This is a genomic window from Vibrio hannami, from assembly GCF_029589055.1.
In the GTDB taxonomy this organism is placed as follows: domain Bacteria; phylum Pseudomonadota; class Gammaproteobacteria; order Enterobacterales; family Vibrionaceae; genus Vibrio; species Vibrio hannami.
Genome location: NZ_JARQZP010000007.1, coordinates 1 through 57,671, shown reverse-complemented (window position 1 = coordinate 57,671; position 57,671 = coordinate 1). Strand labels below are relative to the sequence as shown.

Genomic DNA, 57,671 nt, shown 5'->3' with positions numbered 1-57,671 from the left:
CAGCCAAAGAAACACGAAGTGTATCACCGATCCCTTCTGCCAGCAGCATGCCTAGACCAACCGCAGACTTCACCGATCCCGCGCGAGCACCACCTGCTTCAGTAATTCCCAAATGAAGAGGCTGATCGATCTGCTTAGCCAGTAAACGATATGAGTCAACAGCAAGGAATACATCCGATGCCTTGACGCTAACCTTAAACTGATCAAAGTTCAGACGGTCCAGAATATCCACATGACGCATCGCAGACTCAACCAGAGCTTCCGGTGTCGGCTCGCCATATTTTTCCTGGATGTCTTTTTCCAGAGAACCACCGTTCACACCGATGCGAATTGGGATGCTCTTATCACGAGCACAGTCCACTACCGCACGGATACGATCTTCTTTGCCTATGTTGCCAGGGTTAATACGAAGACAATCTACGCCATACTCTGCCACTTTCAGGGCAATTCGGTAGTCAAAATGAATATCGGCAACCAATGGAACATTCACTTGCTGCTTAATTGCTTTAAACGCTTCAGCGGCATCCATGGTTGGAACAGAAACACGGACGATATCAGCACCTACTTTTTCAAGCGCTTTAATTTGCGCTACGGTAGCTTCAATGTCTGTGGTACGTGTGTTGGTCATCGACTGAACGGCGATTGGCGCAGCATCGCCAATCGGTACATCGCCCACGTATATACGTGTCGATGGGCGACGCTTTATAGGAGATTCGTGTTGCATATAGGTTTCTAAGGTAAAGTAAATCTAGCGACTTTGCCTGAAGTATACCCAGAAAGGTCAACAGGTTCACTTGCTAATGTCATTTTTACCCCTTCAGGAGCACCCAAAACAACACTATAAGGCAAAGTTCCTGCTACATTCAGGTTCTGACCCGCTTTTTTAACACCAGTAACCAGTGTTTTGCCATCAGCATCTTTCACCTGAACCCAGCAATCTGCAGAGAAATTCATAACCAAAGTATTTGCTACAGCAACAGGTTCCTGAACTTCTTCTGTTATTTCAATCACAGTGACTTCATCAGCGGCAGATTCTTCAGCTGGCTGCACATCTTGTTCCTGAGCAACCTCTTCAGTTTGAGTCTCTTCTATTGCAACAGGCTCCGATGGCTCCTGTGATACCGCAGCATCGGCTTCCTGAATTGGTTCTTCAGCTTGTTCAATTACTGTAGATGGCTCAGCGAAAGTTTCAACTTCTGCTACCGTTTCTTCCACGCTAACAACTGGCTGCTGGTCATCTAGTAGCGTAGCTTCGTCCAGGGTATCTTGTTGATTCTGATACCACCAAACCGCAGAGATACCGATAATTACGGCAAAAATCACCCAGGACAAACTGGTGATTCTGCTATCGTGTTTTTCACGTTTGGTTTTACGACTGAAACTTTGCATTGACTGAGGACTATGCTGAGCTTCTTCAGCACCATCCAGTGCCGCTAGCACCTCTTTTTCATCAAGCCCGACAGCCTTTGCATAAGATCTTAGGTAGCCACGAGTAAATGTTGCTACGTGGTCAAACTCAAAAACATTGTTATCGATGCTTTCAATGATAGCGACTCTTAGCCTTAGCCTATCAGCAATATCTTTTTGTGAAATGCCGAGTTCTTCACGCTTAGTGCGAAGCAGATCCCCTGCTTTAACGACTACTGCTTCTTCTTGTGGTGTTACTGTCTCGTTTTCCGTACTCATCCGCTTTGTGCTTCTAATTCTGTTTTAAACCTGGATACATGCTATCAAAAGTGTTTTTGTACTCTTCTGTTAGATGGTTATTACCTGCTTGTTGTTCTAACTCAATTAAGAGAGCTAAATTTGCTGGCTGGTATCCAAATTTATGTTGAAACCTAAGAAGTCTTTTTCTTGCCAAATCTAATTCTCCGTCTTCTATCTCCAACTCAGAAAGTTTAAGAGATGAAATACGTCGATAAGGCTCATTTTCCAGAGAGCGTCCGAAATAGTACTTTGCCTTTTTTCTATTACCTCCCTTTAAGGCACAGACAGCAGCATTTTCATAGCTATCTGATACAAGGTAATAATGAGGCTGTTCAATCGCACGGTTGAAATACTCGTCGGCTTTTTCATATTCGCCACGTTTACATAAGAATGCACCGTAGTTATTGAACAAATCGCCGTTCTCTGGAGACTTCCGCAATGCTTTTTTATATGCTCGCTCCGCCAGTTCGAATTCACCAACTCGCTGGTAAAAGTAAGCAATTGAATTTAAAGAACGATAGTAATCTGGTGCATATTGCACTGCCAGTTCCAGGTTTTCTCTTGCCTTAACCATATTTCCGGCATCGAGATAACTGAGACCAAGAGCAATTCTCGCTCTGGCAGCCTGTAACTTGTCGAAATTGCTATCTATATCTTGCTCGTTAACTGTAACACATCCCACCAGCAAACAAGCAACAAAAGTAGCCATTGACCATCTTTTCATGTGGAGCAACTCTCTATTTATGTCAGAGTTACTCCGAATCCATGGCTATCGTTCAGATACTCAGATAGCTTTAACTGGGATAGGTTCCCCTGACTGGTTCTGTTTTGTGCGTTTTGTACGGTCGATCACATCTCCTACCAACTGCCCGCAAGCAGCATCGATGTCATCACCACGGGTTTTACGCACCGTCACCGTATTGTCGTACTGCATCAACGTTTTCATGAAACGGTCAATACGAGAATTACTTGGTTTGTTGTATGGTGAACCAGGGTAAGGGTTAAATGGAATAAGGTTGATTTTGCAAGGTGTATCTTTTAGTAACTCTGCGAGTTGTCTTGCATGCTCCATGTCATCATTCACATGATCCAGCAGAACGTACTCAACGGTTACTTTACCGCGGTTAGCATTAGTAGACGCAATATAGGTACGTACCGCTTCCAGGAACGCTTCGATGTTCCAACGATCATTAATTGGCATAATCTGACGGCGAAGCTCATCCGTTGGTGCGTGCAGTGAAATTGCCAGTGCAACATCAATATTTCCGGTCATTTGCTCAAGACCAGAAACAACACCAGAAGTAGACACAGTTACGCGGCGCTTTGAAAGACCAAAGCCAAGGTCATCCAACATTAGTTCAAGTGCTGGAATCAGGTTCTTCATGTTTAGCAGAGGTTCACCCATGCCCATCATTACAACGTTAGTAATAGGGCGGCGACCCGTCTCTTTTTCCAAGCCGATTTCACGCGCTGCGCGCCAAACCTGACCGATAATCTCTGAAACTTTAAGGTTGCGATTGAAACCCTGCTGCGCAGTTGAACAGAATTTACATTCCAATGCACAACCAACCTGAGACGATACACACAAGGTTGCACGATCATCTTCCGGGATATATACGGTTTCAACGTCCTGATCGCCCACTCTCATCGCCCACTTAATGGTGCCATCTGATGAGTGTTGAGCATCCGATACGTATGGTGCTTTAATCTCAGCGACTGCAAGAAGTTTCTCACGTAGCTTCTTGTTTAGGTTCGTCATCTGGTTGAAGTCATCACAACCAAAGTGATAAATCCACTTCATGACCTGATCTGCACGGAATGCTTTTTCGCCAAGCTCTTGCGCAAAATATTCGCGTAGTCCTTTGCGATCAAAATCCATTAAATTGACTTTTGAAATGGTCATGTTGCCTCTCACCGATGGAACTTAAAACTGGGGCGCGAATTGTACAGCGTTTGAGCGTTTTCAACAAGAAAAAGTGTGATGTGTATCAGACGATGTTTATATTGAGATGTGTTGAATTTTGGGGATTATATATACATTCCCACGCTGAGCGTGGGAATGAGCGAAAAGACCTGATTAGATTATTCAGCAGGTCTAGGGCAGATCTCTGATTCCGGGAAGAAAAACTCTATTTCACGAGCTGCTGACTGAGGGCTGTCTGAGCCGTGAACTGAGTTATAACGCATGCTTAGTGCATAGTCTGCGCGAATAGTGCCACAAGCCGCTTCTTCAGGATTTGTTTTCCCCATTAGCGTACGGTAGCGCTCGATTGCATCTTCACCCTCAAGCACCTGAACCATGACAGGGCCTGAAGTCATAAACGCTTTAAGATCTTCGAAAAAAGGTTTTTCTTTGTGTTCCGCATAAAATCCAGCAGCCTGTTCTTGTGTCAGGTGCAGCATCTTAGCTGCAACAATCTGCAGACCAGCTTGCTCGATCCGGTGATAAATTTCACCAATAAGATTTCGTTTAACCGCATCTGGCTTTACGATAGAAAATGTTCTTTCCTGGGCCATAGAGTGTCCTTTTACTACTTTATCTTTCTAATGCTGCCCTGTTGAAATTCCGGGCAGCTCCTATTTATAAGTATTATTATTTTGCCTGCTCGTTCAGAATACGCGCGAGCGTCCTAACACCGATACCGGTTGCGCCTGCAGACCACTTATCTGTAGCAGTTTTACGGTAAGTTGCAGCGCAGTCAAAATGTAACCATCCTTTTTTGTGCTCTTTCACAAAATAGGACAGAAATGCTGCCGCAGTGCTCGCCCCTGGCGTGTAATCACCGCTGCTTATGTTAGCAAGGTCGGCGAAGTTTGAGCTTAACATTCCACGGTGGAAATCTGCCAGAGGAAGCGGCCACAGGCCTTCTTTCTCTTTACGAGCACTATCGAGCGCAATGTGAGAAAGTTCTTCATCAAAGCTCATTAGCGCGTGGTAGTCGTTACCCAACGCATTTTTTGCAGCCCCTGTCAGTGTTGCACAGTCGATAATCAACTCTGGTTCTTGTTCACTCGCATAAAGCAAGCCGTCAGCAAGTACAAGGCGACCTTCTGCATCGGTATTTAGGATCTCAACGGTTTTGCCGTTTTTGTACTTAATGACATCGCCAAGCTTCAGAGCTCGACCAGAAATCATATTTTCTGCACAACATAGAATCAATTTCACACGCTTGTTCAACCCGCGCATGATTGCCAGACCAAGACCACCTGTGATGGTACCTGAACCACCCATATCGGCTTTCATAGAGGTCATAAAGTTTGATGGTTTCAGGCTATATCCGCCTGAATCAAACGTGATTCCTTTACCAACAAGGCAAGCAAATACAGGTGCGTCGTCGTTACCAGTCGGGTTGTAGTCAAGCTGTAGCATTGCCGAAGTGCGCTCAGAGCCACGACCTACTGCATAAATACCTTCCCAACCTTCAGTGAGAAGATCTTTGTCTTTTACAATTTTGTAAGTCACATGTTCTGGTGCCAGGGATTTGATAAACTCACCAGCCATAGTTGCAAGCTGGCGCGGTGCCACTTCTTCCGCTGGCTTATTAATAATTTCTCTAACCCAGTCAGTGGCTCTAATTCTTGCTTCTAGTTCTTTCTCGTCTGCTTCAGCTAATGGTGTCCATTCAACTTCTACGGCTCCTTTTGAAGCGCGATATCCCTGATAGAAAGCCCATATCTCTTCCAGTCCCCAACCTTCGCCTTGCAGTGATACAGATTTAATGCCCTGAGCATTGAGTTTACGGGCACCTTTCTGAATTGCGCCAAGATCATGAGTTTCATCCAGGTGGATAGTTGCGCCACTATCGCCAAATGAAAGAATGGCTTTTTCGCCCCAATGAGGCGCTGCAGCTTGATTTGAAATGTTGACTAACATCTGTGTAGACATGAGTTCTCCTTGCTTTTTATATGCAGCATTTCTCTTGCTGCTGCCTTATTCATATTCAACTGCAATATTTTCTCACCGAGCTGAGATGGAGGGCGTTTATATAGCCTTAATTACTTGCGGGGTGGGCAGTTGAAGCTTTTTAAACAGGTTGATATTAAAGCTACACTATTACAAAAAAAATAGAAGGGATAACCCCTTCTATTTAGAACAAAAATTGTTAAGAAAATTGGACGCTGGCGCTTTAATCCATTTCATCCATCCAACAAAGAATCACTGCCTCAAGAATCTTCTCGTTTGAACGATTCGGGTCATCATCAAAATCTTCCAGTTCAGTAATCCACTTATGCAGGTCGGTAAAACGGACTGTTTTAGGATCAGTCTCCGGAAATTTATCTACCAGTTCAATCGCGATATCTAATGAATCCGTCCATTTCATAACTTTTCCATCCTCTTAATGTCTCTAGTGATCTTCTGATGCGTGGTTTAGCGTGTACTTTGGAATTTCGACAACCAGATCCTCATCAGTAACCTTAGCCTGACAACCTAAACGAGATTCAGGCTCCAGTCCCCAGGCTTTATCCAGCATATCGTCTTCCAGTTCATCACTCTCTTCCAGAGAGTCAAAGCCTTCACGAATCACTACATGGCACGTAGTACAAGCACACGATTTTTCACACGCATGCTCAATACCAATACCGTTTTTTAGAGCGACGTCCAGAACAGTCTCACCACTATCAGCTTCAAGCACCGCACCATCCGGGCATAGCTCTTCGTGCGGTAATACAATTATCTTTGGCATAACTTTCTCTACCTTATTTCAAATCGGGCTTAAACTTATTTGGGTCTAAACATTGTCAACTGACTGTCCAGCCAGTGCTTTACGAATCGACATATCCATACGACGCGAAGCAAACTCCTGACTAGCCTGATCGGTATCTTTGATACCCTGTTCTATCGCATCTGCATCATCACCATTGCGCAGCTCAATCAATGCTTCAATGGCTTTCAACAGTTCGGCTCTCTCTTCTTCATTCAGTAGAACATCACCATCTGCCTGCATTGCTGCAATAAGACCTTCAATTACTCGATCTGCCTCTACGCGCTGCTCAGCAAGAGATCTCGCCAGCATATCTTCTTTCGCGTAGGTCATTGAGTCTTTCAGCATGTTAGCAACTTCATCGTCACTCAAGCCATAAGAAGGCTTAACCTGAATTTCGGCCTGAACACCAGTACTCTTCTCCATTGCTGTAACGGAGAGCAAGCCATCAGCATCAACCTGATAAGTCACGCGGATATGCGCTGCACCCGCCGCCATTGGCGGAATACACCTTTCAGGGAGAACTTAGCAAGCGAGCGGCAGTCATCGACCATTTCACGTTCGCCCTGAAGAACATGTACCAGCATTCCCGTCTGACCATCTTTAAAGGTAGTAAATTCCTGAGCACGAGCGACAGGGATAGTGGTATTACGAGGGACGATTTTTTCAACCAATCCGCCCATTGTTTCAATACCCAGAGATAGCGGAATTACGTCAAGAAGCAGCATTTCTGCGTCAGGCTTATTACCCGCCAGTACATCCGCCTGAATAGCTGCGCCAATAGCAACAACTTCATCCGGATTAATGCTGGTCAATGGAGTGCGGCCGAAGAAATCACCAACCATCTCACGAACTAGCAGTGTTCTGGTAGAGCCACCTACCATAACCACTTCCATCACTTCATCCGCATCTACATCAGCATCTTTCAGAGCGCGACGACAAGACATTAAGGTCTTTTTCACTAGTGGCTGAATCAAAGATTCGAACTGTTCACGAGTCAACTTACCCTGCCAACCAAGAACCGAAACCTCTATAGTTTCAGCCTGAGAAAGGCCAATTTTCGCTTCAGTAGCTGCATCCAGAAGCGCTCTGTTTTGCTCAGCAGTTAACGGTGATTCAAGGCCAATCTGAGACTGGAAGTAATCCGCCACCAGATGATCGAAGTCATCGCCACCAAGAGCAGAATCACCACCTGTAGCCAGTACTTCAAATACGCCTTTCGAAAGACGCAAAATGGAAATATCAAACGTACCACCACCCAGGTCGTACACTGCGATAATGCCTTCCTGACCTGAGTCCAGACCATAAGCGATGGCCGCAGCAGTTGGTTCATTTAACAGGCGAAGAACCTTTAAGACCCGCCAAAGTCGCTGCATCTTTAGTTCCCGCTCTCTGAGCATCGTCAAAGTATGCTGGAACAGTTATCACCACACCTTCAAGCTCACCGCCTAAAGTTTCTTCTGCACGTGCATTCAGCGCTTTTAATATGTCAGCAGAAACCTGAATAGGGTTCTTCACACCACCTTCTGTTTTCAGAAGCGGCAGACCGTTTTCACTCTCTTCAAACTGATAAGGAAGAGTCGGATAGCGTTTGTTGATGTCAGCAAGAGAGCGCCCGATCAGACGTTTAACTGAAATAATGGTATTTTTCGGATCTACCTGAGCCGACTCTCTGGCCTCATGGCCGACTTGATGCCCTTCAGATGTATAACGTACAACGGAAGGAAGAATAGCTCTGTCCTGGGCATCCACCAAAGGTTTAGCTTCACCACTGCGTACTGAAGCAACCAATGAATTCGTGGTGCCTAGATCAATACCTGCTGCTAATTTTTGTTGGTGAGGAGCAGGGGTTTGTCCCGGCTCTGCAATTTGAAGTAACATTAAGCGTCCCTATTCTGTATCACGCTTCAAAACATTAAAGGGGTTAAGCCATAAGCTTGTCTTCAACCCGCTCGATTTCATTTTTTAGTTTGGCGATAAATTTTAGCTTTCTAACCATGTCAGCAGCGAGATCCCACTGAGCATTATTCAGCTCTTTTTCTGCCTCAGCCAAATACTGTTTGTACATTTTGCTGACCTTAGAGTCAAAGTCAAAAAGCGCATCATCAGATGTGATCTCTTCAAGCTCTTCTCTCAGTTCCATCTGCTCCATCAGGAACATTGGATCTTTTACCGTCTGCTTTTCGTGGCTGAGCTCTAGCCCATTCAAAGTCAAAATGTATTCTATACGGGAAATAGGATCTTTCAGAACCTGATAGGCATCATTAATTTGTGCCGCTTTTTGAACGGCTAGAAGGCGATCTCGTTCTGATGCAGTAGAAAAATTATCCGGATGGAAACGTTTTTGCAGCTCACGGAACTGAGTAGAAAGAAGGCTACCATCCAGCTTAAACTGGATTGGTAGCCCAAATAATTCAAAATGATTCATGAAGTAACTTTATTAAACTGTAAAGCTTTCACCACAACCACATTCGTCTTTAACGTTAGGGTTGTTGAACTGGAAACCTTCATTGAGACCTTCTTTGACAAAGTCGAGTTCGGTACCATCAAGGTAAACCAGACTCTTAGGGTCGATAATGATATTTACATCTTTTTCCGTAAACATCTTGTCTTCTTCATTTAGCTGATCAACAAACTCTAAGACGTAAGCCATCCCTGAACATCCCGTGGTTTTTACTCCCAGACGCAGGCCTAAGCCTTTACCTCTGTTATCCAGGAATGCTTTAACACGACTTGCTGCCGCTTCTGTCATGGTGATGGCCATACTACAACCCTATCTTTGTCTCGTTATATTAGTTAAAAATTATTATTCTTGGTGCTTTTTCTTGTAATCAGAAACGGCCGCTTTGATCGCGTCTTCTGCTAAAATTGAGCAGTGAACTTTCACAGGAGGAAGTTCAAGTTCTTCTGCAATTTCTGAGTTCTGAATCGCAGCCGCTTCATCCAGGCTCTTACCTTTAACCCACTCTGTTACCAATGAGCTTGAGGCAATTGCGCTACCGCAACCATAAGTTTTAAACTTAGCGTCTTCGATAATACCTTCTGGTGTTACCTTGATCTGAAGCTTCATTACGTCACCACAAGCAGGTGCGCCTACCATGCCGCTACCTACATTTGGATCATCCTTCTCAAATGAGCCAACGTTACGTGGGTTTTCGTAGTGATCGATCACTTTTTCACTGTAAGCCATAATTAATTCCTCACTTCCTCAAGATTAATGATGAGCCCACTCAACAGTGTTCAAATCAATCCCTTCTTTGTACATGTCCCAAAGAGGGGACATCTCTCTTAGTTTATTAACTGCTACGAGGATTTGTTCAACCGCGTAGTCTACTTCTTCTTCCGTTGTAAAACGGCCGAAGGAAAAACGTACTGAGCTATGTGCTAGTTCATCATCAAGGCCAAGAGCACGAAGTACATAAGAAGGCTCAAGACTTGCTGATGTACATGCAGAACCAGAAGATACCGCTAAGTCTTTTAATGACATAAGCAGTGATTCACCCTCAACAAACGCAAAGCTAATGTTCAGGTTATTAGGCAAACGCTGCTCAAGGTCACCGTTAATAGTAACAGCTTCCATATCTTTAAGGCCGGCAAGAAGTCTGTCACGCAGCGCTTTTGCATGGTCGTAATCTTTCTGCATATCCTCTTTTGCGATACGGAAAGCTTCACCCATACCTACAATCTGGTGAGTTGGAAGCGTACCAGAACGGAAACCGCGCTCATGACCGCCGCCGTGCATCTGAGCTTCAAGGCGGATACGTGGCTTACGACGAACATAAAGTGCGCCAATACCTTTTGGTCCGTAGATTTTGTGTGCAGAAAGAGAGATAAGGTCTACTTTCATTTCCTGTACATCGATTGGTAGCTTGCCCGCTGATTGCGCGGCATCGACATGGAATACAATCTTACGCTCGCGGCATAGATCGCCAATAGCATTGATATCCTGGATTACACCGATTTCGTTGTTCACATGCATGATGGAAACCAGAATAGTGTCTTCACGCATCGCGTCCTGAAGTTTGTTCAGGTCGATGATACCGTTTGATTCAGGCTCAAGATATGTGACTTCGTAGCCTTCACGTTCTAGCTGGCGACATGGGTCTAAAACAGCTTTGTGTTCAGTTTTGCAAGTAATGATGTGCTTGCCTTTCTTGCCATAAAAGTGCGCAATACCTTTAATAGCAAGGTTATCTGATTCCGTAGCACCAGATGTAAATACGATTTCACGCGGGTCTGCGTTCAGCAGATCTGCAATTTGCTCACGAGCAGTGTCTACTGCTTCTTCCGCCTGCCAGCCATAGCGATGAGAGCGAGACGCAGGGTTACCGAACGTTCCATCCATCGTCATAAACTGAACCATTTTTTCAGCTACTCTTGGGTCAACTGGGCATGTTGCTGAATAATCAAAATATATTGGCAGTTTCATTCTTTACTCCAGTGAAAAATTGCCGCGCTTAAGAGCGTACATTTGCACTGAGTGGTGCAGTGCTTGTTGTCGTTTTAAATCCACTATTAACCACCAGTTCTAGTTCCTGACGGTCTGAAATTTCTAATACTTCGTTATCGTTCATTAGCTCGCCGAGCGTAATGTTATCGAGAAAATCACTGATACGGTTGCTTAAGTCTCGCCAAAGTGTATGCGTCAGACAACGAGTGCCTCCCTGACAGTCTCCTTTGCCGGAACAACGAGTTGCATCAACGGACTCATCTACTGCTGAAATCACCGTACCGATAGAGATCTTGAAAGCATCCATTCCAAGGCGGTAACCTCCACCAGGCCCACGAACACTTGCTACCAGCCCTGCTTTTCTTAACTTAGAGAAAAGCTGTTCCAGATAAGAGAGAGATCCCTTGTCGCTCTGAAATATCAGCAAGAGGCACAGGAGATTCCTGTGAATGTAGTGCGACATCCAGCATTGCTGTTACCGCATATCTTCCTTTCGATGTAAGTCTCATAATGCACGTATCCACGACAACTATTTACAGGAAGTTTTTCATACCCGATTAAATTGGTCAAGTATTTATTTGACTAAAACAGTCAGGTATTTAACCATTTTCAAATAATGGTTATTTTTTGCTCTCAACGGCTCTTTCTACAGATGTCAAAATGCCTCGTAGAGTGTTGATTTCCTGTATTTCTGGTCGTGCACGGCTAAATAGACGACGAAGCTTATTCATTACCTGATTAGGCTTATCCTCTGAGATAAACTGGGTATCAATAATCACTTTTTCAAGGTGTTGATAGAACATCTCTAACTCTTTGTGACGTGGGTACTCTATTTCTTGCGTCGGGTGCACTGAGTTCTGACGATCAAGGAAAGCAACTCTTACTTCGTAAGATAGAGTCTGAACTGCCATCGCAAGATTTAATGAACTATATTCTGGGTTGGCCGGAATACATACATGAAAGTGGCACTTCTGAAGCTCTTCATTTGTTAAGCCTGTACGCTCACGACCAAAGATAAGCGCAACAGGATGCTTTTCACCTTCAAGCGCAAATTTTTCACCACACTCACGCGGCTCAAGCATCGGCCATTCAAGCGTTCTGGAACGAGCACTAGAACCAACCACTAAACCGCAATCCTCTATCGCTTCATCAAGGGTATCTACGATGGTTGCATTTTCAGCAATATCTCCGGCACCTGCAGCCAGGGCTAAGGTCTGTTCATCGACTTCACACTGAGGATCCACTAACACCAGGTTACTCAACCCCATCACCTTCATCGCTCTTGCTGCTGAGCCAATATTTCCAGAGTGAGATGTTCCGACAAGAACGATTTTTACGTTATCTAACATTTGGGAGTAACCTGATTGAATCTAAATAAGGGGCGAGATATTAACATATAAGGTACGTCAGTTAACCTTTTCTGTGTCTCATACTGACGAATCAAAAATGGCATTAATTTTTTGTCGCAGAGCTTTTTATCTCAGGGGATAGTATGTGTTTGCGGTTGTACCCGATTTAGTGAACATGCCCCTACGAAGAAATTTATTACACGCTCATCGTTAAAAAAAGCGGTTCACGGAATCGGGTATTCCCGTAAATACACTTACGAAGAGAACAAAAAATAACCACTTCCCTTTTTAAAAATCTTTGGTATACTCCCCGCCGCTTTCTGTTCTTTAACATCCGTTGGGTAATTAAATATGCATCCTATGCTTAATATTGCTATTCGTGCTGCACGAAAAGCAGGCAATCATATTGCTAAATCTCTAGAAAACGCTGAGAAAATCCAATCTTCTCAGAAAGGCACTAATGACTTTGTTACAAACGTAGACAAAGAAGCCGAAGCTATCATCATTGATACAATCAAAAGCTCTTACCCTGAGCACAGTATCATTGCTGAAGAAAGTGGTCTTATCGAAGGTAAAGATAACGACGCACAGTGGATCATTGACCCTCTGGATGGCACCACTAACTTTGTTAAAGGTTTCCCACAGTTCTCAGTATCTATTGCAGTTCGCCTGAAAGGCCGTACTGAAGTAGCTTGCGTTTACGATCCAATGCTAAACGAACTGTTTACAGCACAACGCGGTAGCGGTGCACAGCTAAACAACGCTCGTATCCGAGTAAACCCAATTAAAGACCTTCAGGGTGCAGTACTTGCTACTGGCTTCCCGTTCAAGCAGAAGCAACACTCTGAATCATACTTCAAGATCATGTCTGCACTATTTGTAGACTGCGCAGACTTCCGCCGTGCCGGTTCTGCAGCTCTGGACCTATGTTACCTTGCTGCTGGCCGTGTTGATGGCTACTTTGAGCTAGGCCTGAAACCATGGGATATGGCTGCAGGTGAACTAATCGCTCGTGAAGCTGGTGCAATCTTGACTGACTTCTCTGGTGGCACAAACTACATGCAGTCTGGTAACGTTGTCGGTTCAAGTGCTCGTGGCGTTAAAGCTATGCTGGGCCACATCCGTGAAAACGGTAACGAAGCGATTCTTAAGTAATTCAAGAATCTGGTTTCAATAGCCCGTCACAGCTGAAACCAGTTAAGCCCCCGCCAACCTTGTTGGCGGGGCTTTTTTATATTCAAAAAAAGCCGCAGTTTTCACCACTCGTTCCCACGCTCCTGCGTGGTAATGCATACTTACTGACTAATTTGAATCCGAATCCCTTTTCCAAAATAGCCATTTTCATCAAGCTCTGTATTCATTCCAACGCAGAGCATTGGAACGAGAAAACCCCTAAGACAAAGTCCGTCCTTTCACCTTTAAATCTACAAAAAAAACCGCAGTTTTCACTGCGGCTTCAGAATCAAAAATTTGTAAAACGCTAACGATATTAACCGCTATGGCATCTCATCAAACTCTGCACCTTCTTTTTCAATCTGAGGAGGCATCAGGTGCTCTTTCTGGATACCCAGTTTCAGAGCTAGCGCCGAAGCAACATAGATAGAAGAGTAAGTACCTACAACAATACCCAATAGCAATGCAGTCGCAAAGCCATGGATGTTTGCACCGCCTTTAGTAAATAGCGCGATTACCACAAACAAAGTCGTTGCAGATGTAATCAAGGTACGGCTCAGTGTTTGAGAGATCGAGCTGTTCATAATGTCAGCAGGTTCACCCTTACGCATCTTGCGGAAATTCTCACGGATACGGTCGAATACAACGATGGTATCGTTAAGTGAGTAACCTACTACCGTCAGCAATGCCGCTACGATTGTCAGGTCAACTTCGATTTGCAAGAACGAGAAAACACCTAGTGTAATGATAACATCGTGAGCAAGTGCCAGTACCGCACCAGCAGCCAGACGCCACTCAAATCGCATTGATACGTAAATCAGGATACAGATCAGAGAAACAAGGATCGCCAGACCACCAGCTTCTGTAAGCTCATCACCCACATTTGGGCCAACGAACTCGATACGACGCATCTCTACGCTTTCACCAGTACCTTCCTTCAGTGCATCAAGGATCTGGTTACCCAGAGTTTCGCCCTGAACACCCTCACGCGGGCGAAGGCGAACCATCACTTCACGAGCACTTCCGAAGTTCTGAACCGTTGCATCACCAAAGCCTTTTGCTTCAAGTGAATCACGGATTTTATCCAGGTTTGCCGGTTGCTCGAAGCCAACTTCGATCAACGTACCACCAGTAAAATCCAGCCCCCAGTTCATCCACTTAGTAGATAGGGTAAAAATTGCACCCAAAATAACAACGATAGAAAGTACAAACGTAAACTTCGACCAACGCATAAAGTCGATCGTTCTGTCTGATTTCATTATCTGAAACATAACTTTTCCTTAGATCGACAATTTGTTAATACGCTTACCGCCATACAGCAGGTTCACGATACAACGTGTACCCACAATAGCTGTAAACATCGAGGTCAAAATACCGATAGACAGAGTCACGGCGAAACCTTTGATTGCACCTGTACCTACCGCAAACAGAATAATCGCTGTAATTAGCGTAGTAATGTTCGCATCGGCAATGGTACTGAATGCATTAGCATAACCCTGATGGATTGCTTGTTGAGGGTTTCTTCCCTCTCGCAATTCTTCACGTATACGCTCGAATATCAGTACGTTAGCATCAACCGCCATACCTACTGTCAATACGATACCTGCGATGCCAGGTAGCGTCATTGTCGCCCCAGGAATCATAGACATAACACCGATAATAAGAACCAGGTTCGCGATAAGTGCCAGGTTGGCAAACAGACCAAACTTACGGTAGTAGATCAAGGTAAACAGCATTACCGCAACCATACCCCAGATACATGCCTGAATACCCATGTCGATGTTCTGTTGACCCATTGAAGGACCAATCGTACGCTCTTCTACAATCGAAATCGGAGCGATAAGCGCACCAGCACGAAGTAGCAATGCAAGGTTGTGAGCTTCAGCAGTAGAATCAATACCGGTAATACGGAAGTTACGGCCAAGAGCAGTCTGAATCGTCGCCTGATTAATCACTTCTTCGTGCTTGTTCAGGATGATCTTACCTTCAGGCGTCTTGCGTCCGCTATCTTTGTACTCAGCAAATACAGTAGCCATTAGCTTACCAACATTCTTCTTAGAGAATGCTGACATCTTAGTGCCACCTTCACTATCCAGTGAGATATTTACCTGAGGACGACCATATTCATCATTGCTTGAGCTAGCGTCAGTGATGCTATCACCACCCAGAATAACGCGCTTCTTAAGAACAACCGGACGACCATCACGGTCGAACTTCAACTCGCTTCCCGCAGGAACACGACCATTTGCAGCAGCTGCAAGGTCGGCTTTATCATCAACTTCACGGAACTCAAGAGTTGCAGTAGCACCAAGAATTTCTTTCGCGCGAGCAGTATCCTGAACACCAGGTAGTTCAACAACGATTCGGCTAGCGCCCTGGCGTTGAACAAGAGGTTCAGCAACACCCAGTTCGTTTACACGATTACGCAAGATAGTGATGTTCTGCTCTACCGCATAGTTCCGCACTTCAGCAAGACGAGCCTCACTAAAGGACGCTTTTAGCGAAAAAGAGCCATTGTCATCTGAATCAACAAACACCATATCCTGGTGCTTTAAGCTCAGAACACTTTTAGCTTGCGCTAACTGCTCTGCATTACGAAGAACAACTTCTACTGTGTCCTTACCCTGTTTACGGATAGCACGGTAGCGAATCTTTTCTTCACGCAGCTCAGTTCGGAATGCTTCTTCCTGTTGATTCAATAGCTTGTCCATAGCAGCATCCATATCTACTTCCATCAGGAAGTGAACACCACCACGCAAATCAAGGCCAAGCTTCATTGGTTCTGCACCAATAGATTCAAGCCAGTCAGGTGTTGCTGGAGCAAGGTTTAATGCTACTACTACATCTCTACCAAGAGCTTCGCCGATAACATCACGAGCACTGATTTGGGTATCAGTATCGTTAAAGCGAACAAGAATTGATCCATTTTCTAATGCAACAGATTTATGAGAAAGACTCTTTTCATCAAGAGCCTGGGTGACAGAATCCAGCGTAGCCATATCAACAGAGGCGCCGCGCGCCCCTGTAATTTGAATTGCTGGATCTTCACCGTAGATATTTGGAAGGGCGTATAGCGCACTGATAAGGATGGCAAAAACCACCATCAGATACTTCCATAATGGATAACGGTTCAGCACAGTGAGGACCCTTAAGCCTGATTATAGAGATTTAAGCGTACCCTTTGGCAGCACTGCTGTAACGTAGTCTTTTTTGATAGTTACTTCATTGTTGTCATTTAGGGCAATTGAGATGTAGTCGTTGTCTTCAGAGATCTTAACAATCTTACCAACCAGACCACCGCCAGTAAGAACCTCATCACCTTTAGACATTGATGCCATCAGCGCTTTGTGCTCTTTAACACGCTTGTTCTGTGGGCGGTAAATCATAAAGTAGAAAATCACTGCAAACATGCCAAGCATGATTAGCATTTCGAAACCACCACCCGGTGCTGCGCCTTCAGCAGCTGCGTGAGCTTGAGAAATGAAAAAACTCATTCAAAAACGTCCTCTATTAATAAAAGTTTTAATATGTTTATTCTATTGGGTGTTTGTGACACCTTTTCAAGGCTCAAACACCCAACATATAAGCAGTTCCGTGCTTTGATTCACTCAACTTAGATCTGGATCTACTATTGAGCAAATCTATTAAGGCTTATATATAAGCCTTATTTATTCAAAGGTGGAACTTCGCGATCACGTCGAGCGTAGAACTCTTCTACAAACTCGTCAAAACGATCTTCATCAATCGCCTTACGAATACTTTCCATCAGACGCTGATAGTAACGTAAGTTGTGGATAGTATTAAGACGTGCACCTAAGATTTCGTTACAGCGATCAAGATGATGCAGGTAAGACTTAGAATAATTCTGACACGTGTAGCAATCACAATGCTCATCCAGTGGTCCTGTATCTGTCTTATGCTTAGCGTTACGAATCTTAATTACACCGCCAGTTACAAATAGGTGGCCATTTCGTGCGTTACGAGTTGGCATAACACAGTCAAACATATCGATACCACGGCGAACACCTTCCACAAGATCTTCCGGCTTACCAACACCCATCAGGTAGCGAGGCTTGTCTTCAGGTAGTTGAGGACAAGTATGCTCCAGAACACGGTGCATATCTTCTTTAGGCTCACCTACAGCCAGGCCACCAACAGCATAGCCATCAAAGCCGATTTCAGTCAGGCCTTTTACAGATACATCACGCAAGTCTTCGTAAACACCGCCCTGAACGATACCGAATAGAGAGTTTGGATTTTCCAGCTTATCAAAGTGATCGCGGCTGCGTTGTGCCCAACGGAGTGACATCTCCATCGACTTTTTAGCTTCAGCATGCGTCGCTGGGTAAGGTGTACACTCATCGAAGATCATTACGATATCTGAACCAAGGTCTTTCTGAATCTCCATGGATTTTTCAGCATCCATAAAGATCTTGTCACCATTTACCGGATTGCGGAAATGAACACCTTCTTCAGTTATCTTACGGATATCGCCAAGGCTGAATACCTGGAAACCGCCTGAATCGGTAAGGATAGGACCTTGCCAGTTCATAAAGTCGTGCAAGTCACCGTGCATCTTCATGATTTCCTGGCCTGGGCGTAGCCAAAGATGGAAGGTGTTACCAAGAAGGATCTCGGCACCAGTACCTTTAACTTCTTCCGGAGTCATGCCTTTAACCGTACCGTAAGTACCAACAGGCATAAATGCAGGTGTCTGAACTGTACCGCGTTCAAAAGTCAGCTGACCACGACGCGCATTGCCTTGTTTTTTAAATAGTTCGTATTTCACGAAGCCTCCAATGTGCCAGAGAAACAGTCTGGCGGTTTTTAGATTCGGCAGGGTAAGCGTAGCTCACCGCCTTTGATTTATTCAGATTCAAGAGGAAAAGGTCAACTCGTTCCTACGCTCCGCGTTGGAATGCATACCTAACCAGTTGCTACCTCATAACCTAATACTTCTTCATACAGTATCAACTACCGTATGTATTCCCACGCAGTAAAGCTATTCATCGTCATTCCTGCGGAGGCAGGAATCTACTAGCTAATTTACTTAGATCCCTGACGAGGCGGACGGCCAGTTCAGGGATGACGCTTGTTTACGATTTTTTAGTTACAAACATCGCATCCCCGTACGAGAAGAAGCGGTACTTCTGGCCTACTGCGTGCTTGTACGCTGCCATTACATTGTCATATCCAGCAAAAGCACTTACCAGCATGATTAACGTAGATTCCGGCAGATGGAAGTTAGTCACAAGACAATCCACCAGCTGGTATTCGTAACCCGGATAGATGAAGATCTCAGTATCGTCAAAAAATGGCACTAGCTCAGTACCATTTTTAATAGCACTTTGTGCTGCGCTTTCAAGAGAACGTACTGATGTTGTGCCAACCGCAACCACTCTGCCACCACGAGCTTTGGTCGCGTTAATTGCATCAACCACTTCCTGTGTAACCTCTACATACTCTGCATGCATATGGTGATCGTGGATGTTATCAACACGAACAGGTTGGAATGTGCCAGCACCCACATGAAGCGTTACGTATGCAAACTCAACACCTTTCTGTTTGATCTTTTCCAGAATCTCATCGTCAAAGTGCAGACCAGCTGTTGGCGCTGCAACCGCACCTGGCTTTTCGTTGTAAACCGTTTGATAACGCTCTTTATCTGCATCTTCGTCTGGACGATCAATATAAGGAGGAAGAGGCATATGACCGACATCGTTCAGAATATCCAGTACGGTTTTATCCGATTTCATTCTGATCTCAAACAGAGCATCGTGACGAGCAACCATCTCTGCTTTATATTGATCTTCTTCACCAAGGAACAGCTCAGTACCTGGCTTTGGCGATTTCGAACAGCGAACATGGGCAAGAATCGTACTTTCATCAAGCATACGTTCAACCAGAACTTCAAGTTTACCGCCACTCGCTTTTCTACCAAAAACACGAGCAGGAATAACGCGTGTATTGTTGAATACCAGAAGATCGCCTTCTTCAACCAGATCAAGTACATCCTTAAATGATCTATCTGTTACCTGCCCAGTCTCTCCATTTAGCTGGAGCAGACGGCTCGAAGAACGCTCGGCTTTTGGGTAACGGGCAATAAGTTCATCGGGTAATTCAAAGTGGAAATCGGATACTTGCATATACAGGTCTTCAGGCGAGTTTAAGTTAAAAATTTTAGCATCGGGTAGTATAGGCTCAAGCCTGTTAATAGCAAGGATTTGGATAAATTAATTGCCTAGAAAATCGATTGCGCAAAGAAACATTTTGTAACTTTATATGACGACTCTTTTTCTTTAAAAAAATCCGTCAAAAATGGGGACACCTCGCAGATATATAAGGCAAATAATCCTATAGTTAATTAAAGGCTGATCGAGTTTAGGTACACGAGATCAACCATTTAGAACAATAATTACAGGAGGTCGGGATGATCAAAGTTGAAGACATGATGACTCGCAACCCTCATACCCTGTTGCGGTCGAACTCTCTGTCCGATGCCAAACACCTGATGGATGAACACGATATCCGTCATGTACCGGTAGTAGACACTGAACACCATTTATTGGGTGTGGTTACTCAGCGCGATGTATTATCTGCGCAAGAATCCAGCCTACAAAAAATCCCTGAAGAAAAATCACACACCTTAACCACCCCTCTTGATATTGCCATGCGTAAAAACGTTATGACAGTTGACCCTCACGCGGGTTTAAAAGAGAGTGCTACTTATATGCAAAAGCATAAAGTTGGATGCCTTCCGGTTGTTTCCAATGGCGTATTAGTTGGCATTATCACTGATAGCGATTTCGTTACCATTGCTATCCATTTGCTGGAACTTCAGGAAGAGGTTGAACCTGAAGAGGGTGAATTTCAGGATTTTGAAGAAGAAGAGTACGACGACGAACTGAACGAACTTTAGTGTTGAGATTTTCGACTAGATAAAATGATCTCCCGGTAGCTAGTGAGCGGCTTTAAGCCGCTCAGAGATTCTGACGATTCTCACAGTACTTTCAAATACTCAGGTGCTATATCCATATCGATATAGACCATCCCCAACTTGCTTCGAAATTCCATTCTGTCCGCCTGCATCCAGTCAATATCAGGAAAATGCAAAGCACTTTTCTCATACACAGATGTAAGAAAACTCATATATTGCTCATTACCTCCCATCATAAACAAAGTCCGTGCCCCCACATCGGGTTTAACATAACTTTGCAATTCACCGGGCAACCTCACTTCTAATACGACAGGCTCTTCATCATCTTCAAATCGAACACCACGTTCCCGAACGGTTTGTTGTGCCCAGTAAAAAGCCAGCTCTTTACTCTGAGTTAGAAACACAGGCTCAACGGATTGATTGTAAGAGTTACCTATGGTTTTCATGGTGTTCTCAATTGCCTGATTAAGCGCCTGATCCCCCGAACGCGTTAATCCCTGAGTTTTGATCGAACCAATCAATGCTGACGATGTGCCATGGTACCAGGTACCATTCGACTTAAAGCCATCAGAGGTGAGTAGTTCATTTGCATCCTGCAGGTGTATCTGAGACTGTGTCATAAATAACCTCTAAATATCACTAAAGGTAAATCAAAGTGTCATCCCGGAAATTGCCTAAGCAATTGTCCGGGATCTGTTTTCACAGGAATGACAGCTTCACTGATCCTATCAATCGAACTGGTGAGAAGTATTCAACTCACCTGCCGCTTTCAGTGCGTTTTCACCAGCGAAGTATTCTTTATGGTCATCACCGATATCAGAGCCAGACATGTTCTGGTGCTTAACACAAGCAATGCCCTGACGGATCTCTTTACGCTGTACATTCGCAACATAACCAAGCATACCCTGGTCACCAAAGTACTCTTTAGCAAGGTTATCCGTAGATAGCGCCGCAGTGTGGTAAGTCGGTAGAGTAATCAAATGGTGGAAGATACCAGCGTCGCGAGCTGCATCCGCCTGGAAGGTACGGATCTTATCATCCGCTTTTCTGCCTAGCTCTGTATCATCGTACTCTGCACTCATCAGGCTATCGCGGTTGTATGGAGATACATCTTCACCCGCTTCAACCATTGCATCAAATACCTGCTGACGGAAGTTAAGCGTCCAGTTGAAGGATGGCGAGTTGTTGTAAACCAGCTTCGCATTTGGATGTACTTTCTTAATTTCATCCATCATGCCGCCAATCTGACCAACGTGAGGTTTTTCCGTTTCAATCCAAAGTAAATCTGCACCAGCATTAATCGCCTCAATACAGTCAAACACACAACGAGCTTCACCTGTTCCTTTACGAAACTCGTATAAACCAGAAGGCAGACGCTTAGGACGAACCAGTTTGCCATCACGCTGGAAGCACACATCACCTTGCTGTAGTGCTGATGCATCGACTTCTTCAACATCCAGGAACGAGTTATATACATCACCCTGATCGCCAGGCTCTTTCACTACCGCGATTTCTTTTGTCAGGCCAGCACCCAATGAATCGGTACGAGCTACGATAATGCCGTTGTCGATACCAAGCTCAAGGAATGCATAACGAAGTGCTCGAAGTTTCGCGTGGAAGTCTGCATGAGGAACCGTTACTTTACCGTCCTGGTGGCCACACTGCTTCTCATCGGCAACCTGGTTTTCAATCTGAAGCGCACAAGCACCCGCTTCGATCATTTTCTTAGCAAGAAGGTACGTTGCTTCTGCATTACCAAAACCTGCATCGATGTCGGCTACAATAGGCACTACGTGGGTAACATGGTTATCGATTTGCTCCTGAACAGTTGCCTGAGCTTCCACATCACCAGCTTCACGAGCAGCATCTAACTGACGGAACAGGCCGCCTAGTTCACGAGCATCAGCTTGACGAAGGAAGGTATATAGCTCTTCGATTAGAGCAGGTACAGCGGTTTTTTCATGCATTGACTGGTCAGGCTGAGGACCAAAGTCTGAACGAAGCGCTGCGACCATCCAGCCAGAAAGGTACAGGTACCGGCGATCCGTCTTGCCACCAAAATGTTTCTTAATAGAAATCATCTTCTGCTGACCGATAAAACCATGCCAGCAACCCAGCGACTGCGTATACATAGATTTATCTTTGTCATACGCTTCCATATCTGCACGCATGATATCAGCCGTATACTGCGCAATCTCCAAACCTGTTTTAAATTTATTCTGCGCTCGCATACGTGCTGCTGATTCAGGATTGATTGCATCCCATGGAGCGCCAGCTGAGTTTTTTGCTTCAGTAATAGACTGGATATCTTTAGTTAAACTTGTCATGACCGTTCCCTCGTTCTTGGATTTAAATGTGACCAACTTAGGTCAGTTGTAAAACGTACATCACGGACAAAGTTTAAGGCGATGTGTGACAATTATGTTAATTTATAGTCTCTATATTCGGTATTTATTTAATGAATGTTAATAGAATCGATCTTAACTTGCTGGTATATCTCGACGTTTTATTAAGAGAAAGAAACGTAACTCGTTCGGCAAATCAATTAGGGGTAAGCCAGCCAGCAATGAGTAATGCACTTCGAAGATTAAGAGAGTTGTTCGGTGACCCACTGTTGGTCAGAACCAACGAAGGAATGATTCCAACCGAGCGTGCAACTCGCTTACAGCCTATGATTAGGAACGTTCTGTCGAATATAGAAAAGGCGGTTCAACCGACCGCTGAGTTTAACGCAGAGGATAGCGACAGAGTTTTCCGAATAATGGCCAGCGACTACTCAGAAGCCACCCTACTTCTGCCACTGTTGGAAAAGCTTAATCATATCGCACCTAAGGTTCGGCTAGATATCATGACCCCTAGTGACGTGAATTATCAGGATGTTGAACAAGGTTCTGTAGATTTGATCATTAACCGTTTTGACAATATCCCCCAGTCGTTCCACCAGACCAGCTTATGGCACGACAACTTCTGCTGTATATTCAGCAAAGATAACCCGATAGCGGAAAACTTCGACCTCAACAGTTACCTGCAAGCCCAACATGTGTGGGTGAATAAAACCGGGATGGGTACGGGAGTAGGCGTAAACCCGAGTGATGTTCAAAAACTCGGCTGGGTTGATGCTGCACTGATGAAAATCGGAAAAACCCGAAACATAACGGTGTTCACCCGACACTATCTTTCTGCGGTACTGTTTGCTGAGCAGAAAAACCTGATTCTTACCGTGCCGAGTAAGATTGCAAAATCCCACACCATAAACCCAAGGTTGATAGTTCGCCCTGCACCTTTCAGCATCGATACGTTGGAAGTCAAAATGGCCTGGAGTCCACTTCTGCAAAGTAATCCGGGTCACCAATGGATGCGCAGGCTTATAAAAGAAACGGCCACAGAGTTAGACGAGGCGGATAAATAATAAGATTAACTGTCATCATTCATTTAATAAATACCGACTATAACCACTATAAATTAGCTAAATTATGACCATCTCCCTAGACTTTTCTTCATAGTTAAGGACGAAGAATTATCCAGGGAGAACTCTATGAGCAATCGAATTCAACAGGGAAGTTTGCAGATCGATAGCACCCTTTACTCGCTAGTTAACGACCGTATCATTCCCGGCACTGGCGTCGATGCTGACACATTCTGGAAAGAGTTTGAAACCATCCTGGATGACCTTTCGCCAAAGAACAAAGCTCTTCTTGAGAAACGAGAAATACTGCAAAGTCAGATAGACAATTGGCATAAACAACATGCAAACCAACCTCTGAATCCGGCGGAATATAAAAACTACCTGAAAGAGATCGGGTATCTGGTTGATGAAGGTGATGATTTTCAAATCACTACAGCTAATGTTGAACCAGAGATAGCTACTCAGGCTGGCCCACAGTTAGTTGTACCTATCATGAATGCGCGCTTTGCACTAAACGCTGCTAACGCTCGCTGGGGCAGCCTTTATGATGCACTTTACGGCACAGACGCAATCAGTGAAGAAGACGGCGCAGAAAGAGGCAGCGGTTATAATCCGGTTCGCGGTAATAAAGTTATCACCTTTGCTCGTGAGCTTCTTGATTCTGTCGCTCCACTAAATGGCACTTCTCATAAGGATATCACCAGCTACTCCATCGCTTCATCATTAAGCGCAACATTAGACAACGGCGAACAAGTGACTCTGGTTGATGACTCTCAGCTTGTTGGTTATCAGGGCGATGCTTCTTCACCAAGTGCGATTCTTTTAAAACACAATAACCTGCATCTGGAGATTCAGATAGACCCAACAGCACCTATCGGCAAACAAGACACAGCGGGTATAAAAGATATTGCCGTTGAAGCTGCCCTTACCACCATCATGGATTGCGAAGATTCGGTTGCTGCAGTTGATGGCGAGGACAAGGCACTCGCATACCAGAACTGGCTTGGCTTAATGAAGGGAGATCTTCAGGATACCTTTGAGAAAAATGGCAAATTGATGACCCGTGAGATGAACGCTGATCGCATCTACACCAGTATAAACGGCGGAGAGGTTTCACTTAAAGGCCGTAGTATGCTGTTCATCCGTAACGTAGGACACCTGATGACTACGCCTGCCATTCTGGACAAAGACGGTAATGAAATTCCTGAAGGTATCATGGATGGCATGATTTCCTCACTGATCGCTATGCACGATCTAAAGGGAAACAGCCCATTCAACAACTCTACTGCTAATAGCATTAATATAGTAAAACCTAAAATGCATGGCCCCGAAGAGGTTGCTTTTACCACTGAGCTATTTGGTCGTATCGAAGATGCTTTAGGGCTGGAACGCAACACAATAAAAGTTGGCATAATGGACGAAGAGCGCCGCACATCGGTAAACCTGAAGGAGTGTATCCGCGCCGCTAAAGAACGAGTTGTCTTTATTAATACAGGCTTCCTTGACCGAACCGGAGACGAAATTCACACCAGCATGGAAGCGGGACCATTTGCACCAAAAGGTCAGCTAAAAACCATGACCTGGATAGGTGCTTACGAAGATCAAAACGTTGATATTGGCCTAGCCTGCGGGCTTCCGGGCAAAGCACAGATTGGTAAAGGTATGTGGCCAGAGCCGGATAATATGGCGAAGATGATGGAAGCTAAACTAGGACACCCAATGGCAGGAGCTAATACAGCATGGGTGCCATCACCGACAGCAGCTACACTGCATGCCCTGCACTATCATCAGGTGAGCGTACCTAGCCGTCAGGAAGAGTTGAAGAGTCGTAAACAGGCTAGCGTTGATGACATTCTGACTATTCCGCTACTGGGAGACCAAAAGCTAACAGAAGAAGATATTCAGAAAGAGCTGGATAACAATACACAAGGCATTTTAGGTTACGTGGTTCGCTGGGTAGATCAGGGCGTTGGATGTTCGAAGGTTCCTGATATCAACAACACTGGATTGATGGAAGACAGAGCAACCCTCCGCATCTCAAGTCAGCATATCGCTAACTGGTTGCACCATGGTATCTGTTCAGAAGAGCGGGTTATGGAAACCCTCAAGCGTATGGCTGCGATAGTAGACCAACAAAACGCTGGTGATTCTGGCTATATCAACATGGCTCCGGAATTTGAGAACAGCATTGCCTTTAAAGCGGCATGTGAACTGATATTTGACGGTAGAGCCCAGCCAAGTGGTTATACTGAACCTGTTCTGCATGCTATGCGTAGAAAACTAAAAGCCCAATAATTCTGAACTAAAAGAGAAATAGCTAAAAAGCGATCTAGTTAAAAAACCAAAAATCATAACGATAACTTCCTCTCCCCAGAGGAAGCCCTTTCAAAGGGGGCAACAACCGGAAGCCCAGGTGCCCCCTCCTTTCTTTTTTCAGCTACAGAAGCTCGGCAACCACATCTGCTAACTGTTCAAACGTTTCGTAACGAGAAGAACTTGGTCTCCACACAAGTCCAATATCCCTATAGGCTTTTTGGCCCGGCGGATCAACCACCACCAGATTTTGGTTATCCAGCAAGCCATGTTCAATAGCCATTTGAGGAATAAAGGTTGTGCCCAGGCCATTCGCCACCATCTGAACCAACGTATGCAGGCTGGTTGCGGTAAATGGGTTGATTTTTTCTTTATCAGTCAACTTACAGGCAGATACTGCGTGTTCGGTAAGGCAGTGTTCATTCTCTAGCAAAAATACTGACTCATCAGGAAGATCATCATATTTTATTGGAACACGGATACTGCCAGCCTGATTGCGGCTTATTACCATGCGGAAAGGATCCTGCCCCACCACCTGACTATGCATACTACCAATATCAACTGGCAGTGCGAGTATCAGAACATCCATTTCCCCATGCTTTAACGCCTGAAGAAGGTTCGACGTTGTATCTTCACGAAGCAGCAAATCCAGTTCAGGAAATCGTTGGTTAACTTCCTGTACCAAATCGCAAAGTAAAAAGGGAGCAATCGTAGGGATGCAGCCAACTCTCAACTGCCCATTCATGGTTCCCCCCTGACACAGCTTACCAAGCTCTATCAGATCTTGCCCTTTAGCTAGCAACTCTCTTCCGTGAGAAACTACCTGCTCACCAGCCATAGTAAATACAAGCGGGCTTTTTTTGTCCTTTTTTTCATAAAGCGGGCAACCAATCATCTCTTCCAGGTTTTGGATACCTTTACTCAGTGTTGACTGACTGACAAAGCAGCGCTCCGCCGCGTCACTAAAGTGGCGGGTTTCGTGTAAGGTAACCAAATAATGCAGCTGTTTTAAACTAGGCCATTTGTTCATAGTAACCGTCTAAACTTTTTATTTCTTTATTCAAGCTTAACTATCAATCCACTTACTAATAGTGATTGAATCGACTTGAAAATCCGAACTTCCATATTCATCGCTTTTTTCGATTAAATCAATCTATTTAATTCGCTTTTTTACAACCTCAAATCTGTACTATAGTTTCCTTGTCGAAACACGGAACCAAACCCAAAGGTTTGATAAATATTTATTATTTAGGAGCAATAAAATGGTACTAGTTGGTCGTCAAGCCCCAGATTTTACTTCTGCAGCTGTACTAGGTAATGGTGAAATCGTTGAAAACTTCAACTTTGCAGAGTTCACTAAAGGTAAAAAAGCGGTTGTATTCTTTTACCCACTAGACTTTACTTTCGTTTGCCCATCTGAGCTAATCGCTTTTGACAAGCGTTTCGCAGATTTCCAGGAAAAAGGCGTTGAAGTAATCGGCGTATCTATCGATTCTCAGTTCTCGCACAACGCATGGCGTAACACTGCTGTTGCTGACGGCGGTATCGGTGAAGTTAAATATCCTCTTGTTGCTGACGTTAAGCACGAGATTTGCCAGGCATACGGTATTGAACACCCTGAAGCAGGTGTTGCATTCCGCGCATCTTTCCTAATTGATTCTGATGGCCTAGTACGTCATCAGGTAGTTAATGACCTTCCACTTGGCCGTAACATTGATGAAATGCTACGTATGGTTGACGCACTAAACTTCCACGAGAAGAACGGTGAAGTTTGCCCTGCACAGTGGGAAGAAGGTAAAGCAGGTATGGACGCAACACCAACAGGTGTAGCTGCGTTCCTGTCAGAGCACGCTGACGACCTGAACAAGTAATTACTTAGTCCTAAGCTCAACGGACTTGGTTGGACAAAATATAAAGCGAAAAAACGCACGCCAATCAGTTATAAAGTAATAATCAGCCCAAGACAAAAGCCCGGACATCAGTTCGGGCTTTCTTTTTGTTCCAAATTTTGCCTCTGCCACTGGTGCTCACTTACATTCCTGATACTCTCTTTAATCTAATATTTGGAATGGGCAACACCTATGTCAATTGAAGTCGAAGTCTGTATCGATAACCTAGAGTCTCTTCATAACGCTATAAAAGGTGGAGCGACAAGAATAGAGCTATGTTCTTCTCTCGCGCTTGGTGGTTTGACACCAAGTTACGGCATAATGAAACAAGCAGCCAGAATATCCTCCATTCCTGTCTATGCGATGATTCGTCCCCGACAAGGCGATTTTTTGTACGATAGCGATGATATAGAGTCCATGTTGGAGGATATCTATATCGCGAAAAAAGCCGGAGTCGACGGTGTTGTATTTGGCGTTCTTACTTCTGAAGGCGTCATAGATGAAGATACCTGTATACGACTAATGTCAGCAGCCTCTGGTGTAGGAACTACCTTCCATAGAGCCATTGATCATTGCTCTGACTATGAACAAGCGATTGACGCTATTAAATCTCTTGGTTGTGAGCGAGTACTTACATCTGGACTAAAGACCACAGCCTATGAAGGCCGGGATACGATCCGTTCCATGAGAAAACTCGCAGGGAACAAGCTTTCTATTATGGCTGGTGCAGGAGTTAGTGCCGATAACGTTGCAGAAATTGTATCGGCAACAGGGGTTAATGAAGTTCACCTATCAGGAAAGTCTCAAAGAGTCAGCTATATGAAAAATGTCGCCTCAGCTCATATGGGAAATGCCGATATTAGTGACCATATCATCCCCGTCACGAGCAGTGAAAAGATAGCTCAAGTACTCAATTCACTGAAATCCTTAAATTAGTTTTCCGTCATCTGTTCTATAATTGTATACAAACTAAACGGATGTAGGTTTATTATGGGAAAGCTAAAAAAAGAAGAATATGAAAGAGAGCTTGGAAAACTGCAAATCGAACTGGTTAAGCTACAAGAGTGGGTTAAGCAGGAAGGGTTAAAAGTCGTAGTATTGTTTGAAGGCCGAGATGCCGCCGGTAAAGGTGGCGTGATCAAACGAATTACGGAAAAACTTAATCCTCGAGTCTGCAGAGTTACCGCTCTTCCAGCACCGACTGAACGTGAGAAAACCCAGTGGTATTTTCAGCGTTATGTTGCCCATCTTCCTTCCGCTGGCGAGATGGTTCTGTTTGACCGAAGCTGGTATAACCGGGCTGGTGTTGAAAAAGTCATGGGATTTTGTAGTGACGATGAGTATGAAGAGTTTCTGCGCTCTTGTCCTGAATTCGAAAGAATGCTCACCCGCTCAGGAATTATCCTTCTTAAATATTGGTTCTCGGTTTCTGATGAAGAGCAGGAAAAGCGCTTTTTAGAACGAATCAATACACCAATTAAACGCTGGAAATTCAGCCCGATGGATCTTCAATCCCGCAGCCGCTGGAAGGAGTATTCAGAAGCGAAAGATCAGATGTTTAAATACACCGACACTAAACAGTGTCCCTGGTGGGTCGTCCCTTCAGACGATAAGAAGCGTGCTCGATTAAACTGTATTAGTCACCTACTCTCTTCCATTGAATATCAAGAAGTTGAACACCCGGAAATAGAACTACCCGAAATTAACAAAGAGGGTTACATTAGAGCTCCAATTGAAGAGCAGCAACACGTACCCGAGAAATATTGATGGCGAAAGATCTTTATCAAAATCTGGATTTAAATTTACTTCGAACATTTCTTGTCCTGTCTCAAGAACTGAATATGCGAAAAGCCTCTGAGAGACTTTATGTCTCTCAGCCTGCCATTAGTCAATCACTTCAGAAATTGAGAAATCATTTCTCTGATGACTTATTTATCAAGTCACCCAAAGGGCTGACTGCTACTGCTTATGCGGAGAGTTTAGCTTCGCGCCTTACTCCACTTATGAATGAGTTATCTAACACTCTTAACTTAGGTCAAAAACTAGATCTACAATCGATAGATAAACCGATAAAAATAGCCTTAAACTCAACGGTACTATGTGCGATATCAGGAAAAATTGTAAAGGAAATCAAAAAGCAAGCGCCCAAAGCAGATCTTCAGTTACTCTCATGGAGTGCTACAACCTTATCCGATATAGAAAAAGGTGAAATTCTTATTGGAGTCAATCATGAAATCTCCAATACATCGAAGATGGTGAGATCTGAAAAATTATTGGATATGAACTCTTATGTTGCAGTCAGGCGGGATCATCCAATAAAAGGGCGTATTACAAGACCGCATATATTTGCTGATTACGAGCTTGCATCTTTGATTGTTCCTGGGTGGAATACCTACAGCGTTATAGCAGAAGAAGTACTTAACTCATTAGGCCTAAAAGCAAAGTTGGGATTTCGTTCGGAATACCTGATGGCTTTAGTGGACGTCATTCAAGAAACTGACATGTATTTACCTACAACGTCAATATTTCCATTCCTGGATAACCCAAGGCTTCGTGCAATCAAAGTCGACCTAACTGGCATTGATGTAAACCATCCATTAAAAAGTCACTACCACCAAAAAAATACCAATGATCCATTAACTCAATGGTTGAACTCTTTAATTCAATCGCTTCTCGAAAAGCAAGAGCAAGAGTTTCTTGAACAATTTAATAAGTAGCACTTATCACCAATATAACTTCTTCTGTTTAGAAACACATTAATACTATCTATAAAGTAGCCGCCAGTTACAGGATGTTCATTAGCTCTCACTTTGGAAGAGGAAACTCAACTAATCCGGTGGATATATTAATGAAAAAATTAGCAGTGGCTGTACTTTCAACACTTTCTTTTAGCACTATCGCGATGGACGACTTTAGTGGCCACAGAGCAGGAATTGGTTACTCATCATTAGACTTTTCAGATTTAGACGCTACCTATGATGCTGGAAATGGTTTTAAGCTGGAATACGGGTATGACTTCAACCGTATCTTAGGTTTAAATGTGTCATATGAAAAAAACTCAGATAAAGTCAGTGAATATGGTTTCTCATCGGAAATAGACGGCGGCTCCTTTAAAATCGATACTGATATTGGTTATGCATTTCAGTTAGATCAGTTCAGCGTCAAGCCATACGGTGCTATTGGGTTTACACGCTATAAAGAAGAAATCACTTTGTCCTACGGTGATTACAGCTACTCTGAAAAGTACAACGATTCAGCGATTCATCTAGGAATTGGGGCCAGGGCTCAATTTGATGCTGGTGTCTATGCAGATATGAGATTTGATCTAACGAGTATCGACTCTATGGATGCAGATTATTTCTCTTTCACAGTTGGATACAAGTTCTAACTGATTCTATAGAGGCGGTTTCACGACCGCCTTCTCTTACTTGATATACTTATCGATATCATTTTCGTCCAGGTGACGGATATCCTTTCCTTTCACAAAATAAATGATGTACTCGCAGATATGCTGGCAGCGATCACCAACACGTTCTATGGCCCTTGCTGACCACATAACCTGAAGAATACTTGGGATATTCTTCGGCTCTTCCATCATATATTTCGTTAGCTGCTTTATAACTGCGTCATATTCTGCATCTAACTTGTTATCTAACTTAAAAGCCTCTGCTGCTGCATCTATATCCATTCTCGCAAATGCATCTAGTACCTGGTGTAACATTGCTATTGCTTGCAGACATAGTGGCTCAAGAGAAACATGATACCTCTGCCCTTTTGATGAGGGCGTCTCTATTGCAACTCTGGCTATTCGGGCCGCGACATCACCAATTCGCTCCAAATCCGTAATAGTTTTGATGATTGCCATAATCAACCTAAGGTCAATGGCTGTAGGCTGTCTCTTTGCGATGATACGTGTACAGGCTTCATCAATCGACACTTCCATTGCATTCACTTTGTGGTCGTCACGCACGACTTTCCTTGCAAGCTCGATATCATCTTTATTTAAAGCTTGCATAGCAAACGATAGCTGCTGCTCTACCAGCCCTCCCATGGTTAATACATGGGTTCTGAGGGACTCCAGTTCTACGTTAAATTGCCCGGAAATATGACGGCCAAAATGCATATGTTCTCCTATCCTGCTTAACACTTGAGTATAAATTTAACCGTAACGCCCGGTAATGTAGTCCTCTGTACGTTTTTGTTTTGGTGACGTAAAAATAGAGTCTGTATCGTTATACTCGACTAGTTGCCCTAAATGAACAAACGCCGTATGGTCACTTACTCGTGCCGCCTGCTGCATGTTATGGGTAACGATAACTACTGTATACTTGGTTTTTAAGTCATGCACCAGTTCTTCTATTGTTAACGTCGATATAGGATCCAGTGCAGAAGTTGGTTCATCAAGTAATAGCACCTCGGGTTCAATAGCAATAGCTCTTGCTATCACCAGGCGCTGCTGCTGTCCTCCGGATAACCCAAAAGCATTCTCATGCAGTCGGTTCTTAACTTCATCCCATAGTGCTGCTGCTTTTAACGAGCGTTCTGCGGCATCATCCAGAACTCGAGCATTTTTAATCCCTTGTAGCCTTAGGCCAAATACAACGTTCTCGTAAATAGACTTAGGAAAAGGGTTTGGCCTTTGAAATACCATGCCAACCCGGCGACGCAACGTTGCAACGTCTACCTGCGAATCGTATACATTTTTTCCGTGTAGTAATACTTTGCCTTCAATTTTACAGCCATCAACCAGGTCGTTCATACGGTTTATACAGCGAAGCAAAGTTGACTTACCGCAACCTGAAGGCCCGATAAACGCGGTAACTTTTCCTTTGGGTATACGCATAGAAATGTCATTGAGAGCCTGTCCACTGTCTTTATAAAACAGGTTAAGGCCCTCAATTGAGATAGCCGTATCTTTATCCGAAAGATTATTGACGTCTAAAGGTGCTTTGTAGCCTAAAGCTGTATTAACAGAGAACATTCTTAATCTTGCCCCAGAGTGCGATATTTTTCCCGAAGGTTATTTCGTATATTGATTGCGGTAAGGTTCAGCCCCACGATTACTGTAACAAGTAAAAACGAAGTGGCATATACCAATGGCCGGGCAGCTTCAATATTTGGTGACTGAAATCCGACATCATAGATATGATAGCCGAGGTGCATAAACTTACGCTCTAGATGAACATAAGGAAAATTGCCGTCTACCGGGAGGGTCGGAGCCAATTTTACCACCCCCACCAGCATTAACGGAGCCACCTCACCCGCAGCTCTGGCAATTGCCAGGATCAACCCGGTGATGATTGCCGGGCTTGCCATTGGTAAGACGATTCTCCAAATAGTCTCAAACTGGGTGGCTCCCAATGCTAATGCACCATGCCTAACTGAGTTAGGCACACGGCTAAGCCCTTCTTCCGTTGCTACGATTACTACTGGTAGAGTTAAAAGTGCCAGCGTCAACGCAGACCATAAAATACCCGGAGTACCAAATGTTGGCTCTGGTAATTTATCGGAAAATAGAAATGTATCCAGCGAACTACCTATGGTGTATACAAAAAATCCCAGCCCGAACACACCGTATACAATAGACGGAACACCCGCCAGATTGATTACTGCCACACGAATCACTCGCGTTAAAGCACTTTCTTTCTCGTACTCATGAAGGTATATAGCAGCGATAACCCCAAGCGGCATCACTATTATCGACATCAATATAACCAGAAACACAGTACCAAAAATCGCAGGAAAAATGCCCCCTTCGGAGTTTGCTTCCCGAGGGTTATCAGACAAGAACTCTTTTACCTGAGTAAACCAATGCCCTACTTTTTCCAACACTCCCATTTGGTTGGGGAACCAGGCATTAAGCACCGTATTCATGGGGATTCGAACTTGTTCGCCACCCATTTCCTCAACAATCAGAACTTCCTGATCCAGGCGACTTTTTAGAAGCTCAAGCTTCAGCTCTGCTTGATTAAGTTGCGCGACTAACTCGTTCTTTCTCTGGTTATAGCTGCTTAAGTAAGATTCTGTAATCTCATCATTCAATTCAGCTTTTTTTCGTTTCAGCTTGAGCTGACTTAACTGCCAGCTTAGCTGTTGAACTTCATCCGACTTAACATCTTCTATTTCTGCACGCATTGAGTTTGTAAACTCAATTCCAGACTCCAAATGAGATTCAATGTTTTCGATATACCGCTGATTCTGAGAAAGGTAGGCAACTGGCTTACCGATAAAGTTACCATTTCGGTTTCTTTCCAGTACTAAGATATCTTCTGGTGTTTCTTCTTTTTGAAGATCACTACTAAAGACGTTAATAAAATCGAGTGGGTAAAGCTCTCGGTTGGCGATTTTGATATTTAATCTTTCAACCGTGCCCTTCTGATAAATATCTTCAGGCAGTCGCTGCTTAGCATTCACGACATGATCAATGGGCACAGAATCTCGTTGATATACCTGTCCGAGAATGACATTACCCTTAACATCAACCCACTGATATACCTTTGCAGGCCAGAAGTAGGCCAGACCTTTCCAGCCAATAAGCAATAGCAGCCCAAGAACAGAAATCAGACTAATACTGACTGCTCCTCCAGATAACCAGACCCAGGGTCTGCCTGCTTTCAACCATTGAGCTAACAAGCGATAACCTACTACTTCAAAATCAAATCGATATTACAGCGAACTGTACTTTTTTCTTAAACGGAAACGAACCATCTCCGCCAAAGAGTTAACGGCGAATGTAAACAAAAACAAAATTAGCGCACACAAGAACAATAACCGATAGTGCGACGAACCGACATCAGACTCAGGCATCTCAACCGCTATCGTCGCGGATAGAGTTCGCATCCCTTCCAGTATATTCCAGTCGAGTATTGGCGTATTCCCGGTAGCCATTAATACGATCATGGTTTCACCCACAGCTCTTCCAAGCCCTATCATAGCAGCAGAGAAAATCCCTGGACTCGCGGTAAGCAGTACCACCTTGGTGAGCGACTGCCACGGAGTTGCCCCCAGTGCCATAGCACCATCAGACAAGTGCTTAGGTACAGAAAATATAGCATCCTCTGCAATGGTAAATATGCCAGGGATAACAGCAATCCCCATCGCGATACCAATAACAAGAGCATTTCTCTGGTCAAAATCGATTCCCATATCTGCCAGGTAGACACGAATATCGCCAGAAAAGTAATGCCTTTCAATGTCACCACTATATCCAAAGCATAGGGCAGAGATAATCAGAAGTACCGGGATCAACAGAAGAGCATGCCATCCACTCGGCACTTTTTTCAGTACCTTTACAGGAATAAACGACCAGAGTATACCAATCACCATTGTCGATAACGGAAGTGCAATAACCATCAGAACAATTGCCGGAAGGTGGGACTCCACGATAGGTGCCAACCACATCCCCGCAAGGAAACCGATAATCACTGTTGGCAGCGCTTCCATGAGTTCAATCGTCGGTTTAACCACTCTGCGCATAGCCGGAGTCATAAAGTAAGCAGTATAAATTGCACCAAATACCGCGATCGGAACCGAAAGTAACATACAAAATAGTGCTGCTTTTAATGTTCCAAAAGTTAAAGGAACTAAACTGAACTTTGCTTCGTAGCTGTCTGTTGATGCAGTAGATTGCCACACAAACTGAGGCCCAGGGTAATTCTCATACCAGACCTTGCTCCATAACGACTTTAACGAGATTTCTGGGTATCGGTTATCGACATTAAATACACTTAGCTTTCCATTCTCTAATGTCAGAAGGTATTTCTCATTCCCCGAAATAGACACAACCTCTGGAGCAACTGGTAGTAGCCTTTCTGAGTACACAAGGTTTTCACCGGTTGTGTAATGTACCTGCAATAACCCGGAACGATGGAAGGCATAGAAACCTTTTTTGTATGCATCCGGTAGTAGAGAAACTAAATCGGATTCGGTTTCCATATCCCGTATATGAGTTAGCTTTCTTGTTCCACGTTTATCTTCATCAAAACTTAGAACATCGAACCACTGAGAAATAATTCCACCTTTATGAGTAACTAAAACTGATTGAGCACCAGCAAGAAGGTTAATATCGGTAACATCCCGATTTTCGATACCCTGTGTAAGGTCTATGATTTCTCTAATCAGGAATCTATGTTTTTTCCTGACAAGAACAAGTAGTTCGTTCCCAGACAGTGCAAACAGTTGAGAACCATCCGGGGCCATAAGCAACCTGGATACTGATTTTGGTAACTGCGGAATCATCAGATTCTCGCTAACAATCTCTCCTTCTGAATCAGCCACCTTATTAATTCTTTTTGCTACAGTCACCCCATCTTCGTTTACTGCAACAAAAACACCAAAATTCGAGGTAACGGCGAACGCCAGTTGCTTTATCTTAGTTTGGCCGTCATCCAGCTGAATAGGATCACCACTAAGAAGCGTATCCAGATCGGGAGTCAGAATTCTTCTTTGATTGGTAAAAGAAACATTAAACTCTGGCCTGACAACAACCACTTGCCCGCTACTATTTCCGTAGGCATACCAGGGCTTACCATCAGCCGAAGAGGCCAGCAACGTTGGTTTATCCAACAGCTTAGTACTAAGGATTTCATCTGCATTTTCAGATGAAGTATCCCCTTTCAAACTTAAGTAGGTAAGTACACCACTTTGGTCAAAAACAAAGGCATTCTCACCGTAATTATCAACACCAGAAGCGATAATATTATGCTCAGATGAAATTTTTTTCTGGCTACCAGATCGATATCAGCACTGTTGAAAATGGGAAGAACAATGCTTAACAAATAGAAGAATATTAGGAGTAACGCCAGAAGAACACCAACACCACCAGCTGTCACTGTAGAACGAACAATCCGATCTTTTATATATCGGGTACGATCTCGTTCTTTAAGTGAAAATTCTGCCCTAGGCATAAGTGGGTATCTACCTTTTTGCTGTGTTTAAACTAGCTATGTTCTACGATAAAGCCTAAGTGAAAAAGTCGGAAGGCTAGATCTCACCAATAATATTTCGTTTCAATGACATTTATATTACAAAGTGTGCGTTGTTATCAAAAATAGCACTGTAAAAAGTCTGTAACTATCTGAAATTTACGCTAAGATTTATGAAGGTATACATATGGATGTAATAAAAAGAGTCTACTCTTCACTATCTACCCCTCTCTAAAGATTTCAGGGATCAAAATCCCAACGCTAGTTGACATTAATCGGAAGGTATCATGAGCGCAGAATCGCTATATGTTGAAAAAGAACTAAGCTGGCTATCATTTAACGAACGCGTCTTGCAAGAAGTCGCAGACAAAAACGTCCCTCTAATCGAACGCGTGCGATTTTTAGGTATTTTCTCTAATAACCTGGACGAGTTTTACAAGGTTCGTTTTGCAGATGTGAAAAGAAGAATTCTCATCAGTCAGGAAAGTGGCCGAAAAGATAACGCTAAAGAACTGCTGGCGAAGATGCAGAAAAAGGCCGCCCAGCTAGATGAACGTTTCAACGAACTATACAGCGAACTCTTAATGGAGATGGCAAGAAGGCGCATCTTCCTTGTCAACGAAACACAGCTCAACGAACATCAACAGAAATGGGTTAAAAAATACTTCCGAAAAGAGGTACTTCCTCATATTACTCCTCTGTTGATGAGTGAAGATATCGATGTACTTCAGTTCCTGAAAGATGAATATGCTTATCTAAGTGTAGAGATCAAAAAAGACGATACCGATCCTCAATACGCTCTGCTTGAAATTCCAACTGAACATATGCCTCGCTTTATCATGGTTCCTGAGGAGAAAGGAAAGCGGAAGAAAACCATCATCCTGTTAGACAATATTATCCGTTACTGCCTGGATGATATTTTCAGAGGTTTCTTTGAATATGACGAGTTAGGCTGCTTCTCGTTTAAGATGACCCGTGATGCAGAATACGACCTTGGTTATGAGGTAGAGCACAGCTTGCTGGAACAGATGTCAGAAGGTGTAGCTCAGCGTTTAACTGCAATGCCAGTACGGTTTGTTTATGAAAATGGCATGCCTAAAAACATGCTTAACTTCCTATGTGACCGATTACAAATATCTAACTACGACAGCTTGTTACCAGGCGGTCGCTATCATAACTTTAAAGACTTCATTGGCTTCCCGAATGTTGGTCGTGAGTATCTGGAAAACAAACCACTACCTCCACTTCCAAGTGCTGATTTTGACAACTACAACAACAGCTTTGACGCGATTCGTGAAAAAGATATTCTGCTTTATTATCCTTATCACACCTTTGATCATATTACCGAGTTGGTGCGTCAGGCATCCTTTGATCCCAAAGTACGAAGCATAAAGATAAACATCTATCGTGTAGCGAAAGACTCTAAGCTGATGAACTCACTTATTGATGCCGTGCACAGCGGCAAAGAAGTGACAGTAATTGTTGAGCTTCAGGCGCGCTTCGACGAAGAAGCAAACATTGAATGGTCTAAGGTACTAACAGACGCAGGCGTACATGTACACTTTGGTGCTCCGGGTCTGAAGATCCACTCTAAGCTACTGCTTATCTCTCGCCGCGAAGGTGACGACATAGTGAGATATGCACACGTAGGCACAGGTAACTTCCACGAAAAAACAGCCAGAATCTACACTGACTTTTCGCTTCTCACTGCTAACAAAGAGATCACTGACGAAGTTCGTAACGTATTTGGTTACATTGAAAACCCTTACCGTCCGGTTCGTTTTGATCACCTGATCGTTTCTCCACGCAACTCTCGTAAGCAGCTCTACCGACTGATTGACACTGAAATTGCCAACGCTAAAGAAGGCAAACCGGCAGGTATTACGCTGAAAGTAAACAATCTTGTAGATAAAGGTCTGGTAAACAAACTTTATGGTGCCAGCGCTGCTGGAGTAAAAATCAGAATGATCATTCGCGGCATGTGCTCACTAGTTCCTGGGGTGAAAGATATCAGTGATAACATTGAGATCATTAGTATTGTTGACCGCTTCCTTGAACATCCACGAGTAATCATTACTGAAAACGGTGGCGATCCTCAGGTTTATATCTCTTCTGCAGACTGGATGACCCGTAACATTGATCACCGTATCGAAGTAGCGGTACCGATAAAGGAAGAGAGACTTAAGAAGCGAATTATGGATATAATTGCGATCCACTTTACGGATACCGTTAAAGCTCGCAGGATCGACAAGGACATGAGCAACGCTTATGTACCAAGGGGTAACCGTAAGAAGATACGCTCTCAAATCGCTATTTATAACTACATTAAGCAGGTCGAAAAGCAGAGCCGAAAAGAAAACGAACTACGGTTAGAAGCAAAAAATGAATGAAAAACTAGGTCTTCAGTCTCGTGATATTGCCGCCATTGACCTTGGCTCCAATAGTTTCCATATGGTTGTGGCAAAAGTTGTGGGAGAAGATCTACAGATAGTAAGCCGACACAAGCAACGTGTTCGGCTTGCGTCTGGATTAGGTAAAGATAAACTTCTGACAGAAGAAGCTATCCAACGAGGCGTTGATTGTCTCGCTATGTTTGCCGAAAGGCTTCAAGGTTTTGAAATCGGCAACGTTCGTATCGCTGCAACCCATACACTGCGCCAGGCACGAAACGCCAACTTCTTTATGCGTAGAGCAAGAGAAGTTCTTCCTTTCCCTATCGAAATCATATCCGGTATTGAAGAAGCTCGTCTGATTTATCTTGGCGTTGCTCATACCCAGCCCGAATCAAAAACCAAGCTGGTGATAGATATTGGTGGTGGAAGTACCGAAATGATCATAGGCAACGGTTTTGAACCTGAGCTGGTGAATAATACGCTTATGGGTTGCGTCAGCTTTACCAATCAGTTTTTTGCCAATGGGAAACTGTCTAAGAAGAACTTCTCCAAAGCCGGTATTTCTGCCCAGCAACAGTTTGAATCACTGGTGGAACAGTACAAGAAAAAAAGCTGGGATGCGGCACTCGGCTCATCTGGTACCATAAAAGCAATCAAAGAAGTCCTTATCGGTATGGGCTACGATGATGGTGTTATCACTTCGAAGCGAATGGCTAAACTGATAGAAGCTCTTTGCGAGTTTGACTCCATTGATAATATCAAAATGCCAGGGCTGAATGACGAGCGTAAACCCGTGTTCGCAGCCGGAGTCGCCATACTTGATGCAATTATCAACCGCCTAAAAATCAAAGAACTGTACTTTTCAGATGGAGCACTTCGCGAAGGGCTTCTGTATGAAATGGAAGAGCGCTTTGAACGTTCAGACATTCGCATGCGAACAACGGAAAACCTGGCAAGAAAACATCACGTAGATCTTAACCACGCCGATAAAATTCGCAAACAGACACACAAGTTCCTTAAACAGGTTGTTGGAAAAGAAGGCATCTTAAAACATGGAGAACAGGCATCACTGCTTGGCTGGAGCGCTATGCTGCATGAAGTAGGCCTAAGTATCAGCTACCAGGGCTTTCATCGCCATTCAGCATATATACTACAACATACCAATATGCCAGGCTTCAACCATGAACAACAATTGTTACTGGCAACACTGGCACGGTTCCACAGAAAGTCTCTTAAGCTTCAGGAAATGCCTGAATTTAACCTGTTTAAGAAAAAGCATATTCTGACGCTAATTCGCATACTTCGCTTATCTGTTCTGCTTAATGGACAAAGAAATGAAGATAAACTCCCTTCAATCAAAATTGTAGTGAGCAACGATAACGAGTGGCTGTTGGAGTGTGATGATATTGAGTGGCTGGAAAATAATAAGCTACTTCATGCCGATCTGATAACAGAACAAGAGTACTGGCAAAAAGCCGACTGGGAACTTAAGTTCGATTAAGGTTTGATGATTTGAGCAGATAATCGGCCTCTTACAGGCCGACTTTTTGTAACTCGCGATCTGCAAAATCTTGGGAAAGTGGCGCATAACCTTCGCTTTTAACCATCCCCTGCCCCTGCTTTGAGTATATAAAGCGAATGAACTCTCGCTCTACCGCAGGCATCCGTTTTCCCGGCTCCTTGTTCACGTAAATATACAGGTAACGGGATAATGGATATTTGCCATTAATTATATTCTGTTCAGTAGGGGTTACGTAGTCCTGACCTTGTTTAGCAATCGGTAATAACTTTGCGCCAGCAACACGATAGCCAACACCTGAATAGCCAATAGTATTTATTGAAGAAGCCACCGACTGAACAACAGAAGCAGAGCCAGGCTGTTCATTGACATATCTCTTAAAGTCACCACCACACAAGGCAACTTGCTTGAAGTAACCATAAGTTCCAGAGACAGAGTTTCTACCAAACAATTGGAAGCGACGTTTTGCCCAGTCAGAATCGATGCCAAGTTGCTCCCACCTTTCAATAGGAACGTCACCTCCGCACAACATGGTTGAAGAGAATATGCTATCAACCTGCTGGAAGTTTAAACCTTTAAGCGGATTATCCTCATGAACAAATATACCGATTGCATCAACAGCAATACGCAGTTCAGTAGGTTTATAACCATGTTCGTCCTCAAAGGCTTCTATCTCTTTCAGCCGCATTTGACGACTCATTGGTCCCAGCTGAGCGGTGCCTTCTGTTAATGCAGGTGTAGCGGTCGAAGAACCGGACGCCTGCACCTGAATATTGACATTAGGATAAAGGTTTTGAAACTCCTCACTCCAGCGGGACATCATGCTCGCGAGAGTATCTGAGCCAATAGAGATAAGGTTTCCGGAAAGTCCCTGAACCTTATTGTAGTCAGGCAGAGGTTTAGCTAAAACAGTATTGCTAATAGCGACAACAGCTAGAGCGCCTAACTTCAAAATCAATGAACATGTAGATAGAACGGACCTATTCATTCTTTGATTACCTGACAATTAGCCTGGTTGGCAAAACAAAAGCAAACTGGCTACCTACACCTACTTCACTATTAATTTCTAACATCGAATCATGGTGATTCAGAGCATGCTTAACAATAGCTAGCCCTAATCCACTACCGCCCGTATCTCTTGAACGGGCTTTATCCACTCGGTAAAAACGTTCTGTCAATCGATGTAAGTGTTGAGGTTCAATACCTTCCCCACTATCTTCTACATCCAGATGAGCACCTTGTCTGGTTTCGTACCAGCGCACATGAATCTCTGCCGCTGGCGGAGTGTATTTAACAGCATTATAAACCAGGTTAGAAATCGCGCTACGAAGCTGATCTTCGTCACCTAGAACTCTAAGGTTTTCATCGATATCAAAATCGAAGATATGACCTTTATCACCACTTAAGGTTTTTGCTTCTTTTTCCAGAACTTCCAGCATTCTTGGTACATCAACGACCTGATCTAACTCATGCATTGGCGCTGCTTCGATTTTTGACAGCGTCAATAGCTGGCTGACGAGGCTATTCATGCGATTGAGCTGCTCTGTCATGACGCCATGCGCCTTTGTCCACATTGGACCTACAACCATATCCGGGTCTTCCGTCATTTCCAGATAGCCCTGAAGAACCGTCATTGGTGTGCGTAGCTCATGCGACACGTTTGCAAAGAAGTTACTGCGCATACCTTCAAGCTGCTTCAATTGGGTAACATCACGAACAACCATCAAGTGTTCACCCTCTGTATATGGCACGATACGCAGTTCCAGCATCCGTTCGATATTTAACGGTGAGCGCATCTCCAGAGGTTCAGAGAAGTCATTTTTGTTCAGATATTTTATAAAATCAGGAGTACGAATAAGGTTGGAGATAGGCTGTCCTGAATCATCCGGCCAGCGGAATCCCAGAAGGTGTTGAGCTAGTTTGTTACACCAGACAATATTGCCTTCAGCACGGAACACTACAACCGCATCCGGCAGCGCTTCAGCACCGTTTCGGAAGCGGCGAATGAGGTTTGCTAGCTCTTTACGTCGGTTACGCTGACGCTGCTGGAGCCGATATATTCCATTAAACAGGCTCTCCCAATGGCCGGTGCCGGAAGGTGGTGACAAGCGTTTTTCATCCCATAACCAGGTAGAAAGACGCACTTGATTGTGAAGGTGCCACAATAACTGGATAACTGTTGCAGCGAGCAGCAGCCAGGGCATATATCCGAATAGCCATCCAATGATGACCCAGGGGGTGTAAAAAAAAGCTAGCGACCAGGCTAGCTTTTTCCAGGTTAATCTTTCAACCATTAAAATCTCCGGGAGTGGACTCCTTACGCTTTGGTCGAGAATCGGTAGCCAGCACCGCGTACAGTTTGTACAAGCTTGTCATGACCATCGCCTTCCAGAGCTTTACGCAGGCGACGAATATGTACGTCTACCGTACGATCTTCAACATAAACGTTTGTGCCCCAAACGTTATTCAAAAGTTGTTCACGGCTATACACACGCTCTTGATGGGTCATAAAAAAGTGCAGCATTTTAAATTCGGTTGGACCCATATCAACAGGCGTATCATTGATGGTTACTCGGTGAGACACCGGATCAAGCCTTAAGCCTTGTACATCAATGATATCTTCAAGCGCTGTTGGTGTAACTCGGCGAATAACAGCTTTCAGGCGTGCAACCAGCTCTTTTGGTGAGAATGGCTTGGTGATGTAATCATCAGCACCAACTTCAAGGCCGCGAACTTTATCTTCTTCCTCACCGCGTGCCGTCAGCATCACGATTGGGATATTACGAGTCAGTTCATCGCGCTTAAGATGTTTGATTAGATTGATACCAGAACCACCTGGCAGCATCCAATCCAAAAGAATAAGGTCCGGGTATGGTTCGCAAAGTTTGCTTAACGCAGTATCGTAATCTTCAGCTTCTACTGCCTGATACCCTTTCTGCTCAAGAACAAAGCACAACATTTCGCGGATTGGCGCTTCATCTTCAACAACCAGAATCCTTCTAGACATAATTGAACAACCTTTAAGTTTCTATCAACGCTACGCATTATCTTTACTTAGTATGACACTTTTGTGACCTTTGCAAACTATTTTTAATATAACTGTCGTATTCAATTCATTGTTATTTTTTAATTTTGCTCTAAAGCGAAACTTCTTGTAAGAAGCTGCAAAGTACAAAACAAACTCCTCAACAAAACTTCCAAATTCCACTATGATTGCGTTCTTGATTTTCAGAGACGAGAAAAAATATGTGGTTTAAAAACTGTCTGGTATATCGCTTCAACCGCGAGATCGAATTTAACGCAGATAAACTCGAAAAACAGCTTGAGGAATTCCGCTTCACTCCTTGCGGCAGTCAGGACAAGAGTAAATTCGGCTGGACGAATGTTATGGGTAAACATGGAGATATGATGACTCATGTTTCTGAAAACCGCATTCTTATCTGTGCTAAGAAAGAAGAGAAGATGCTTCCAGCTTCTGTTATCAAAGACTCAATGAACGAAAAAGTTGAGATGCTGGAACAACAAGAAGGTCGCCCTCTGAATAAAAAAGAGAAGGACAATGTTAAAGAAGATATTATCGTTGACCTTCTACCTCGTGCATTCAGTAAAAGTCAGAACACTTTCGTTCTTATTCTACCAAAAGAAGGCTTTATTCTGGTTGATGCCAGCAGCCACAAGAAAGCGGAAGACGTTCTTGCGCTACTTCGTAAAACCATGGGTAGCCTACCTGTAGTACTAGCCTTCCCTGAAAGAGCTGTCGAAGATTCCATGACCGACTGGGTTAAAACAGGCGACGCGCCTCAAGGCATCGAAGTGCTTGATGAAGCTGAGCTTCGCTCTGTTCAGGAAGACGGCGGCATCATTCGCTGTAAGAAGCAGGAACTGAGCGCCGAAGAGATCCTGAACCACCTTGAATCAGACAAGGTAGTAACAAAGCTAGCACTAAACTGGCAGGAACGTATTGAGTTTATTCTGGCTGATGACTGCAGCATTAAGCGCCTGAAATTCAGCGATGAGATAAAAGATCAAAATGAAGATATCCCAAGAGAAGATCAGGCTGCGCGCTTTGATGCAGATTTCTCTCTGATGAGCTCTGAGTTCAGTGTCTTCCTACCGGGTTTATATGAAGCGTTGGGCGGTCTGCCTGAGAACTAATGATTAATAAGGTTACAGGTAACAGCACGAGCTTTGCTCTACAGGTTGCGTAGACTGTAACCTGTAACCTGTAACCTGTAACCAAGATTTCATTTCCCTCTATCCAATCCCCTTCTTTTGGCGTAAAATTCGCGCTCCCAATTACGCTATCAGGTAGCGTAGTTCTGACTTGATATCAGACCAGAGATAAAAGCAATGTTTAAACCAGAATTATTATCCCCAGCGGGTAGCCTTAAAAACATGCGCTATGCATTCGCATATGGCGCAGACGCAGTATACGCAGGTCAACCTCGTTACAGCCTTCGTGTTCGTAACAACGAGTTCAACCACGAAAACCTAAAGATCGGCATCGATGAAGCACATGCTCAGGGTAAAAAGCTTTATGTGGTATGCAATATTCAGCCACACAACTCCAAGCTAAAAACCTTTATCCGTGATCTTAAGCCTGTGGTAGAAATGGGCCCGGACGCACTAATCATGTCTGATCCTGGTTTGATCATGATGGTTCGCGAAGCGTTCCCGGAAATGCCTATTCACCTGTCAGTACAGGCAAACGCGGTTAACTGGGCAACCGTTAAGTTCTGGGAGACACAAGGCGTTGAGCGCGTGATCCTTTCGCGTGAACTATCTCTGGAAGAGATTGAAGAAATTCGAGAGAAATGCCCGGATACAGAAATCGAGATCTTTGTACACGGTGCTCTATGCATGGCCTACTCTGGCCGCTGTCTGCTTTCTGGCTACATCAACAAACGAGATCCAAACCAGGGCACATGTACTAATGCATGCCGTTGGGAATACAAAGTAGAAGAAGCTCAGCAGAACGATGCTGGCCAGATCGTAGAAATCCAGGAAGCGGAGCCGCGTCCGGACAACACTATTGGTCTTGGCAAACCAACGGATGAAGTGGTTCTTCTGTCAGAAAGCCATCGTCCTGAAGAAAAAATGGCGGCATTTGAAGACGAGCATGGTACTTACATCATGAACTCGAAAGATCTTCGTGCTGTTCAGCATGTTGAGCGCCTGACTAAGATGGGCGTGCACTCCCTGAAGATTGAAGGCCGTACCAAGTCTTTCTACTACTGCGCAAGAACGGCACAAGTTTACCGCAAGGCTATCGACGATGCGGTTGCCGGCAAACCGTTTGACGAAAGCCTGTTGGGTACACTTGAAAGCCTTGCTCACCGTGGCTATACCGAAGGTTTCCTTCGCCGTCATACACATGACACTTACCAGAACTACGACTATGGCTACTCTGTGTCAGATTCCCAGCAGTTTGTTGGTGAGTTCACAGGTAAGCGCCTTGGTAACCTTGCGGAAGTAGAGGTAAAAAACAAGTTTGTAGTAGGTGACAGCCTGGAGCTAATGACTCCGCAAGGCAATGTTATCTTTACTCTTGAAGCGATGGAAAATCGCAAATCAGAATCAATTGAAGATGCAAAAGGCAACGGCCACTTTGTCTTTATTCCTGTTCCTGAAGATATGGATTTGGAATATGGCCTGCTAATGCGTAACTTAATTGACGGTCAAAATACAAGAAACCCTGTCTAATGCAAACGATTACAACGCTATTTACAACTATATGTTGCCTTAAAACAGGTAATAAACACCGATTATTGTAACGTAGTGTAACGATCGCAGTAGTGTGATGTAAACGTATTGCACTGGCACCGGAAATGCATACAATAAAAGTATCAGCAGCGAATGTTGCTGGTACTTTTTTTATGTAAACTGACATATAGGTGGATTCTCTTATGAGCGATATCTACAAAATCGAGACCTATAGCGAGTCGTGTGCCGGTAAAATTGCCGGATATATTAATAACAAAGGCGGTCACTGCATTGTTCTGGGATGGTCGGTAATCACTGACTATATCTTTTGCTCCCAACAATCTTTGGAACTGCTGCCAAACATCTCATGCATTAGCGATGATGTTAGCGAACACGATATTTATTGCTGGTCAACGTCAACGAAGGTTGCTGCTTAGTTTTCATATCCCCTATAGTCACCAGTTTCTATTGCTAGAAACTGGTGATTATAACTCCACTTGTGCTACACTTCGCGCCCGATTACTTTTCCGTGTTTATCCAAACACAACCAATCTGTAGAGAGAGTTCACAATGGCGCTGCTAATCCAAGCCAGTTGTATCAATTGCGATATGTGCGAACCGGAATGTCCGAATAGTGCTATCTCGATGGGTGATGAGATCTACGAGATCGACCCCAATCTATGCACGGAATGCAAAGGCCACTATGAAACCCCGACCTGTCAGTCAGTTTGCCCAATTACAAAGTGCATCATCACTGACCCGGATCATGTCGAAACTGAAGAGCAGCTGCTTGAAAAGTTTGTTGTTATTCAGGGGTTGACTGACTAGCTTTCGGTATTCAGAAAGCAAAAAAGCCTCACAGCTAGTGTGAGGCAAACAAAAAGGCATGGTGTTTCATTGCAGTTTACTGGAGATAAGCGTTCATCATCCAGGTTTCTTTCTCCTGCTGGCTGATGTAATCACTAAGAAGTGATACCGTCCCCTCATCACCCAGCTCAGAAGCCATTGATAAAATATTACGTTGCTTCACTAGAAGCGATTTGTAAGCAATTAGAATCTGCTCGATAGCGACAGCACCTTGCGTCACATCTAACGCTTCACCAATTTCAGACAACTCAAGATACTTCGAATAACCGTGTAAAGGTGTAGATTCCAGCGTAAGAATACGCTCCGCTATCTCGTCAACTTTAATGATTAAGTCGTTGTAAATTTCTTCAAACTTAGCATGCAGCTCGTAGAAATCACGTCCTTTAATATTCCAGTGATAACCTCGAACATTCATATACAACACCTGATAGTCTGCTAGTAAGGTGTTTAGTCTATCTGTAAGCTCTAGTGTCTGTGCTTTATCAAGTCCGATAATGTTCTTTTCCATATGTCCCCCGAAATTCTCTTTAGAATGTTTGGTAATCTTTTGTATGGGTTAAGAATACGCCGAACAATTAAAAAGATAAAAACGATTAAACATATAGATTCAATAGGAGTTTACTATCGACGATTCTATTTGGGTCATTTGGTGCAAAAAAGCCAGAAACGTCGGTTACTGGCTTAGTAAATCTTCCATCTATTTTAGAGTGAGGTAATTGGTTATGAATCAGACTTTGTGAATCTAATCTCTTGTAGCTTCTGTTCCTGACCACCTTGATATACATACGATTCAATACGCCAAACCTGAGTACCTACAAAACTGAGCTCAACTCTGATATCAGATGTGTTGATACCTTCGTAAATTACGTCTTGTACATTGGTCGGATAAAAGCTGTATCTCTGGTTACCGTCTAGTTGCTCACCAACAAAACCGACTGATACTTGCTTTGACTGGTTTGTTATATCAAGGCGGTATCCTTCTTCTTGAGAGTATGAGAAATCAGCATCTAACTCGATACCTGTGTCTGCCGAAATATTAATCTTCGCATTCGCAACTGACGTTAAAGCACCGCTCGCCTTAATGTCATGAATGTTACTGCCATTTGTCGAGTTACGAATGGAAACGTCCCACTCGCCAATAAAGCGCTCGATTTCGTCCCAGTATTGATTGTTGTTTGATGCTTGAGGTTGAGATTCTGAAGTAATACCTGAAATAGCATCGTTTCTGCTGTCATGACGAATGTTTTCACGGTTGTTCTGGATATCGTGACTTGCACCCGCAACACCGCCAGCTACGCCACCTGCAATAGCTCCTTTCACTGCAAGCTCAGCGTCACCAGTTAAAGCCCCCATAGTAAGGCCAAGCAATGCTCCGCCAGCCGCCCCCTGTTTAGTAGCAGCGTTTGGATCATCAGTCCTATCAGGGCTTACACAGCCAGTTAGAGCTATTGTAGATATCAGCGACAGAGAGAGAATCGATTTTTTCATGTTTGACCCGTATTTTTCAGAACTATAAATTCCAGACACCAAGCACGACATCCTCTGTCTAATGCCGATATATTAGGCTAGTTTATAAACACGAACTAAACACTAGTGATTATAACGCTGATAAGCTGTGCTTATTAAGGCGTCTAATACACACCCCGGCAGTTTAAGTGTTCTGAGTACTCCTGATCGGTCTTCTTGATGTGATTGAGCAGCCAGCTCTCCATAAAAGCTGAAAACTCTTTGCCAACATCTTCACCACGCTCAAACCTCTCTTTAAAACTTTCAGCTTCAGCTTCCAGCTTGCGGTGTTTTGCTTTATGCGGTTCTAATTCCGGGTAGTTAAATTTCTCCATAAGGTTTTCTTCATACTGAAAGTGGCTCTTAGTGTATTCAATCACCCCTTCCATCACACGGGCAACAGCACCTCTGGCACTCCTGGTTATTTGAGTTCTATGGTACTCATTCGCCAGAGTCATTAGGCTACGGTGCTGTCGGTCTATCTCTTTTACCCCAACAGAATAGGAGTCGTCCCACTCAAATAGCTTCTTAGGTGGAACCCAGCCCGCTTCCACCTGCTCTTCATTCACAATGAAGCGATTTGAAAGGGAACGAACTTCTGATGAAAGGGCTCTTACCTGCCCACTCGATTCTCTGGACAAATTCGCATCATGAGAAGTTTGGGTTGCAACTTCCTTCACACTAATTATGCTTCGGTTTATCTCTTCCGCTACCGTCCCTTGCTGCTCCGCCGCAGTTGCAATCTGAGCACTCATGCTATTTATTACATCGACGGCTTCGACTATTTCCTGTAAGGCTTGTTCTGCACCAGATGCCTGCTCTACGCTTCTCTGAGCATTATTTACACCCGACTTCATCACCTCAGCAGCGTCCTGAGAGCCGGCCTGAAGTTTAGTAATCATCTCCTGAATTTCGAGCGTTGCATCTTGAGTTCTCTGTGCTAGTGTTCGTACTTCATCAGCAACCACTGCGAACCCACGCCCGTGTTCACCCGCACGCGCTGCTTCAATCGCTGCATTAAGAGCAAGTAGATTAGTCTGGTCAGCAATTCCTCGAATTACATCCAGGATAGCAGTGATGTTATTACTATCGCTTTCTAAAGTAAGTACCACTTGCCCAGCTCTTTCTACCTCTGTCGCCAGTTGTTCAATAGAAGTAACAACGGAGTTCACCACTTCAAGACCATTTCTTGCAGCCTGCTTTGCACTGTCTGCCGCATCCGCTGCCTGCACAGTACTATTACTCACCTCTTGAACACTTAAAGTCATTTGGTTAATTGAAGTGGCGGCCATATCGATATCTGATTCTTGTTTTATAACGCCTTCACAAGTTTTCTCATTAACTTTATACATATCGCCGCAAATAGCATCGAGATTGTCACTGGAAGACTTTATGTTAAACATTGCCCTTCCAAAATCATTGGCGATTCGATTTAAGGCAATACTTGTTTTGCCTAGCTCATCTTTGACCTGAAGCTCACTTCGTACCGTAAGGTCGCCCTCTGCTAACTTAGTTGCTACTTCACTCAAATGATCGATAGAGTGTCCAAGCGCAATATAGAGAGCCATAAAAATGGCAGATATAAGAAGGATAATTCCGATGAAAATCCATAGAACCAGATTCAAATACCCCTGATCTTCGTCGATTCTCTCACTTAATAACCTATCTAGTTCAGGAACAACTAGATCATAAAGTGCAAGGCATGCTGCTATCGCTTGTGTGCCAGCATCAAAATAATCACCTGCAGCTACTGTCGCTAACTTATCACTAAGAAGCTCTTTCTTAGTCATATCAATAAATCGATGAGTAGCACTCACAGCTTCCTCTCCTGGTTTGTTTAGGCTAGCCTTTAGAGTCAGGTTTTGCTCTTCTGCTGTTTTAAGAGCGACTTCAAGCCGGTCCAGATGACTGACCAATCTGTCACTGAGCACAGAAAGCTTCAACACCGGATATTTTTCCAGGTCGTTTTTGGCAATAGCACCTGCTCCGGCTCCTCGCACCTGGCCCATACTCTCTGCAAGAGCGGGTAACAAGTTAACAACGGTATCCATTAAGTAATAACTATCTAACTCAGGGTCGAGAATAAGGTTAGATTGATTCGCCACATGCTGCATATGCTGCAAAACTTGCGCGATCAAATCGGTGTGAACTTTGAAGTTATCTGCTGCTGAAAGCGAACTATTGTTTCTAAAGCTTTGCCATTCACTCATTATCCTCTGTGAGCGAGGTTGACTATCTAAAATAGAGCTCAGCTTTTCATCCGCTAAAGTAAGTTCCCGGAAGTAACTATCTACGGTTTCTTTGCGCTTCTGAACCTTAGGAGCAAAGGAATCATCACCACTCATTAACCCTTGGGTTGTCCCTCTATGCCCGGCCATATTAGCTGCGATATGTCGCAAAATAGGAAGGTACTCAATACCAACCCGCTCTTTCTCTGCAAAAGTGATTTTTGCATCAAGTTGAGACCAGAGGATCAGGTTGGTAACAAGCAACGGAGCAATAAATATCACCCCGATTGCCATAAATTTGATGCGAAATGAAAAACGATTAAGCAATAAAATCAAAGGGGAAAGTACTCGTTCCATCCTTAACCCTCGCTGGTAAGTTTTGAATCAACTAATACTGTTTTATGTTGCCTTGTTCGGCCTTTCCCAACTAATGTTCTTATGTTGTTCCGCGGATTTCTTTTGCTCTGCTTTGTATAAAGCTAGTTTATGGCGTTACTGTTTGCAAAGTTATGCCAACTGTTAAGCGATATGTTTTTGTAGAAAGTATTTATCTATACCTTTTGCTGGAAAACCTGTGTATTTACCAACTTCGGTGTAGCCCATCTTGATGTAGAAATCTCTGGCCTGAAATGAGAATGTATCCAGGTAGATATCTGTAACGCCCTTCTCTATAACTTCTAATTCAACTTGCTTCATTAGCTTTGAACCAAGCTTGTCACCACGGCTGTTTTCGTCAATCCAGAAATGAGCAATAAACAGGGTATGGCCATAAATCTCGCCTTTCAGGCCACCTACTATTTTGCCGTCATCATTACGTACATAGCAGGCTATTCTTACTTTTTCTTCTTTAGGCAAATAGTTGGCGTTATACGCTTTCAGCCCGGTAAGAATGGTATCCTCGATTTCCGCATCAGGATTCAGATCAAAATGAATCTTCATATTGTATTTAATTCTTCTTAGTTGAGAGGAAGGCAAGTTTAACGGGATTTCTTTAAAGATAGAAATGGAAAAGGCCTCAGTCTTTCGACTGAGGCCTCTGAATATGGCAGGGGTGGAGAGATTCGAACTCCCAACACGCGGATTTGGAATCCGCTGCTCTGCCAATTGGAGCTACACCCCTGCAGTTCGTATTTTATGAGGCGACCCTCGAAATAAGTGGCGGAGCGGACGGGACTCGAACCCGCGACCCCCGGCGTGACAGGCCGGTATTCTAACCAACTGAACTACCGCTCCGCACTGGTTAGACTATAAGAGTCTAAATTTAAAGCCTGGCGATGTCCTACTCTCACATGGGGAAGCCCCACACTACCATCGGCGCTATTGCGTTTCACTTCTGAGTTCGGCATGGAATCAGGTGGGTCCACAACGCTATGGTCGCCAAGCAAAATTTTGTCCGGAACAAAATTTAACGCACTTCAGTGCGGCCCGAAGGGTCAACTACATGGATGTAGTTGATAAATTCTATTCCTAAATCTGGAAAGCTGTTTCTATGTTCTCTACACATTCAATTCTGTTCTTGGCTCTGAGCCCACAAAACCCTTTGGGTGTTGTATGGTTAAGCCTCACGGGCAATTAGTACAGGTTAGCTCAACGCCTCACAACGCTTACACACCCTGCCTATCAACGTCGTAGTCTACGACAACCCTTTAGGACACTTTAAGTGCCAGGGAGAACTCATCTCAAGGCTCGCTTCCCGCTTAGATGCTTTCAGCGGTTATCGATTCCGAACTTAGCTACCGGGCAATGCCATTGGCATGACAACCCGAACACCAGAGGTTCGTCCACTCCGGTCCTCTCGTACTAGGAGCAGCCCCTTTCAATTCTCCAACGCCCACGGCAGATAGGGACCGAACTGTCTCACGACGTTCTAAACCCAGCTCGCGTACCACTTTAAATGGCGAACAGCCATACCCTTGGGACCGACTTCAGCCCCAGGATGTGATGAGCCGACATCGAGGTGCCAAACACCGCCGTCGATATGAACTCTTGGGCGGTATCAGCCTGTTATCCCCGGAGTACCTTTTATCCGTTGAGCGATGGCCCTTCCATTCAGAACCACCGGATCACTATGACCTGCTTTCGCACCTGCTCGAATTGTCATTCTCGCAGTCAAGCGGGCTTATGCCATTGCACTAACCTCACGATGTCCAACCGTGATTAGCCCACCTTCGTGCTCCTCCGTTACGCTTTGGGAGGAGACCGCCCCAGTCAAACTACCCACCAGGCACTGTCCTCACCCCAGATAATGGGGCTAAGTTAGAACATCAAACATACAAGGGTGGTATTTCAAGGATGGCTCCACACTATCTGGCGACAGTGTTTCAAAGCCTCCCACCTATCCTACACATGTAGGCTCAATGTTCAGTGCCAAGCTGTAGTAAAGGTTCACGGGGTCTTTCCGTCTAGCCGCGGGTACACTGCATCTTCACAGCGATTTCAATTTCACTGAGTCTCGGGTGGAGACAGCGTGGCCATCATTACGCCATTCGTGCAGGTCGGAACTTACCCGACAAGGAATTTCGCTACCTTAGGACCGTTATAGTTACGGCCGCCGTTTACCGGGGCTTCGATCAAGAGCTTCGACACAAGGTCTAACCCCATCAATTAACCTTCCGGCACCGGGCAGGCGTCACACCGTATACGTCATCTTACGATTTTGCACAGTGCTGTGTTTTTAATAAACAGTTGCAGCCACCTGGTATCTGCGACTCTCAATAGCTCCAAGAGTAAATCTCTTCACCGTCGAGAGCGTACCTTCTCCCGAAGTTACGGTACCATTTTGCCTAGTTCCTTCACCCGAGTTCTCTCAAGCGCCTTGGTATTCTCTACCCGACCACCTGTGTCGGTTTGGGGTACGATTCCTTACAATCTGAAGCTTAGAGGCTTTTCCTGGAAGCATGGCATCAATGACTTCACACCCGTAGATGCTCGACATCGTGTCTCAGCCTTAAAGAGAGCCGGATTTACCTAACTCTCAAGCCTACGCACTTGAACCTGGACAACCGTCGCCAGGCCCACCTAGCCTTCTCCGTCCCCCCATCGCAATTGTAAGAAGTACGGGAATATTAACCCGTTTCCCATCGACTACGCCTTTCGGCCTCGCCTTAGGGGTCGACTTACCCTGCCCCGATTAACGTTGGACAGGAACCCTTGGTCTTCCGGCGAGGAGGTTTTTCACCCCCTTTATCGTTACTCATGTCAGCATTCGCACTTCTGATACCTCCAGCAGCCCTTACAGACCACCTTCAACGGCTTACAGAACGCTCCCCTACCCCGCTAGCAAATGCTAGCAGCCGCAGCTTCGGTTTATTACTTAGCCCCGTTACATCTTCCGCGCAGGCCGACTCGACTAGTGAGCTATTACGCTTTCTTTAAATGATGGCTGCTTCTAAGCCAACATCCTAGCTGTTTTAGCCTTCCCACATCGTTTCCCACTTAGTAATAATTTGGGACCTTAGCTGGCGGTCTGGGTTGTTTCCCTCTCCACGACGGACGTTAGCACCCGCCGTGTGTCTCCCGGATAGTACTTACTGGTATTCGGAGTTTGCAAAGGGTTGGTAAGTCGGGATGACCCCCTAGCCTTAACAGTGCTCTACCCCCAGTAGTATTCGTCCGAGGCGCTACCTAAATAGCTTTCGGGGAGAACCAGCTATCTCCAGGTTTGATTGGCCTTTCACCCCTAGCCACAAGTCATCCGCTAATTTTTCAACATTAGTCGGTTCGGTCCTCCAGTTGATGTTACTCAACCTTCAACCTGCCCATGGCTAGATCACCTGGTTTCGGGTCTATATCCAGAGACTGAGCGCCCAGTTAAGACTCGGTTTCCCTACGGCTCCCCTAAACGGTTAACCTTGCCACTGAATATAAGTCGCTGACCCATTATACAAAAGGTACGCAGTCACCCCACAAGGAGGCTCCTACTGCTTGTACGTACACGGTTTCAGGTTCTATTTCACTCCCCTCACAGGGGTTCTTTTCGCCTTTCCCTCACGGTACTGGTTCACTATCGGTCAGTCAGTAGTATTTAGCCTTGGAGGATGGTCCCCCCATATTCAGACAGGATATCACGTGTCCCGCCTTACTCGATTTCACGTAAAAGGGTTTGTCGGTTACGGGGCTATCACCCTGTATCGCCAAGCTTTCCAGCTTGTTCACCTGAACCATTAAACGCTTAAGGGCTAGTCCAATTTCGCTCGCCGCTACTTTCGGAATCTCGGTTGATTTCTTTTCCTCGGGGTACTTAGATGTTTCAGTTCCCCCGGTTCGCCTCATTAACCTATGTATTCAGTTAATGATAATTGCTTATGCAATTGGGTTTCCCCATTCAGGAATCGCAGACTCAAGTGGTTTTTACTACCTCATCTGCGCTTATCGCAAGTTAATACGCCTTTCATCGCCTCTGACTGCCAAGGCATCCACCGTGTACGCTTAGTCACTTAACCATACAACCCCAAAGAGTTTCGGGATTGTTTAATCAAACAACCAAAGTTGTCTGCATTTTTATACATGTGCAGACACGATTTTGCCGGACTCAAATATGAATACTTACTTAAAAAGTAAGATTCCCAAGAACACTTGAATGTGTGTTGGTACCTACATCTTTAAAAGACATAGGATTTGAGAACTTTTAATTGAATAACAACGCATATCAATTGATATGGGGATTGTTGTTATTCGTCAGCTTTCCAAATTGTTAAAGAGCAAAGATTCATAAAATGAACCATTTTTAAATATTCTCAGTGAAAACACTTAAAGATGGTGGAGCTATGCGGGATCGAACCGCAGACCTCCTGCGTGCAAGGCAGGCGCTCTCCCAGCTGAGCTATAGCCCCATCTGTATTTTCTATGAAGAAAAATTGGTGGGTCTGAGTGGACTCGAACCACCGACCTCTCGCTTATCAGGCGAACGCTCTAACCACCTGAGCTACAGACCCACGTTTGCTTCTTTACTTTCTAAACCTAATCAATCTGTGTGGACACTAATCAACAACAATCTTATCGTTAAGGAGGTGATCCAGCCCCAGGTTCCCCTAGGGCTACCTTGTTACGACTTCACCCCAGTCATGAACCACAAAGTGGTAAGCGTCCCCCAGAAGGTTAAACTACCTACTTCTTTTGCAGCCCACTCCCATGGTGTGACGGGCGGTGTGTACAAGGCCCGGGAACGTATTCACCGTAGCATTCTGATCTACGATTACTAGCGATTCCGACTTCATGGAGTCGAGTTGCAGACTCCAATCCGGACTACGACGCACTTTTTGGGATTCGCTTACTCTCGCAAGTTAGCCGCCCTCTGTATGCGCCATTGTAGCACGTGTGTAGCCCTACTCGTAAGGGCCATGATGACTTGACGTCGTCCCCACCTTCCTCCGGTTTATCACCGGCAGTCTCCCCAAAGTTCCCACCCGAAGTGCTGGCAATTAAGGATAAGGGTTGCGCTCGTTGCGGGACTTAACCCAACATTTCACAACACGAGCTGACGACAGCCATGCAGCACCTGTCTCAGAGCTCCCGAAGGCACACCTGCGTCTCCGCTGGCTTCTCTGGATGTCAAGAGTAGGTAAGGTTCTTCGCGTTGCATCGAATTAAACCACATGCTCCACCGCTTGTGCGGGCCCCCGTCAATTCATTTGAGTTTTAATCTTGCGACCGTACTCCCCAGGCGGTCTACTTAACGCGTTAGCTCCGAAAGCCACTCCTCAAGGGAACAACCTCCAAGTAGACATCGTTTACGGCGTGGACTACCAGGGTATCTAATCCTGTTTGCTCCCCACGCTTTCGCATCTGAGTGTCAGTATCTGTCCAGGGGGCCGCCTTCGCCACCGGTATTCCTTCAGATCTCTACGCATTTCACCGCTACACCTGAAATTCTACCCCCCTCTACAGTACTCTAGTTAACCAGTTTCAAATGGCCTTCCGAGGTTGAGCCCCGGGCTTTCACATCTGACTTAATTAACCACCTGCATGCGCTTTACGCCCAGTAATTCCGATTAACGCTCGCACCCTCCGTATTACCGCGGCTGCTGGCACGGAGTTAGCCGGTGCTTCTTCTGCAGCTAACGTCAAATGATGAACGTATTAAGCTCACCACCTTCCTCACTGCTGAAAGTGCTTTACAACCCGAAGGCCTTCTTCACACACGCGGCATGGCTGCATCAGGCTTGCGCCCATTGTGCAATATTCCCCACTGCTGCCTCCCGTAGGAGTCTGGACCGTGTCTCAGTTCCAGTGTGGCTGATCATCCTCTCAGACCAGCTAGAGATCGTCGCCTTGGTGAGCTCTTACCTCACCAACTAGCTAATCTCACTTAGGCTTATCCAATCGCGAAAGGTCCGAAGATCCCCTCCTTTCCCCCATAGGGCGTATGCGGTATTAGCTATCGTTTCCAATAGTTATCCCCCTCGACTGGGCAAATTCCTAAGCATTACTCACCCGTCCGCCGCTCGACGCCCAACAAATCGTCCGAAGAGTCAATGTTGTCGTTTCCGCTCGACTTGCATGTGTTAGGCCTGCCGCCAGCGTTCAATCTGAGCCATGATCAAACTCTTCAATTTAAGATTTTGGTCGACTCAATGAATACTGAACATTACATAGTAATGTTTGA

General features: G+C 44.6%; 46 protein-coding genes, 4 tRNA genes, 3 rRNA genes and 3 pseudogenes (1 of these 56 running past the window's edge). 15 read left to right on the top strand and 41 right to left on the bottom strand.

Features of this window, described 5'->3' with window-relative positions; genetic code table 11:
- The 15 genes and pseudogenes from ispG to trmJ all read right to left on the bottom strand — a co-directional run.
- Positions 1-724, bottom strand: partial view of a flavodoxin-dependent (E)-4-hydroxy-3-methylbut-2-enyl-diphosphate synthase gene (gene ispG, locus P7F88_RS14605; protein WP_277825890.1) — the 5' portion only. Its footprint begins 401 nt before the window's first position; 724 of the gene's 1,125 nt are visible here — the first part of the coding sequence; the start codon lies at positions 722-724; the stop codon falls past the left edge of the window.
- A gap of 8 nt (positions 725-732) precedes the next feature.
- Entirely contained in the window at positions 733-1,686 is a 954-nt protein-coding gene (rodZ, locus tag P7F88_RS14600; RefSeq protein ID WP_277825888.1) for a cytoskeleton protein RodZ, read from the bottom strand.
- A gap of 13 nt (positions 1,687-1,699) precedes the next feature.
- Positions 1,700-2,416, bottom strand: coding sequence for a type IV pilus biogenesis/stability protein PilW (pilW, locus tag P7F88_RS14595; protein ID WP_277825886.1), 717 nt, complete (start codon positions 2,414-2,416; stop codon positions 1,700-1,702).
- Positions 2,417-2,491: 75 nt separating this feature from the next.
- The gene (gene rlmN / locus P7F88_RS14590) at positions 2,492-3,610 is read right to left on the bottom strand and encodes a dual-specificity RNA methyltransferase RlmN (protein ID WP_277825884.1); all 1,119 of its coding nucleotides are present in this window, start codon (positions 3,608-3,610) and stop codon (positions 2,492-2,494) included.
- Between the two features lie 179 nt (positions 3,611-3,789).
- Positions 3,790-4,224 (bottom strand): nucleoside-diphosphate kinase, encoded by a 435-nt coding sequence (gene ndk, locus P7F88_RS14585; protein ID WP_277825882.1) that lies wholly within the window; start codon positions 4,222-4,224, stop codon positions 3,790-3,792.
- Between the two features lie 76 nt (positions 4,225-4,300).
- Positions 4,301-5,593 carry an aminopeptidase PepB gene (gene pepB / locus P7F88_RS14580; protein ID WP_277825880.1) on the bottom strand — a complete coding sequence of 431 codons (1,293 nt, stop codon included), beginning with the start codon at positions 5,591-5,593 and terminating at the stop codon, positions 4,301-4,303.
- Positions 5,594-5,834: 241 nt separating this feature from the next.
- Positions 5,835-6,029 carry a Fe-S cluster assembly protein IscX gene (gene iscX / locus P7F88_RS14575; RefSeq protein WP_277825878.1) on the bottom strand — a complete coding sequence of 65 codons (195 nt, stop codon included), beginning with the start codon at positions 6,027-6,029 and terminating at the stop codon, positions 5,835-5,837.
- 24 nt (positions 6,030-6,053) lie between these two features.
- A complete protein-coding gene (gene fdx, locus P7F88_RS14570; protein WP_277825876.1) occupies positions 6,054-6,392 on the bottom strand; it encodes an ISC system 2Fe-2S type ferredoxin in 339 nt (112 codons plus the stop codon).
- Positions 6,393-6,437: 45 nt separating this feature from the next.
- Positions 6,438-8,291: pseudogene (gene hscA, locus P7F88_RS14565) on the bottom strand (Fe-S protein assembly chaperone HscA).
- A 43-nt stretch (positions 8,292-8,334) separates the two neighbouring features.
- Positions 8,335-8,838 carry a co-chaperone HscB gene (gene hscB / locus P7F88_RS14560; protein ID WP_277825874.1) on the bottom strand — a complete coding sequence of 168 codons (504 nt, stop codon included), beginning with the start codon at positions 8,836-8,838 and terminating at the stop codon, positions 8,335-8,337.
- A gap of 12 nt (positions 8,839-8,850) precedes the next feature.
- Positions 8,851-9,174 carry an iron-sulfur cluster assembly protein IscA gene (gene iscA, locus P7F88_RS14555; protein WP_277825872.1) on the bottom strand — a complete coding sequence of 108 codons (324 nt, stop codon included), beginning with the start codon at positions 9,172-9,174 and terminating at the stop codon, positions 8,851-8,853.
- Positions 9,175-9,216: 42 nt separating this feature from the next.
- The gene (iscU, locus tag P7F88_RS14550; protein WP_277825870.1) at positions 9,217-9,600 is read right to left on the bottom strand and encodes a Fe-S cluster assembly scaffold IscU; all 384 of its coding nucleotides are present in this window, start codon (positions 9,598-9,600) and stop codon (positions 9,217-9,219) included.
- A 24-nt stretch (positions 9,601-9,624) separates the two neighbouring features.
- The gene (locus P7F88_RS14545) at positions 9,625-10,839 is read right to left on the bottom strand and encodes an IscS subfamily cysteine desulfurase (RefSeq protein ID WP_277825868.1); all 1,215 of its coding nucleotides are present in this window, start codon (positions 10,837-10,839) and stop codon (positions 9,625-9,627) included.
- 28 nt (positions 10,840-10,867) lie between these two features.
- Positions 10,868-11,369, bottom strand: a pseudogene (iscR, locus tag P7F88_RS14540) (Fe-S cluster assembly transcriptional regulator IscR).
- 111 nt (positions 11,370-11,480) lie between these two features.
- Positions 11,481-12,209 carry a tRNA (cytosine(32)/uridine(32)-2'-O)-methyltransferase TrmJ gene (gene trmJ, locus P7F88_RS14535; RefSeq protein ID WP_277825866.1) on the bottom strand — a complete coding sequence of 243 codons (729 nt, stop codon included), beginning with the start codon at positions 12,207-12,209 and terminating at the stop codon, positions 11,481-11,483.
- A gap of 351 nt (positions 12,210-12,560) precedes the next feature.
- Here trmJ and suhB point away from each other — a divergent pair, with 351 nt between their 5' ends.
- A complete protein-coding gene (gene suhB, locus P7F88_RS14530; protein ID WP_277825864.1) occupies positions 12,561-13,364 on the top strand; it encodes an inositol-1-monophosphatase in 804 nt (267 codons plus the stop codon).
- Positions 13,365-13,705: 341 nt separating this feature from the next.
- On the opposite strand, the gene secF is transcribed toward suhB, so the two are convergent.
- From secF to queA, 5 genes are all read right to left on the bottom strand, one after another.
- Positions 13,706-14,653 (bottom strand): protein translocase subunit SecF, encoded by a 948-nt coding sequence (gene secF, locus P7F88_RS14525; protein ID WP_277825862.1) that lies wholly within the window; start codon positions 14,651-14,653, stop codon positions 13,706-13,708.
- A gap of 9 nt (positions 14,654-14,662) precedes the next feature.
- Complete coding sequence (secD, locus tag P7F88_RS14520) at positions 14,663-16,519, bottom strand: protein translocase subunit SecD (protein WP_277825860.1); 1,857 nt, start codon at positions 16,517-16,519, stop codon at positions 14,663-14,665.
- Positions 16,520-16,540: 21 nt separating this feature from the next.
- Positions 16,541-16,876 carry a preprotein translocase subunit YajC gene (gene yajC / locus P7F88_RS14515; RefSeq protein ID WP_277825858.1) on the bottom strand — a complete coding sequence of 112 codons (336 nt, stop codon included), beginning with the start codon at positions 16,874-16,876 and terminating at the stop codon, positions 16,541-16,543.
- 170 nt (positions 16,877-17,046) lie between these two features.
- Positions 17,047-18,171 carry a tRNA guanosine(34) transglycosylase Tgt gene (gene tgt / locus P7F88_RS14510; protein ID WP_277825856.1) on the bottom strand — a complete coding sequence of 375 codons (1,125 nt, stop codon included), beginning with the start codon at positions 18,169-18,171 and terminating at the stop codon, positions 17,047-17,049.
- 307 nt (positions 18,172-18,478) lie between these two features.
- Positions 18,479-19,528, bottom strand: coding sequence for a tRNA preQ1(34) S-adenosylmethionine ribosyltransferase-isomerase QueA (gene queA, locus P7F88_RS14505; protein ID WP_277825854.1), 1,050 nt, complete (start codon positions 19,526-19,528; stop codon positions 18,479-18,481).
- Positions 19,529-19,812: 284 nt separating this feature from the next.
- Between queA and P7F88_RS14500 the strand changes: the two genes are divergently transcribed.
- A complete protein-coding gene (locus P7F88_RS14500) occupies positions 19,813-20,301 on the top strand; it encodes a CBS domain-containing protein (protein ID WP_277825852.1) in 489 nt (162 codons plus the stop codon).
- A gap of 80 nt (positions 20,302-20,381) precedes the next feature.
- Here the strand turns inward: P7F88_RS14500 and P7F88_RS14495 are convergent, their stop codons facing one another.
- Entirely contained in the window at positions 20,382-20,939 is a 558-nt protein-coding gene (locus P7F88_RS14495; protein WP_277825849.1) for a hypothetical protein, read from the bottom strand.
- 108 nt (positions 20,940-21,047) lie between these two features.
- Positions 21,048-22,646 (bottom strand): isocitrate lyase, encoded by a 1,599-nt coding sequence (locus P7F88_RS14490; protein WP_277825847.1) that lies wholly within the window; start codon positions 22,644-22,646, stop codon positions 21,048-21,050.
- 131 nt (positions 22,647-22,777) lie between these two features.
- Here P7F88_RS14490 and P7F88_RS14485 point away from each other — a divergent pair, with 131 nt between their 5' ends.
- Both P7F88_RS14485 and P7F88_RS14480 read left to right on the top strand, forming a co-directional pair.
- Positions 22,778-23,728: a LysR family transcriptional regulator gene (locus P7F88_RS14485; RefSeq protein WP_277825845.1), complete on the top strand. Its 951-nt coding sequence runs from the start codon at positions 22,778-22,780 to the stop codon at positions 23,726-23,728.
- Positions 23,729-23,854: 126 nt separating this feature from the next.
- A complete protein-coding gene (locus P7F88_RS14480; protein WP_277825843.1) occupies positions 23,855-26,020 on the top strand; it encodes a malate synthase G in 2,166 nt (721 codons plus the stop codon).
- A 142-nt stretch (positions 26,021-26,162) separates the two neighbouring features.
- On the opposite strand, the gene P7F88_RS14475 is transcribed toward P7F88_RS14480, so the two are convergent.
- Complete coding sequence (locus tag P7F88_RS14475; RefSeq protein WP_277825841.1) at positions 26,163-27,068, bottom strand: hydrogen peroxide-inducible genes activator; 906 nt, start codon at positions 27,066-27,068, stop codon at positions 26,163-26,165.
- A 232-nt stretch (positions 27,069-27,300) separates the two neighbouring features.
- On the opposite strand from P7F88_RS14475, the gene P7F88_RS14470 reads away from it, so the two are divergent.
- The 5 genes from P7F88_RS14470 (at position 27,301) to P7F88_RS14450 (ending at position 31,315) form a co-directional block, all read left to right on the top strand.
- Complete coding sequence (locus P7F88_RS14470) at positions 27,301-27,909, top strand: peroxiredoxin C (RefSeq protein ID WP_277825839.1); 609 nt, start codon at positions 27,301-27,303, stop codon at positions 27,907-27,909.
- A 210-nt stretch (positions 27,910-28,119) separates the two neighbouring features.
- Positions 28,120-28,863: a copper homeostasis protein CutC gene (locus P7F88_RS14465; protein ID WP_277825837.1), complete on the top strand. Its 744-nt coding sequence runs from the start codon at positions 28,120-28,122 to the stop codon at positions 28,861-28,863.
- Positions 28,864-28,917: 54 nt separating this feature from the next.
- Positions 28,918-29,694, top strand: coding sequence for a polyphosphate kinase 2 (gene ppk2 / locus P7F88_RS14460; RefSeq protein ID WP_277825833.1), 777 nt, complete (start codon positions 28,918-28,920; stop codon positions 29,692-29,694).
- Positions 29,694-30,644 carry a LysR family transcriptional regulator gene (locus tag P7F88_RS14455; RefSeq protein ID WP_277825831.1) on the top strand — a complete coding sequence of 317 codons (951 nt, stop codon included), beginning with the start codon at positions 29,694-29,696 and terminating at the stop codon, positions 30,642-30,644. Before ppk2 ends, P7F88_RS14455 begins: the two co-directional genes overlap by 1 nt.
- Before the next feature lie 131 nt (positions 30,645-30,775).
- Positions 30,776-31,315 carry a porin family protein gene (locus P7F88_RS14450; RefSeq protein WP_277825829.1) on the top strand — a complete coding sequence of 180 codons (540 nt, stop codon included), beginning with the start codon at positions 30,776-30,778 and terminating at the stop codon, positions 31,313-31,315.
- Between the two features lie 36 nt (positions 31,316-31,351).
- Here P7F88_RS14450 and phoU read toward each other — a convergent pair whose 3' ends face one another.
- The 4 genes and pseudogenes from phoU to P7F88_RS14430 all read right to left on the bottom strand — a co-directional run bounded on the left by phoU (position 31,352) and on the right by P7F88_RS14430 (position 36,833).
- Positions 31,352-32,050 carry a phosphate signaling complex protein PhoU gene (gene phoU, locus P7F88_RS14445; RefSeq protein ID WP_277825827.1) on the bottom strand — a complete coding sequence of 233 codons (699 nt, stop codon included), beginning with the start codon at positions 32,048-32,050 and terminating at the stop codon, positions 31,352-31,354.
- A gap of 36 nt (positions 32,051-32,086) precedes the next feature.
- On the bottom strand, positions 32,087-32,908 hold the full coding sequence (pstB, locus tag P7F88_RS14440) for a phosphate ABC transporter ATP-binding protein PstB (protein WP_277825825.1): 822 nt from the start codon (positions 32,906-32,908) through the stop codon (positions 32,087-32,089).
- 2 nt (positions 32,909-32,910) lie between these two features.
- Complete coding sequence (gene pstA, locus P7F88_RS14435; RefSeq protein WP_277825823.1) at positions 32,911-34,560, bottom strand: phosphate ABC transporter permease PstA; 1,650 nt, start codon at positions 34,558-34,560, stop codon at positions 32,911-32,913.
- 33 nt (positions 34,561-34,593) lie between these two features.
- A pseudogene (locus P7F88_RS14430) lies at positions 34,594-36,833 on the bottom strand (ABC transporter permease subunit).
- 305 nt (positions 36,834-37,138) lie between these two features.
- Here P7F88_RS14430 and ppk1 point away from each other — a divergent pair.
- Both ppk1 and ppx read left to right on the top strand, forming a co-directional pair.
- Positions 37,139-39,241, top strand: coding sequence for a polyphosphate kinase 1 (gene ppk1, locus P7F88_RS14425; protein WP_277825821.1), 2,103 nt, complete (start codon positions 37,139-37,141; stop codon positions 39,239-39,241).
- On the top strand, positions 39,234-40,745 hold the full coding sequence (gene ppx, locus P7F88_RS14420; RefSeq protein ID WP_277825819.1) for an exopolyphosphatase: 1,512 nt from the start codon (positions 39,234-39,236) through the stop codon (positions 40,743-40,745). The genes ppk1 and ppx overlap by 8 nt, the downstream gene beginning before the upstream one ends.
- A 31-nt stretch (positions 40,746-40,776) precedes the next feature.
- Here the strand turns inward: ppx and P7F88_RS14415 are convergent, their stop codons facing one another.
- From P7F88_RS14415 to phoB, 3 genes are read right to left on the bottom strand one after another with little or no spacing between them, the layout of a single operon-like run.
- Entirely contained in the window at positions 40,777-41,751 is a 975-nt protein-coding gene (locus tag P7F88_RS14415; RefSeq protein WP_277825817.1) for a PstS family phosphate ABC transporter substrate-binding protein, read from the bottom strand.
- Between the two features lie 7 nt (positions 41,752-41,758).
- The gene (phoR, locus tag P7F88_RS14410; RefSeq protein WP_277825816.1) at positions 41,759-43,057 is read right to left on the bottom strand and encodes a phosphate regulon sensor histidine kinase PhoR; all 1,299 of its coding nucleotides are present in this window, start codon (positions 43,055-43,057) and stop codon (positions 41,759-41,761) included.
- Between the two features lie 23 nt (positions 43,058-43,080).
- Positions 43,081-43,770: a phosphate regulon transcriptional regulator PhoB gene (gene phoB, locus P7F88_RS14405; protein ID WP_277825814.1), complete on the bottom strand. Its 690-nt coding sequence runs from the start codon at positions 43,768-43,770 to the stop codon at positions 43,081-43,083.
- A 239-nt stretch (positions 43,771-44,009) separates the two neighbouring features.
- On the opposite strand from phoB, the gene rdgC reads away from it, so the two are divergent.
- The 4 genes from rdgC to P7F88_RS14385 all read left to right on the top strand — a co-directional run bounded on the left by rdgC (position 44,010) and on the right by P7F88_RS14385 (position 47,294).
- Positions 44,010-44,918: a recombination-associated protein RdgC gene (gene rdgC / locus P7F88_RS14400; protein ID WP_277825812.1), complete on the top strand. Its 909-nt coding sequence runs from the start codon at positions 44,010-44,012 to the stop codon at positions 44,916-44,918.
- Positions 44,919-45,113: 195 nt separating this feature from the next.
- Positions 45,114-46,466 (top strand): prephenate-dependent tRNA uridine(34) hydroxylase TrhP, encoded by a 1,353-nt coding sequence (gene trhP / locus P7F88_RS14395; RefSeq protein WP_277825810.1) that lies wholly within the window; start codon positions 45,114-45,116, stop codon positions 46,464-46,466.
- Between the two features lie 203 nt (positions 46,467-46,669).
- Positions 46,670-46,903 (top strand): hypothetical protein, encoded by a 234-nt coding sequence (locus P7F88_RS14390; protein WP_277825808.1) that lies wholly within the window; start codon positions 46,670-46,672, stop codon positions 46,901-46,903.
- 133 nt (positions 46,904-47,036) lie between these two features.
- Entirely contained in the window at positions 47,037-47,294 is a 258-nt protein-coding gene (locus P7F88_RS14385; RefSeq protein WP_277825806.1) for a YfhL family 4Fe-4S dicluster ferredoxin, read from the top strand.
- A gap of 76 nt (positions 47,295-47,370) precedes the next feature.
- On the opposite strand, the gene P7F88_RS14380 is transcribed toward P7F88_RS14385, so the two are convergent.
- The 11 genes from P7F88_RS14380 to P7F88_RS14330 form a co-directional block, all read right to left on the bottom strand.
- The gene (locus P7F88_RS14380) at positions 47,371-47,841 is read right to left on the bottom strand and encodes a Dps family protein (protein ID WP_277825803.1); all 471 of its coding nucleotides are present in this window, start codon (positions 47,839-47,841) and stop codon (positions 47,371-47,373) included.
- Positions 47,842-48,053: 212 nt separating this feature from the next.
- The gene (locus tag P7F88_RS14375; RefSeq protein WP_277825801.1) at positions 48,054-48,821 is read right to left on the bottom strand and encodes a hypothetical protein; all 768 of its coding nucleotides are present in this window, start codon (positions 48,819-48,821) and stop codon (positions 48,054-48,056) included.
- A 143-nt stretch (positions 48,822-48,964) separates the two neighbouring features.
- Positions 48,965-51,424 (bottom strand): bacteriohemerythrin, encoded by a 2,460-nt coding sequence (locus P7F88_RS14370; protein ID WP_277825799.1) that lies wholly within the window; start codon positions 51,422-51,424, stop codon positions 48,965-48,967.
- A 162-nt stretch (positions 51,425-51,586) separates the two neighbouring features.
- The gene (locus tag P7F88_RS14365) at positions 51,587-52,006 is read right to left on the bottom strand and encodes a GNAT family N-acetyltransferase (RefSeq protein ID WP_277825798.1); all 420 of its coding nucleotides are present in this window, start codon (positions 52,004-52,006) and stop codon (positions 51,587-51,589) included.
- Between the two features lie 104 nt (positions 52,007-52,110).
- Positions 52,111-52,187 (bottom strand) — tRNA-Trp (locus P7F88_RS14360).
- A gap of 36 nt (positions 52,188-52,223) precedes the next feature.
- Positions 52,224-52,300: transfer RNA gene (locus P7F88_RS14355), tRNA-Asp, on the bottom strand.
- Between the two features lie 33 nt (positions 52,301-52,333).
- Positions 52,334-52,449: ribosomal RNA gene (gene rrf / locus P7F88_RS14350) — 5S ribosomal RNA — on the bottom strand.
- Between the two features lie 169 nt (positions 52,450-52,618).
- Positions 52,619-55,509 (bottom strand): 23S ribosomal RNA (locus P7F88_RS14345).
- Between the two features lie 314 nt (positions 55,510-55,823).
- Positions 55,824-55,899, bottom strand: a tRNA-Ala gene (locus P7F88_RS14340).
- A 25-nt stretch (positions 55,900-55,924) separates the two neighbouring features.
- Positions 55,925-56,001, bottom strand: a tRNA-Ile gene (locus tag P7F88_RS14335).
- A 68-nt stretch (positions 56,002-56,069) separates the two neighbouring features.
- A 16S ribosomal RNA gene (locus tag P7F88_RS14330) occupies positions 56,070-57,621 on the bottom strand.
- Together the 16S, 23S and 5S rRNA genes with 4 tRNA genes alongside form the textbook arrangement of a ribosomal RNA operon.
- Positions 57,622-57,671 lie beyond the last annotated feature (50 nt).

Excerpts from the sequence above, each read along its gene's own strand:
- rodZ (WP_277825888.1), bottom strand. The coding sequence starts at position 1,686 with ATGAGTACGGAAAACGAGACAGTAACACCACAAGAAGAAGCAGTAGTC.
- pilW (WP_277825886.1), bottom strand. The coding sequence starts at position 2,416 with ATGGCTACTTTTGTTGCTTGTTTGCTGGTGGGATGTGTTACAGTTAAC.
- rlmN (WP_277825884.1), bottom strand. The coding sequence starts at position 3,610 with ATGACCATTTCAAAAGTCAATTTAATGGATTTTGATCGCAAAGGACTA.
- ndk (WP_277825882.1), bottom strand. The coding sequence starts at position 4,224 with ATGGCCCAGGAAAGAACATTTTCTATCGTAAAGCCAGATGCGGTTAAA.
- pepB (WP_277825880.1), bottom strand. The coding sequence starts at position 5,593 with ATGTCTACACAGATGTTAGTCAACATTTCAAATCAAGCTGCAGCGCCT.
- iscX (WP_277825878.1), bottom strand. The coding sequence starts at position 6,029 with ATGAAATGGACGGATTCATTAGATATCGCGATTGAACTGGTAGATAAA.
- fdx (WP_277825876.1), bottom strand. The coding sequence starts at position 6,392 with ATGCCAAAGATAATTGTATTACCGCACGAAGAGCTATGCCCGGATGGT.
- hscB (WP_277825874.1), bottom strand. The coding sequence starts at position 8,838 with ATGAATCATTTTGAATTATTTGGGCTACCAATCCAGTTTAAGCTGGAT.
- iscA (WP_277825872.1), bottom strand. The coding sequence starts at position 9,174 with ATGGCCATCACCATGACAGAAGCGGCAGCAAGTCGTGTTAAAGCATTC.
- iscU (WP_277825870.1), bottom strand. The coding sequence starts at position 9,600 with ATGGCTTACAGTGAAAAAGTGATCGATCACTACGAAAACCCACGTAAC.
- P7F88_RS14545 (WP_277825868.1), bottom strand. The coding sequence starts at position 10,839 with ATGAAACTGCCAATATATTTTGATTATTCAGCAACATGCCCAGTTGAC.
- trmJ (WP_277825866.1), bottom strand. The coding sequence starts at position 12,209 with ATGTTAGATAACGTAAAAATCGTTCTTGTCGGAACATCTCACTCTGGA.
- suhB (WP_277825864.1), top strand. The coding sequence starts at position 12,561 with ATGCATCCTATGCTTAATATTGCTATTCGTGCTGCACGAAAAGCAGGC.
- secF (WP_277825862.1), bottom strand. The coding sequence starts at position 14,653 with ATGTTTCAGATAATGAAATCAGACAGAACGATCGACTTTATGCGTTGG.
- yajC (WP_277825858.1), bottom strand. The coding sequence starts at position 16,876 with ATGAGTTTTTTCATTTCTCAAGCTCACGCAGCTGCTGAAGGCGCAGCA.
- queA (WP_277825854.1), bottom strand. The coding sequence starts at position 19,528 with ATGCAAGTATCCGATTTCCACTTTGAATTACCCGATGAACTTATTGCC.
- P7F88_RS14500 (WP_277825852.1), top strand. The coding sequence starts at position 19,813 with ATGATCAAAGTTGAAGACATGATGACTCGCAACCCTCATACCCTGTTG.
- P7F88_RS14495 (WP_277825849.1), bottom strand. The coding sequence starts at position 20,939 with ATGACACAGTCTCAGATACACCTGCAGGATGCAAATGAACTACTCACC.
- P7F88_RS14490 (WP_277825847.1), bottom strand. The coding sequence starts at position 22,646 with ATGACAAGTTTAACTAAAGATATCCAGTCTATTACTGAAGCAAAAAAC.
- P7F88_RS14485 (WP_277825845.1), top strand. The coding sequence starts at position 22,778 with ATGAATGTTAATAGAATCGATCTTAACTTGCTGGTATATCTCGACGTT.
- P7F88_RS14480 (WP_277825843.1), top strand. The coding sequence starts at position 23,855 with ATGAGCAATCGAATTCAACAGGGAAGTTTGCAGATCGATAGCACCCTT.
- P7F88_RS14475 (WP_277825841.1), bottom strand. The coding sequence starts at position 27,068 with ATGAACAAATGGCCTAGTTTAAAACAGCTGCATTATTTGGTTACCTTA.
- P7F88_RS14470 (WP_277825839.1), top strand. The coding sequence starts at position 27,301 with ATGGTACTAGTTGGTCGTCAAGCCCCAGATTTTACTTCTGCAGCTGTA.
- P7F88_RS14465 (WP_277825837.1), top strand. The coding sequence starts at position 28,120 with ATGTCAATTGAAGTCGAAGTCTGTATCGATAACCTAGAGTCTCTTCAT.
- ppk2 (WP_277825833.1), top strand. The coding sequence starts at position 28,918 with ATGGGAAAGCTAAAAAAAGAAGAATATGAAAGAGAGCTTGGAAAACTG.
- P7F88_RS14455 (WP_277825831.1), top strand. The coding sequence starts at position 29,694 with ATGGCGAAAGATCTTTATCAAAATCTGGATTTAAATTTACTTCGAACA.
- P7F88_RS14450 (WP_277825829.1), top strand. The coding sequence starts at position 30,776 with ATGAAAAAATTAGCAGTGGCTGTACTTTCAACACTTTCTTTTAGCACT.
- phoU (WP_277825827.1), bottom strand. The coding sequence starts at position 32,050 with ATGCATTTTGGCCGTCATATTTCCGGGCAATTTAACGTAGAACTGGAG.
- pstB (WP_277825825.1), bottom strand. The coding sequence starts at position 32,908 with ATGTTCTCTGTTAATACAGCTTTAGGCTACAAAGCACCTTTAGACGTC.
- ppk1 (WP_277825821.1), top strand. The coding sequence starts at position 37,139 with ATGAGCGCAGAATCGCTATATGTTGAAAAAGAACTAAGCTGGCTATCA.
- ppx (WP_277825819.1), top strand. The coding sequence starts at position 39,234 with ATGAATGAAAAACTAGGTCTTCAGTCTCGTGATATTGCCGCCATTGAC.
- P7F88_RS14415 (WP_277825817.1), bottom strand. The coding sequence starts at position 41,751 with ATGAATAGGTCCGTTCTATCTACATGTTCATTGATTTTGAAGTTAGGC.
- phoR (WP_277825816.1), bottom strand. The coding sequence starts at position 43,057 with ATGGTTGAAAGATTAACCTGGAAAAAGCTAGCCTGGTCGCTAGCTTTT.
- phoB (WP_277825814.1), bottom strand. The coding sequence starts at position 43,770 with ATGTCTAGAAGGATTCTGGTTGTTGAAGATGAAGCGCCAATCCGCGAA.
- rdgC (WP_277825812.1), top strand. The coding sequence starts at position 44,010 with ATGTGGTTTAAAAACTGTCTGGTATATCGCTTCAACCGCGAGATCGAA.
- trhP (WP_277825810.1), top strand. The coding sequence starts at position 45,114 with ATGTTTAAACCAGAATTATTATCCCCAGCGGGTAGCCTTAAAAACATG.
- P7F88_RS14390 (WP_277825808.1), top strand. The coding sequence starts at position 46,670 with ATGAGCGATATCTACAAAATCGAGACCTATAGCGAGTCGTGTGCCGGT.
- P7F88_RS14385 (WP_277825806.1), top strand. The coding sequence starts at position 47,037 with ATGGCGCTGCTAATCCAAGCCAGTTGTATCAATTGCGATATGTGCGAA.
- P7F88_RS14380 (WP_277825803.1), bottom strand. The coding sequence starts at position 47,841 with ATGGAAAAGAACATTATCGGACTTGATAAAGCACAGACACTAGAGCTT.
- P7F88_RS14375 (WP_277825801.1), bottom strand. The coding sequence starts at position 48,821 with ATGAAAAAATCGATTCTCTCTCTGTCGCTGATATCTACAATAGCTCTA.
- P7F88_RS14370 (WP_277825799.1), bottom strand. The coding sequence starts at position 51,424 with ATGGAACGAGTACTTTCCCCTTTGATTTTATTGCTTAATCGTTTTTCA.
- P7F88_RS14365 (WP_277825798.1), bottom strand. The coding sequence starts at position 52,006 with ATGAAGATTCATTTTGATCTGAATCCTGATGCGGAAATCGAGGATACC.